Here is a 48961-nt window from a genome sequence, read left to right on the forward strand (position 1 = left end):
GCGAGCCTTGCGCTCGCTCCACGTGGGCGTCTCGTCGTCCGGGGCCACGATGCCCGCGCCGTCGGATCGAATCTCCTCGTTTCGGTTCGTTGTCGCTCATGATTGTCACCTCAGTGCGGCTCCGCGATGCCCTGCACCCACACGATGCCGATGTGGATCGCGATGAGCGTCGTCACGACGAACGGGAGCAGGAACACGTGGATGATGTACATGCGCTGTAGCGTCGACTGGCTCAGCGAGAAGCCGCCGAACAGGAGCTGTGCGACCCACTCACCGGCGAGGGGGACCGACAGCGACATCTCGACGCCGATCTGCCCCGCCCAGTAGGCTAGCTGGTCCCACGGGAGGAGGTATCCGGTGTACCCGAACACCATCGTCAGGCTGATCAGGACGATGCCGAGAAGCCAGTTCAGCTCGCGGGGTTCCTTGTACGACCCCGTGAAGTAGACACGGAGCATGTGCAAGAACACGGCCGCGACCATGACCTGCGCCGCCCAGCGGTGGACGGAGCGGAGCATGAAGCCGAACTGCAGGTCGCGCATGATGAATTCGATACTGCTGTAGGCCGTCGTGGGGTCACCGGTCGTCGCCGGGGAGTAGTAGAACCCGAGAAGGGCACCACTGATCGCCGCGACGACGTACGCGAGCGTCGAGAACAAGCCGAGCGTGTACAGGGGGTACCAGTACCAGAACTTGTTGTCGAGGTTGTACTGCTCGGTGTGGCTCTTCGGCATCTGGAGGTTGACTCGGTAGTAGAGCGTCTCCAGAAGTTCCAGATAATCGACGATGCGGAGTCGCTTATCCAGCCAGATGAGCGTGGTGAGGAAGGTGGCCTCGACCGGGGTGAGGTCCTTCTTTTTCATCCAGGCCTTGTGGTCGTAGTCGTCTTTGCGTTCGAGACTCATGGTTTATCGCTTGTAGTAGGGGTACACCGCGCGTTTGACCTGTTCCCACGCGTCATCGCTGCTGAAGGTGACACCGTCGACGTCCTCCTCGCGGACGTAGAGGTCTTCCCACTTGCGACGCCGCTTTTTGACGATCATCACGTCGGGGAGGAACTCCTTGCGGTACAGCGCGAGGATGAACGCGAGGTCCACGAAGATGACGGCGAGGACGCCGCCGAGGAACATGTTCCCCGTGTCCGTCAGTCCCCACCCGGAGACGAAGCCGTAGGTGAAGAGGAACACGAACACGACCTCGATAATCGTCAGGAGGACGATAGCGATGGCCGCCGCGGTGCTCTCTCGCGCCGGTTCGTACCGGTGGATGTCGCCGTACGTGCTGCCGGTCGAAGACATTACTCGCCACCTCCGGTGTTACCCGTATTTGGGGACTCGCCGTACTTCAAGATGAAGAACGTGTAGATGACGGTGACGAGGATGCCGAGAATCGTCGCCGAGCCGACCCAGTGTGCCTGAATCGGGACGCCGAGTTCGTGTAGTTCCTTCCGGCCGCCACCGCCGGTGCTCACAGTCGCCACGTCGTCGCCGACGGCGACCGCGCCGAGCATGCCGAGCGCCTCGTGGGGCACGCAGTGGTACTTCGTGATACCGCATCGCGCTCTTCGAAGGTGAACTCGTAGGTACTTCCGGCCTCGGAGACGGCCGCGCCGGAGTCGAGCGACGCGCCCTCGCTCGCGACGACGTTGTGGCCGCCGCCCTCGCCGGTCCACTCCCACGTCACGGTCGTACCGGTGTCGATCCAGATGCCAGCCGGTGCGAACGCAAGGTTCCCGCCGTTGCCGGACGCGCCGACTTCGATGGTGACCTCGCTTTGGCCGCGGAGGTCTTCGTAGCCTCCGTCGACGCCGTCGAGGTGGCCACCGAAGTCGGGTTGAACCTGCGCTCCACCGCCGCCTTCCTGCGCAGCAGCGGTCCCGGCGGCAGCGGTCGCGGCGGCTGTCGCACCGCCAGCCGTTCGGAGAAACTCCCGCCTTTTCATACGGTCGTTCGTCAGGATGGGACGCGCTTAAACCCACCGACTATGCCGTCACGGAGGGTGTTTCCGAGGCGGGTTCGCGTCGGGCTCAGCCCTCAGAACTGGGGGCGTCTCGCTCGGGGGGCTCGATCAGGGACGCGACGTTCTCGTCCCCGTCGAACGTCGGGACGAACTCGGGGCGCGACCCGCCTTCGAGGCCCATGACGCGGAGCCTGTCTCGGTACTCTTCGGCGCGGAAGCGATCCGAGAGTCGGGCGTTCGCCACGACGACGAAGAGGAAAAAGCCGATGACGAGAAAGCCCAGTCCGGCGAGCGGCGCGATAATCGAGTCGAGGTCGGGGAGGATGAGCCACGCCCCGATGAGCGCGAAGCCGCCAAGCAACTGGCCGAACGCGACGATTTGGAGCATCCGATTCCCGAAGTCGCCGGTCCCCTGTGCGACCTCTTCGGGTTCGGGGAGTCTGACGGTCTCGGGCGCGTCGTTCACCTCGAAGTCCTCCATCGAACAGAGCGCGACGGTCGGTTTCACGTCGCGGAGGACGGTCCCCTCGCCCTCGACGCTCCCGTCCGGGTAGACGACGGCGTAGCCCTCGTCTGAGTACGCGAGAATCCGGGGCTCGCCGTCTTCGGTCACGCGTTCGAGGACGGCGAACACCTCGCGAATCGCGACCCGGTAGCGGAGCTCCTGTTCGACGCGGTCGAGCAACTCCTCGCCGACGACCCACGAATCGGGGTCGAACGCGGCGTCCCACTCTTCGGGGGTCATCTTCGCCATGTCGGCCGGGCCGAAGTTCTCGAAGTCGTACTTGGCTTCGACCTCCTCGCGGAGGGCCGCGAGCTCCGCGTCGGACATCGCGGCGTCGGCGTCCGCGTCCGGTGACGAGCCGTCGTCGGCCGGGGCGGAAGACGAGTCTGACATCGCCCCGGAGTAGGGTCCACGCCGGTAAACGTGTTCCGACCCCGAGCGCGTTCGTCGCGGGCGACTCGCCGCGCGACGCTCTGAAACCCGGCGTCCAGTTGGTCCGGCGCTCGAAAACTGTGGTTCGAAACTCGAATCCAAGTCGTTGCGGCCGACGTTCGACCCCCGCTCCGTGGTTTAGCGCTCGAACGGGGCGCAGCGCATCGGTCCCTTTAGGGCCGACCGGGTTCTAACGCCGTGCGATGGCAGACGAGACCACGCTCGCCACGCTCGCCGCGATTACCGTCACGGCCAGCTTCCCGTTTTACCTCTACGGCGCGTGGATAATGATCGACGCCGAGACGGTGTCGTGGGACGTGCTCGTCTACCACCTCAAAATCATCTTCCCCGGGCTCGTGTTGAACACGGTCCCGGTCGTCACCTGGATGCTCCCGCGGCTCTTTCAGCAACTCAACGGCCTCAGCGCCCTCCACGCGATTCTCGGCCTGCAGGCGTACGCGATGCTCATCTTCGCGCTCACGGGAATCGTCCGCATCTTCCAGGCTAAGTGGGAGGCCGACCTCTACCGCGACCCGGACCAGGACGTGTCGCTCGACGACCTCCACGAGAACATGGGCGCGTGGCGCGGCCGCCTCCGCGTCGGCGTTTTCGGCTACGTTATCTTCTGGGTGTTCGCGTGGCTGCTCGGTATCTACCGCTACCTGAGCGGCTACGTGTTCGTCTGAGCGCTCACCACGCCTCGCCGCTGGCGAGGTCGACGTTGTGGTCGAGCTTCGACGAGGGGCAGACGTCTTCGAGCACGCAGGCGTCGCAGTCCGGGTTTCGCGCGTCGCAGACGGCCCGGCCGTGGCTGATGAACAGGTGGGTGAACTGCTGCCAGTCGCGCTCGGGACGACCGGCATCAGGTCCTCCTCGATTCGCTCGGGGTACTCCTCTTCTGTCAGCCCGAGGCGGCGCGAGAGCCGCTGGACGTGGGTGTCGACGACGATGCCCTCGACGATGTCGTGGCCGTGCTGGAGGACGACGTTCGCGGTCTTCCGGCCGACGCCGGCGAGGTCGGTCAGCGCGGACATGGTGTCCGGAACCTCGCCGTCGTGCTTCTCGATGATGTCCGCGCACGCGGAGCGGATGTACTTCGCCTTGTTGTTGTAGTAGGTGATGGAGCTGATGTCGTCGGCCAGTTCCTCCTGGTCGGCGTCGGCGTAGTCGGCGGCGTCGTCGTACTTCTCGAACAGCTCCGCAGTGACCTTGTTGACGCGCTCGTCGGTACACTGTGCCGAAAGCATGACGGGCGATGAGCAGTTCGAGGCGGTTCGAGTAGGAAAGCGAGATGGTGGTGTCGGGGTACTCCTCGTACAGTCGGTCGAGGACCTCCTCGGCCTGCGCCTCGCGGCTTTCGAGTGGCGTGCCCATACCTGTGGGTGCGACCCGGTCGGTTTCAGTCGTTCGGGTTGGGGCGAGGGGTGCGGGTTCCCGACCACCCAGGATTTCTCGCGGTCTAAGAGCCAGCGTTCGGTGTTATCGACACGTCAGTCGTCTAGGCGAACGGAGAGTGAGACCAATGACACCGACCACCGACTCCCGAGGGGACGGCAGTCCGCCGACCGAGACGCGACCCGAACGAATCTCCGAGACGCCGGGGGCACACGACCACCGGCGCGAGCGGTTCGTCGCCGGCGCGTTGCTGTTCGCGTTCGGCCTGCTCGCGTTCATGGGAATCATCACTGCCGAGGCGTTCTATCCCGGCTACAACGCGGGTGTACAGGAGATAAGCGACCTCGGTGCGACGAGGCCACCCAACAGCGTCATCCTCCAGCCGTCGGCGACGATTTTCAACGCGACGATGATACTTTCGGGGCTGTTAGTCCTCGGCGCGAGCTACTTCGCACACCGGGCGTTCCGCGACCGCGTCGTCACCGCCGCCGTCGCCGCGCTCGGCATAGGCATCCTCGGCGTGGGTATCTTCGACGGGAGCGAAGCCCCGATGCACGGGCTGTTCGCGCTCCTGACGTTCTTCGCCGGCGGCGTCTCCGCGGTCGTCGCCGTGCGGGTCATCGAGACCCCGTTCCGATATCTCTCGGTCGCGGTGGGCGGGTTCGTCCTCGCCCTCTTGGTGAGTATCTTCGCGTTCGGCCTCCTCGGTCTCCCGCACCCGCTTTCGTTCCTCGGCGCGGGTGGTCTCGAGCGCTACGTCGCCTACCCGGTGCTCCTGTGGTTCATCGGGTTCGGCGGCTACCTGATGGGGGCCGCGCCGGAGACCGGTTCCGTTGACCCGACCGACTCCGCGCCCGCAAACACGCCCGGCTCCCGCTGACACTCCCGATTCGGTCGCACGAATACCGACGATTTATTATTCACGACCGCGACCCACCAAGCATGTCCGCGCTCGAACTCCCCGGCCGGCGCGAATCGTGGCTGACCGCGGCCGCGACGCTCGGCGGCTACGGTCTCATCCTGACTGCGATGTTCCTCGCGTTGTTCGTGCTTCCGTACTTCGCGTTCGCCGCGTAGTCACTCGGCGGTCGGCGTCACGCGAAAAGCGAAGGCGGAATCGAAGCCCGAAACGGAACGGGACGGAACGCGACTCGCGTCGGTTACGCGAACGCGCGGGAGACTTCCGTCTCGTCCGAGGCTTCCTGCTGAATCTTCTCCCAGGCGTCGAGGAAGTCCTGCATGTATATCTCCGTGCGGTCGTCGCGGATAGCGAACATCCCTGCCTCCGTACAGACGGCCTTGATGTCGGCACCGGAGGCGTTGTCGGCCATCTCGGCGAGTTCGACGAAGTCCACGTCGTCGGAGACGTTCATCTTCCGGGTGTGAATCTGGAAGATTATCTCGCGGCCGTCCTCGTTCGGCTTGGGCACCTCGATGAGGCGGTCGAACCGACCGGGCCGGAGAATCGCGGGGTCGAGCATGTCGAAGCGGTTGGTCGCCGCGATGATGCGGATGTTGCCGCGCTCGTCGAAGCCGTCCATCTCGGCGAGCAGTTGCATCATCGTGCGCTGGACCTCGGCGTCGCCGGAGGTCTTCGAGTCCGTGCGCTTCGAGGCGATGGCGTCGATCTCGTCGATGAAGATGACGGCGGGTTCGTTCTCGCGGGCGACCTCGAACAGGTCGCGGACGAGCTTCGCGCCCTCGCCGATGAACTTGTGCACCAGCTCGGAGCCGGCCATCTTGATGAACGAGGCGTTCGTCTGGTTGGCGACGGCCTTCGCGAGCATCGTCTTGCCCGTGCCCGGCGGGCCGTACAGGAGCACGCCGGACGGCGGGTCGATGCCCACCTTCTCGAACATCTCGGGGCGGTCGAGCGGCATCTCGACCGTCTCGCGGACCTCCTGCATCTGCTCTTCGAGTCCGCCGATGTCCTCGTAGGTCACGTCGGGGCTGTGTTCGACCTGCATCACGCGCGCCCGGACGTCCGTCTCCTTGTCGAGCCGCTTGACGATGGAGAGAGAGTTGTTCACGGCGACGCGCGCGTCGGGTTCGAGCTCCTCGCGCATCTCGTCTGTCACTTCGGTGAGGGCCTCTTGGTTGTTACCGTGCTGCTTGATGATGACCCCCTCGTCGGTGATTTCCTGAACCGTCGCAACGAAGAGCGGCGACTGCTTGAGCTTCTTGTTCTCGTGGGTAAGTCGCTCAAGCTTCTGTTGATACTTGTTGTTCTCGGCGTTCGTGTCGAGGAGCTTGTCGCGCATCTCCTCGTTCTGCGTTTCGAGAACTTCGAGCCGCTCTTGAAGGGCGGTGATCTTCTCCTGCTGCGACGCCGAGTCCTTATCGTAGGGGAGGTCGACGTCGTCCACAGTATCGGTCATCATCCGGCATAGGGTGCAGGTTCATAAGAGGCTTCGGGTGTGTGAGGGATTCGCCGCCTAGGGGGCGTCTCCCGCCCGGATGACGAGTCTGACGTGCGTCACATAAATTCCTAGTCGGTAATAATTCTGGATAGCAAATATTATCTAATAGCATCGCTTGGTGTCTCGTACGATGAGCACTACGGAAGCAGTCGAACGCGAGTCCGAACCCGAGTCAGACGACCGCTGGGAATCGGTTCGGGACATGCCCCCGAGCGCGAAGTTGGTCGCGAAGATTCTCGACTACGAGGACACGCTCACCCAGAGTCAAATCGCCGAAGAATCGCTTCTGCCCCCGCGTACCGTCCGCTACGCGCTCTCCCGACTGGAAGACGAGGGCGCGGTCGACTCCCGGTTTTCGTTCTCCGACGCGCGCAAGCGCCTCTACACGCTCAACATTTAAATCCGAACGCGCGGCCACGTCGTCGCATGTCTTCGCCCGCTCCCGATGCCGTCGGCCGCGCGCTCTCCGCGCTCGCCGACACCGATGGCGGTTCCTGTGGCTACGAGTCGCGCCCGCCCACCGAAGTCGTCGCCGAGGCGCGAACCGCCTTCGAATCGCTTCATTCTGCCGCCCGGTTTCTCTCCGACGGGGGCGAACTGACGCTCCGCCGAGCGGTCGGTGAGGCCGCCCGTCGCGGACATCACGACTGCGCGCGCACCGGGCGGACGCTCCTCGCGGACCTCGACCGTCTACGCGGCGCGCTCGGCGACCCGGCCGACGAGTCGGAGCGGGGTTCCCGTGCCACTCAGCGGCGACCGCGGGACGCCGACCACTTTCGCTCCGGTCGCACAACCGTTTTCAGCGGCGGTGGCGAACCGGTTGATAGATGACACGGGTGATACACACCGGCGACACCCACATCGGGTATCAGCAGTACCACTCGCCGGAGCGCCGACAGGACTTCCTCGACGCCTTCGAGCGAGTCGTCGCGGACGCGCTCGACGGGGACGTGGACGCCGTCGTCCACGCGGGCGACCTCTACCACGACCGCCGTCCCGAACTCCCCGACCTCCTCGGGACGCTCGCTGCGCTCCGCCGTCTCGACGACGCTGGGATACCCTTCCTCGCCATCGTCGGCAACCACGAGTCGACCCGCGGGGGGCAGTGGCTCGACCTCTTCGAGCGCCTCGGACTGGCGACGAGACTCGGACGCGACCCCCACGTCGTCGGCGACGTGGCCTTCTACGGTCTCGACCACGTCCCGCGCTCGCGCCGAGACGAACTCGACTACCAGTTCGAACCGCACGACGCCGAGCGCGCGGTGCTCGTCGCCCACGGTCTGTTCACGCCCTTCGCGCACGCCGACTGGGAGACCGAAACCGTCCTCGCCGAGTCGAACATCGACTTCGACGCGATCCTCCTCGGCGACAACCACGTCCCCGATACCGCCGAACTTGACGAGACGTGGGTGACCTACTGCGGGTCGACCGAACGCGCGAGCGCGAGCGAGCGCGACCCACGCGGGTACAACCTCGTTCAGTTCGCGCCCGACGAGGTCGACATCCGCCGTCGCACCCTCGAAACACGCCCGTTCGCCTTCGTCGAGGTCGACCTCGCCGGCGACGAGGGCATCGAGCGCGTCCGCCAGCGCGTCCGCGAGTTCGACCTCGAAGACGCGGTCGTCATCGTCGAACTGCGGGGCGAGGGTGAGACCGTCACCCCCGCGGCGGTCGAATCGTTCGCCGTCGAGGAGGGCGCGCTCGTCGCCCGCGTCAACGACAAGCGCGACATCGACGACGACGGCGAACTGGCGACCGACGTGACCTTCGCCGACCCCGACGACGCGGTGCGCGAGCGGGTCCGCGAGATGGGTCTGTCGAGCGCCGCGCTCGACGTGGACGAGACGGTGCGCGCGAGCAAGGTCGCCGACTCGAACGTCCGCGACGAGGTCCGCGAGCGCGTCGAATCGCTGCTTTCGGACGACCCCGGAGCCTTCGTCGCCGCCGAGCGCGAGAGCGACGCCGAGGACGAGAACAAGGACGAGAATTCGGAGGGCGTCGAAGACGCGACCGAGTCCGACACAGAAACGGCGACCGAGACCACCGCTGAAACGACGACTGAATCCGACTCGGAGGCCGCCGCGGACCCGGCGGCGAGCCGCGACAGTTCGCTGGGTGATTTCGCGTGAGGTTCACCCGCATCGCCATCCGGAACTTCAAACCTTACGAGGACGCCGAACTCGACCTCCGAGACGGCGTTACGGTCATCCACGGCGTCAACGGCAGCGGCAAGTCGTCGCTCCTCGAAGCGTGTTTCTTCGCGCTCTACGGCTCGAAGGCGCTCGCGGGGACGCTCGAAGACGTGGTGACCACGGGCGCGGACGACGCCGAAATCGCGCTCGAATTCGTTCACGACGGCGGCGAGTACCGCATCGACCGCCGGGTTCGCGTCTCCGGCGACCGCGCGACCACCGCCAAATGCGTCCTCGAAGGCCCCGAGGGAACCGTCGAGGGTGCGCGCGACGTTCGCCGGCACGTCGCGTCGCTCCTGCGGATGGACGCCGAGGCGTTCGTGAACTGCGCGTACGTCCAGCAGGGCGAGGTCAACAAGCTCATCAACGCGACGCCGAGCCAGCGCCAGGACATGATAGACGACCTCCTCCAACTCGGAAAGCTCGAGACGTACCGCGAGCGCGCCGGCAATGCCCGGCTCGGCGTCGAAGACGTGCTGACGAAAAAGCGGAGCGTCCTCGAAGACGTCGAGTCGCAAATCGAGACGAAAGAGGAGGCGGACCTCCACGCGACGCTCAACGCGCTCGAATCCGAACTCGACTCCCTCGACGAGGAGATTTCGAACTACGAGGCCCAGCGCGACAAGGCGAAGTCGGCGCTCGACGCCGCCGAGGCGACGCTCGACGAACACGCCGAAAAGCGGGAGCGACTCGACGAGGTCGAGTCGGCAATCGAGGACCTGACCGCGAAAATCTCCGCAGACGAGACGAAGCGCGACGACCTCTCGGAGCGAATCCGCGAACTCGACGCCGCCATCGACGACCTCGAATCCGACATCGACGACGCCCTCGACCGGGCCGACCTCGACGACGCGAGCGACGAGGCGATTGCCGACGCGCGGGAGGCGCTTTCGGAGCGCGAATCCGAACTGCGTGACGACCTCTCCGAGGCGCGGACGCGGGCGCAGGCGTTCGAGACGCAGGCCGAGCGGCTCGCCGAGCGCGCCGACGACCTCGAATCGCGCGCCGAGGAGAAACGCGAGGCCGCCGACGCCGACGCGGAGACCGCCGCCGACGCCGAGCGAGAACTCGAATCGTTCCGCGAGACGCGCACGGAGCTTCGGTCGTCGCTCGACGACGCCGAAGCGCGGTTCGAAGACGCCCCCGTCGAACTCGGTGAGGCAGCCGACCTCCTCGAACAACGACGCGAGGCGCGGTCCGACGCCCGCGAGTCGCTCGCGGAGACGGAGACCGAACTGAAGAACGCGCGCGAGCGCCTCGCCGAGGCCGAGCGCCTCCGCGACGCGGGCAAGTGCCCCGAGTGCGGGCAGCCGGTCGAGGGCTCGCCCCACGTCGACGCCATCAGCGAGCGCGAGGCCGCCGTTGAATCGCTGGAAGCCGACCTCGACTCGCTCGAATCGGACGTCGAGTCGCGCTCGGCGGCCGTCGAGGCGGCCGAAGCACTGGTCGAAATCGAGAACCGCGCGGGCTCTCAGCGCGACAAACTCGACCTCGTCGAAGAACGTATCGCCGACCGCGAGGAGACCGTCGAGAGCCGCCGCGAGGCCGCCGAAGAAAAGCGCGAGGCGGCCGCGGAACTCGAAGCTGAGGCCGAAGAAAAGCGCGAGGCTGCGACGACACAGGCCGAGCGAGCCGAGGAAGTCGCAGAGACGGTCGAATCGCTCGAAGCAGACCTCAAATCCCTCGACGAGCGGCGCGACAGGCTCGACCGCGTCGAATCGCTGGTCGAGACGCGGGCCGAGAAAATCGACACTCGGGACCGGCTCCGCGAGAAACGCGAGACGCTCGCAGAGGTGAACCGCGAGCGCCGCGAACACCTCCAAGAGCGTCGCGAGCGCCGTGACGAACTCCGCGAGACGGTTGACGAGGTGGCGGTCGAGGGGGCGAGACAGCGCAAGGAGAACGCCGCGGAGTACCTCGAACGGGTCGAAGACGAAGTGCTCCCCGAACTACGAGACAAGCGCGACGAACTCCAGAGCCGCGTCGGCGGCGTCGAGGCCGAACTCGAACAGTTGGACGGCCTCCGGGAGCGCCGTGAACATCTCTCCGAGCGCGTCGACGCCCTCGAATCGATCCACGAGGAGGTGTCGACGCTCGAATCGACCTACGGTGACCTCCGAGCGGAGCTTCGCCAGCGCAACGTCGAGGTGCTCGAACGGATGCTCAACGAGACGTTCGACCTCGTCTACGCCAACGACGCCTACTCGCGCATCCGACTCGACGGCGAGTACGGCTTGACGGTGTTCCAGAAGGACGGCACCGCGCTCGAACCCGAACAGCTCTCGGGCGGCGAGCGTGCCCTGTTCAACCTCAGCCTCCGGTGTGCCATCTACCGACTTCTCGCCGAGGGCATCGACGGCGTGGCCCCGCTCCCGCCGCTCATCCTCGACGAGCCGACGGTCTTCCTCGACGACGGCCACGTCTCGCGGTTGGTCGACCTCGTCGAGGACATGCAGAACCGCGGCGTCAAGCAGATTCTCATCGTCAGTCACGACGACGAACTGGTCGGCGCGGCCGACGACCTCGTCCGCGTGGAGAAGAACCCGACGACGAACCGCTCGACGGTCGAGCGGACTGACGCGCCGACCGTCGAGAGCGTGCTCGCGGACGACTGAGAGCGGTCGTCCCTCTCTCGGCGCTTATTCGCCGGCTCGCAACAGTGCAACCCCTTCTTTCGCGGCATCGGTCGCCTCGTAGCCGCGCTCCCCGTAGACCGTGGTCTCGGCGACGAGGCCGGCGACTCGGAACTCGGTCAGGAGGCCGTGGAGGTCGCTCTCGCAGAGGTCGTAGGCCCCGAGGAGGTCGACCACGGGGAGCGGCCCGCGGTCGACGAGGTCGACGAGCAGGCCCAGTCCGCGTTCGGTCGGGACCGCGACGAGGATTTTCCGGACCGACTCGGGGACGGCGCGCGCGGCGGTTTCGAGCGGGGACTCGCCGCTCACGGCTTCGAGGTCGTCGTTCGGCAGGTACTGCTCCTCGCCGGTCTTCGGGTCGCGGACGCGGCTGGCGTCGCTCGACTGCTTAACGAGGAGATACGTCCGGCCGTCTGGCCCGCGGACGGTTCGCATATGTCTCGGCGAAGGGCACGGTGACTGTTAGCGGTTGCGCTCGGGAGCGTCTTCGTCGGTGTCGCTTACGTCACCGGCGTCTGCATCGTCCTCGTCGTCTGCGTCATCCGATCCGTCTGCATCGTCCTCGTCGTCCTGCCACTCCCCTCGCTTGAACTCCCGGTAGATGGAGTAGACGCGGACGAGCACGACCGCGCCGAACAGAAACAGGCCGCCGCCGAGGAGCGTGTCGCCGCGGAAGTAGACGAGCATCGGGCCGACCGTGACTCCCGCGAGGCCGACGTTCGCCAGGACGACGCTCGCCCAGAACAACCGGGCGACCTCGGGGTTCACGTCAGGGGAGAACTCTGGCGCGTCGTCGCCGTCACCCTCCGGGTCGTCGCTGTCACCGTCCGCGTCTTCGCCGGGGATGCGAACGCGGGGAATCGTCGGGAGCTCCTTCTCGGGATTGCCCCAGCGAGCTTCCGGGTCACCCCAACGGGCCTCGGGGTCGCCCCACCGTTTTTCGGGGTCGATTTTCGAGGCCATGTCCGACGAGGGACGCTCCGCGTCGTCGTCCCCGTCGGTCGCGTCGGCGGGTGTCTCCTCGCGTCGCTCGTCGTCCGTCACGCTCGCGTCGAGACGCCGTGCCGAGAAAAAGTGTCCGTTTCGGCCGAGTCAGGCGCAGTCGTCGAGGCGCATCGACCGCGATGCCTCGACCCACGCGAGTGGGTTCTCCGCGTCATAGAACACCACGCCACCGTCGATATCGTAGGATTCGACCGTCTCGGCTCCCGTCGGACCAGCCGGTCCGTCGCCGTCGATCGTGCCATCCCACCGCTCCGGAGTTGCGTGGTCGGTCATATCGTGTGACAAGGAATGTCACACACGGATATATGTCTTTCCGTGGTTCGGGGTGCGGTTCGTGGAAACGCCGGGGTTTTTAGCCGCGCCATCGAAGCGACTGGCATGACGCAGACGGGTCTGACCGACTTCGGGGGGAACGACGCCGACGGCGCGGGCGACGCGCGGCCTGACGAGGAGGCCGCCATCGTCGCCGGCGACGCCGGCCAGCACGTCTCCGACGTCATCGACACGGACGAGGTGCGGTTTCCCGACCCGGACGGGACGGTCGAACTGGCCGTCACGCAGGTCGACTACACCATCGAGGGCGCGGGCCGAGACGAGTACCCGGTGATTCACATCTTCGGTCGGACGGCGGACGACGAGACCGAACACGTCCGCGTGCTCGGGTTCCGGCCGTACTTCTACGCGCCCACGGACAGCCTCGACGACGACGCCCTCGACAAAGACGTAATCACCGGTACCGAGGACGGTTTCGAGAGTATTCGCGGCCAGGAACTGACGAAGATATTCGGTCGCACCCCCCGCGACGTCGGCCAGATTCGCGACGAGTTCGACCACTACGAGGCGGACATCCTCTTCCCGAACCGCCTGCTCATCGACAAGGACATCAAAAGCGGCGTCCGCGTCCCGGAGCGCCGCCTCGAAGACGGGACGATTCAGATTCCCCACCAGGAAGTCGCGCCCGCGGAGGTCGACGCGAACCTCCGGGTGAACACCTTCGACATCGAGGTCAACGACCGGAACGGCTTCCCCGAGGAGGGAGAAGAGCCGATTATCTGTCTGACCAGCCACGACTCCTACCGCGACGAGTACGTCGTCTGGCACGCCGTCGCCGAAGACGGCCTCGGCAAGCGCCCCGACTCACTGCCGAACTACGACTTCCTCGGGGAGGACGCGGACGTGGAGGTCAGGACGTTCGACGAGGAGGCCGAGATGCTCGACGCCTTCCTTACCTACATCGAGGAGACCGACCCGGACATCCTCACCGGGTGGAACTTCGAGGACTTCGACGCGCCGTACTTCCTCGACCGGTTGGAGGAGGTCGACCCGACGACCGACCTGAACCTCGACTACAACCGCATGTCGCGGCTCGGCGAGGTCTGGCGCGGCGGCTGGGGCGGCCCGGACATCAAAGGGCGCGTCGTCTTCGACCTGCTGTACGCCTACAAGCGCACCCAGTTCACCGAACTCGAATCCTACCGCCTCGACGCGGTCGGCGAACTCGAACTCGACGCGGGCAAGGAGCGCTACTCGGGCGACATCGGCGACCTCTGGGAGGAAGACCCCGAGCGCCTGCTCGAATACAACCTCCGCGACGTGGAGCTGTGCGTCGAAATCGACCGGAAACAGGACATCATCGCCTTCTGGGACGAGGTGCGGACGTTCGTCGGCTGTAAGCTCGAAGACGCGCCGACGCCCGGCGACACCGTCGACATCTACGTGCTCCACAAGGTCCACGGCGAGTTCGCGCTCCCCTCGAAGGGCAAACAGGAGTCGGAAGACTACGAGGGCGGTGCCGTCTTCGACCCCATCACCGGCGTCAAGGAGAACGTCACGGTGCTCGACCTGAAGTCGCTGTACCCGATGTGCATGGTGACCATCAACGCGTCGCCGGAGACGAAAGTCGACCCCGAGAGCTACGACGGCGAGATGTTCCGCGCGCCCAACGGGACGCACTTCCAGCAGGAGCCCGACGGTATGATTCGGGAGATGGTCGACGAACTCCTCACCGAGCGGGAGGAAAAGAAGTCGCTGCGGAACTCCCACGACCCCGGCTCGTCGGAGTACGAGCAGTTCGACCGCCAGCAGGCCGCGGTGAAGGTCATCATGAACTCGCTGTACGGCGTGCTGGGCTGGGACCGCTTCCGCCTCTACGACAAGGAGATGGGCGCGGCGGTGACGGCGACCGGCCGGAAGGTCATCGAGTTCACGGAGCAGGCCGCGAACCAAATCGGCTACGACGTGGCCTACGGCGACACCGACAGCGTGATGCTCGAACTCGGCCCCGACGTGTCGAAAGAAGAAGCCATCGAGCAGTCGTTCGACATCGAGGAGCACATCAACGCCGCCTACGACGACTTCGCGCGCGACGAGTTGGGCGCGGACGAACACCGCTTCCAAATCGAGTTCGAGAAGCTCTACCGGCGGTTCTTCCAGGCAGGGAAAAAGAAGCGCTACGCGGGCCACATCGTCTGGAAGGAGGGCAAGGACGTCGACGACATCGACATCACTGGCTTCGAGTACAAGCGCTCGGACATCGCGCAGATAACGAAGGAAGTCCAGAAGAACGTCATCGACATGATCGTCCACGGCGAGGAGACGGAAGTCATCAAAGACTACCTCCACGACATCATCACCGACTTCGAGTCGGGGAACCTGCCGCTCGAACAGGCCGGCATCCCCGGCGGAATCGGCAAGCGCCTCTCGGCGTACGAGACGCCGACCGCACACGTCCGCGGCGCGCAGTACGCCAACGCCTTCCTCGGGACGAACTTCGGGCGGGGCTCGAAGCCGAAGCGGGTCTACCTCAAGAAAGTCCACCCGTCGTGGTTCCGCGAGATGGAGTCCGGCGGGTTCGACCCGCAGGTCGACGACCGCTACCGCGAGTTCAAGCGCGACCCCGACGTCATCTGCTTCGAGTACGCAGACCAGATTCCGGAAGAGTTCGAAGTCGACTGGGAGACGATGCTCACCAAGACGCTCGAAGGGCCCATCTCCCGCGTCATCGAGGCGCTCGGCATGTCGTGGGACGAGGTGAAAAGCGGGCAGGAACAGACCGGCCTCGGGAGCTTCATGTGAGCGGTCGTATCACCGAGTAATGAAACTATATTCGGTTACATAGAGGACGGCACCGTAACGTTGTTCGGCTGTCCGAAACCCGGACGCCCGTCGCGAATCGGCGCAATTCTTTTTGGATTTGAAAACAAATTTTCTTTCTACAAAAGGTGGCGGGGGTGAATGCGCAAGCATTATGGGCGATACTCCCCACCGTTCGAGTACGAGGCAACGAACCAACGATGGCAACTCTCGAGATCAAGAACCTCCACGCACGAGTCGCGGAGGAAGACGGTGAGCAGATTCTGCGAGGTGTCGACCTGGAAGTCAAATCCGGCGAGATCCACGCGCTGATGGGTCCCAACGGGTCCGGCAAGTCTACGACTTCTAAAATCATCGCCGGCCACCCCGCCTACGAAGTAACCGACGGCGAAATCCTCCTCCACCTGGAGGACGACGACTTCGGCGACCTCGAAATTCCGGACGACGCCCGCACGTGGAACCTTCTGGAACTGGAGCCGAACGAGCGCGCCGCGCTCGGCATCTTCCTCGGCTTCCAGTACCCCGCGGAAATCGAGGGCGTCACCATGACGAACTTCCTCCGCACCGCGCTCAACGCGAAGATCGACGAGCGCGAGGAGCTCCTGTTCGGCGAGGACGACGAGGAAGAAGAAGAGGAAGCCGGCTACGACACCTCCCCGATGGAGGGTAACGTCGACGACGGCGAAGTCGGTGTCGCCGAGTTCCAGAAGCTCCTCAAAGAGAAGATGGAGCTTCTCGACATGGACGAGAAGTTCATGCAACGCTACCTCAACGCCGGCTTCTCCGGCGGCGAGAAGAAACAAAACGAGGTCCTTCAGGCCGCGATTCTCGAACCGTCGATTGCGGTTCTCGACGAGATCGACTCCGGTCTCGACATCGACCGCCTGCAGGACGTCTCGAAGGGTATCAACGCGCTGCGCGACGAGCAGGGCACGGGTATCCTCCAGATCACTCACTACCAGCGTATCCTCGAATACGTCGAGCCGGACCACGTCCACATCATGCTGGACGGCAAGGTCGTCAAGAGCGGCGACGCCTCGCTCGCGTCCGAACTCGAAGACAAGGGCTACGACTGGGTCCGTGAGGAAGTGTACGAAGCCGCGTAATCCCCCAACATCATGAGTTCCGACCAAGACCACCTCAAAGAGACAGACACGGAAGCTCGCTTCGAGTTCAAGAAGGAGCAGAAGGCCGCGTTCGTGGCCGAGAAGGGTCTCACCGAAGAGACCATCCGCGTCATCTCGGAGGACAAAGACGAGCCCGAATGGATGCTCGAGCGCCGCCTTCGCGCGCTCAAGCAGTACCAGAAGATGCCGATGCCGACCGACTGGCCCGGCCCAGCCTGACCTCTCCGAGGTCGACGGTGGACGAAATCGTCCCGTACATCCGACCCGACGTGGAAGTCCGCGGCGGCGTCGACGACTGGCGCGACCTGCCGGACGACATCAAGGACACCTTCGACAAACTGGGTATCCCGGAAGCCGAGAAGAACGCCCTCTCGGGCGTCGGCGCCCAGTACGAGTCCGAAGTCGTCTACCAGAACATGCAGGAGCGCTGGGAGGAGAAAGGCGTCGTCTTCATGAACATGGACCAAGCGGTCCAGGAGCACGAAGACATCGTCAAGGAGTACTTCATGACGAAGTGCGTCCCCCCGAGCGACAACAAGTTCGCCGCGCTTCACGGCGCAATCTGGTCCGGCGGCTCGTTCGTCTACGTCCCCGAGGACGTGACGGTCGAGATGCCGGTGCAGGCGTACTTCCGCATGAACTCCGAGGGCATGGGCCAGTTCGAGCACACGCTCATCGTCGCGGAGAAGGGCTCCGAAGTCCACTACATCGAGGGCTGTTCGGCCCCGAAGTACTCCGCGTTCAACCTCCACTCCGGCGGCGTCGAAGTGTTCGTCGGCGAGGACGCCCACGTCCAGTACTCGACCGTCCAGAACTGGTCGAAGAACACCTACAACCTCAACACCAAGCGCGCCATCGTCGAGAAGGGCGGCCGCATGGAGTGGATTTCGGGCTCGATGGGCTCGAAGGCAACCATGCTCTACCCGGCCTCGATTCTGAAGGGCCGCGGCGCCTCCGACAACCACATCACCATCGCCTTCGCGGGCGAGGGTCAGAACATCGACACCGGCGCGAAGGTGTACCACAACGCCCCCGAGACGAAGTCGACCATCGAGTCGAAGTCCATCTCGAAGGACGGCGGCCGCACGAACTACCGCGGTCTCGTCCACATCGCCAACGGCGCGAAGAACTCCTCGACCGCGGTCGAGTGTGACGCGCTCATGTTCGACAACGAGTCCACCTCGGACACGATGCCGTACATGGAGATTAACGAGTCGCACGGTCGACGTCGCCCACGAGGCGACCGTCGGCAAGATCGGCGACGAGGACATCTTCTACCTCCAGTCGCGCGGTCTCGACGACGACGACGCGAAGCAGATGATCGTCTCCGGGTTCATCGAACCCATCACGGAGGAACTGCCCATCGAGTACGCGGTCGAACTCAACCGACTCGTCGAACTCGAAATGGAGGGTAGCCTCGGATAACCAATGAGTGCGCAACTTCCCGCAAACCTGTCCGCAGAGACGGTACGAGAGATTTCGGACGCACGGGACGAGCCGGAGTGGCTCCTTGAGGCCCGCCTCGAAGCGCTCGAAGCACTCGACGAGCTCGAACTGCCGGACGTCATCCAGACGCCCGGTCGCCGCTGGACGAACCTCGAAGCGCTCGACTTCGAGTCGCTCGTCGACCCGCTGAACCAGGCCGACGAGACGACCCGCGAGTCGCCCGAGGGCGTCGTCGTCCTCCCCTTCACGGAGGCGCTCGACGAGTACGGCGACCTCATCGAGGAGCGCTTCGGCTCCGTCGTCGACCCCAAGTCGAACTACCTCACCGCCCTCTCGGCGGCGCTGTTCACGACGGGCACGTTCATCTACGTCCCCGAGGGCGTCGACGCCGAGGACGTGAAGATTCGCGCCGAGATGAACTCTCGGTCGCTGTTCAGCCACACGCTCGTCGTCACCGAGAAGTCGTCGTCGGTCACCATCCTCGAAGCCGTCGAGTCCGGCGACAGCGTCGACGACGCGCGGTACTTCTCGAACCTCGTCGAGATCGACGCGGGCGAGAACTCGTACGTCCAGTACGGCTCCCTGCAGAACCTCGACGAGGAGACGTACACGTACTCGCTCAAGCGCGCCGACGCCGACACCTACTCGACCGTCAACTGGATCGAGGGGAACCTCGGCTCGCGGCTCACCCGCAGCGACGTCGAGACCGAACTCAACGGCGAGGCCTCGGAGACGAAAATCGTCGGTGCGTTCTTCGGTCACGACGACCAGCACCTCGACGTGAACGCCCGCGTCTGGCACAAAGCCGAGAACACGACGGCCGACCTCGTGACCCGCGGCGTCCTCGACGACGAGGCGCGCTCGGTGTACGAGGGCGTTCAGGACGTCGGCCGCGACGCGTGGAGTACGAACTCCTACCAGCGCGAGAACACGCTGATGCTCTCGGACCAGTCCGAGGCCGACGCGTCGCCGAAGCTCATCATCAACAACCACGACACCGAGGCGTCCCACGCCGCCTCCGTCGGGCAGGTCGACGCCGAGGACCTCTTCTATATGGTCTCTCGGTCCGTTCCCGAAGAACAGGCCCGTAACATGCTCGTGGAGGGTTTCTTCGTGCCCGTCCTCGAAGAGATTGCAGTCGACGAGTTCCGCGACGACCTCGAAGAGCTCATCGCCGCGCGGCTGCGCTGAGGCGCGCCCGATAGCTCGCTGCTTTATTCTCAGATTTTATATATTCTGTCTTCCGCGGAGCGGCAGATAGTCGGAAAACAGTCGTTCCGGCGTGATACTCCCGGATGACGGTCCGTCACGAAACTGTCTATCTACCAATGTTTTTGCTTGCACTCGACGTATTCTCTCCCGTCCGGGGTGGAGTACAACCGTCCAACCGGAGGGAGTACAATGTCAAGCAACAACGACGGAGAGTCATTCCGATACGACGCCGAGGTTCGCCCCGGTGAGAAACGACACATCATGTACGAGGTGGGAGAGTCCTTCCTCGGTGACCCGATAGAGATTCCGGTCACAATCATCAACGGTGTGAACAAGGGACCGCGGGTGTTCGTGAGTGCGGCGATGCACGGTGACGAAGTCAACGGCGTAAAAGTCGTCCAGGAGGTGGCAGACCGCTACGATCCACAGGAACTGTCCGGAACTATCGTCTGCCTGCACGTCCTCAACGTGCCGGGCTACCGCGCGCACCTGCGGTACCTGCCCATCTACGACCGCGACCTGAACCGGTCGTTCCCCGGGTCCGAGAACGGAAACGAAGGAAAACGCATCGCCAAGGTCATCTACGACCGATTCGTCTCCAACTGCGACATCGGTGTGGACTTCCACACGTCGACGCGGAACAAAGTGACCATCTTCCACACGCGCGCGGACATGAGCGACCCCGCAGTGGCCGAGGTTGCGAACGCCTTCCTCTCGACTATCGTCCTCGACGGGGCCGGTGCCGAGGGGATGATGCGGCGTGTCGCGTCGGAAGACGGGATTCCGACCATCACCGTCGAGATGGGCGAGGCCCACCGGTATCAACCGGCGATGGTCGACCTCGCGCTCGAAAACTTGCACAACCTCTTTGCCTACTTCGGCCTGATAGACGAGGAGTTCGAGACCGAACCGGCGTGGCAACGCATCGTCGGGCCGAAAGAGAAGAAGTGGATTCGGTCGACTGCGGGCGGGTGGGTAGATATGGACTGGGGGCCGTACCCGATCGTCGAGGAGGGGAACTCCGTCTGTACCATCTCTGACCACTTCAAACGCGAAGAACACGTCGTCGAAGCACCCTTCACGGGACTCGTCATCGGGATGGCCGCGAACCCGATAACCGTCCCCGGGCAGATTATCGCGCACGTCGTCTCTATCGACGACGACGACCGGAAGGTCATCGAGCAAATCGTCGACGAACAAGGATACAGCAGAATTGGCACCTACCACTGGATGGGTCGCCGCACGACGCCGAACGAGGACGTAGAACGGGCCCGAAGAGGCTCGACGACTCCCGAGGAGTCCGAGACGGACGAGTCGGAACCCGAAAGGGGAACCGCTTAAGTTCGTAACAGACTCACCTCTGAGTATGACTCAGCTGGTATCGCACGCAAACGGAGGACGCCGCCGATGAGCGTCGGGTATCAGGTCACGTCGGACCACCAACTCGCTCGGCTGCTCCAAATCGGAATCGTCCTCGAAGAAGTCGTGGAGGCGCGCGCCTACCACCACTACGAAGAGCTCGACGACGAGGAACTCGACGAAGAGATTCGTGACCTCCTGTCGCACGCCGCCGAAGAGTCGGCCGACCACCGAAACCGACTCGAAGCGGTCATCGAGCGTTTAGACGTCGACAGCGTCCCCTTCGAGGAGATCGAGGCGCTGGTCGAGGCCCAGTACGGCCAGACGAAACCCGAGGACTTCGACGGCGTTCTCTACGACCAGCTCTGTAACGAGGAGACCGCCTACAAGTTCTACGACGACGTCATCGAGGCCATCGAGGCGAGCGAGGTACAGTTCTCTATCGACCGCGAGGAACTCGTCGCGACGCTGTCGTCGATTCGCGAGGAGGAGGCCGAGGGCGTAGAAGAAGTGACGCGAATCATGGAAGACCGCGAGTGAAACGATGAACACGGCAGACCAATACGTCAAGGCGATTTACCTGCTGCAGGAGATGGACGAACGGCCCGGCAGCCACCGGCGCGCTCGCGGACATGATGGAGGTGAGCCCGGCGAGCGCGAACGAGATGATCGGCAAGCTCGAATCCCGCGGCCTCGCCGAACACGAGAAGTACAAGGGCGTCACCCTCACCGACGAGGGCATCGTCCGCGCCCGCGACGCGCTCCAGACCTACTGCATCATCGAGCGCTTCCTGTCGAACGTCCTCGACGTCGAGGAGTTCCGCGCGGAGGCCCGCGAACTCGAACCCGTCATCGACGGGATGATCGCGGAGCGACTCGACACCATCATCGACCGCAACTCCGAGTGTCCCGACTGCTTCGACCCCGAGACGGACGCCTGCGAGTATCTCGACGTGTGCGGCGCGGAACCCGAGACGGAGACGGAAGCCGCCGATTAGTCGCCGACGACGACCGACCGGAACCGAAGCGTTTTCATTTACCAGCGGACAACCGACGAGTGGACGACATCACCGAAGTCCCGTGGTGTAGTGGCCAATCATAGCGGCCTTTGGATTGGTACGGTTCAATGCGTGCCGAGAAGATAGCCGCTGACGGCGGTTCGAATCCGCCCGGGACTACTCGACACTTCTCCGACGACCTACCGCGAAGAGCGTGGCGCTTCGCCGCCGAGCGATTTTTATCGGCACACAATGACAGTACACTAACGTGTCTCTGCTGCATCCGGTGTCGGCCGCTCGCCACCTCGCGTACACCCTCCACTACGCGCTCGTTCGGGCGAACTACGAGCGACGGCTCGTCGCCACGAAGAAACACGTCGGGCGGACGAGTTTCAGGAGCTACGAACTGTACAACCGCCACGGCGAGGACGTGCTCTTGCAGGCGCTGTTGCTCGACCTCGACGGCGGCGACGTCGTGGTCGACGTGGGCGCGAACACGGGGACTTACACACTCGCGGTCGCGGCCAGTGACCCCTCGGCGCAGGTCGTCGCCGTCGAACCCCATCCCGAGGTCGTCGACCAGTTGCGGGCGAACGTCGAGGTCAACGACTTCGGCGACCGGGTCGACCTCCTCGACTGCGGCCTCGGCGACGCCGACGAGACGCGGGCGTTCCACCTGTCGAGCTACGACGAACTGGGTTCGTTCTCGCGGGACCACGCGAGCGCGTGGACGGCGCGGGTCGTCGACACGGCGTCGGTGCCGATGCGGCGGCTCGACTCGCTCGTCGATTCCGGGACGGTCCCGCCGCCGGACCACCTGAAAGTCGACGTCGAAGGGTTCGGGCTGAACGTGCTCCGGGGGGCGGAGGCGGTCCTCCGGGAGCACCGGCCGACGGTGTATTTCGAACTGCACGACGCCCGCGGGAGCCACGACGAGGCGGCGGCGAAGGCCCTGCTCCGCGAGGCGGGCTACGAACTGGTCCCGGTCCGCGAGGGCTGGGTCTGCGAGCCGCGGGCGCGGACAGACGCGACCCAGTCTGGGTAGTCGGTGGGGAGTCGGGCCGAATCGGTTATTCGAGGACGAAGTTCACGCGCTCGTGTGCCGAGCCTTGGGTCGTCCGGCCGGTGACGGACACCGCGCCGATGTCGCCCGTCGATTCGACGTGTGTCCCGGCGCAGGCGGTTCGGTCGAAGGGGTCGTCCGCGTCGCCGATTTCGACGATTCGGACCTCGCGAATCGAGTCCGGAAGCAGGTGCAGGCGGGTTCGCTCGGGGTCGAGCGTCGCCTCGGCCTCGTCGCGGTCGAGGCTGTACCACCGGACGGGGCGGTCGGACGCGACGAGGTCGTTCAGGCGCGTCTCGATGGTCCGGAGGTCGTCGTCGTCGAAGCGGTCGTAGGCGCAGTCGAGGTGCGCGTGGTCGGCGTACAGTTGGTTGCCGGTCGTCTCGGCGTCGAACTCGTCGAGGAGGACCGCAGAGAGGAGATGCTGGGCCGTGTGGTAGCGACTGTGGGCGCGCCGCCGCGCCGCATCGACCCGGCCGGTGACGGTCGTCCCCGGTTCGGGGGCATCGCCCGCGACGACGTGTTCGATTCGGTCGCGCTTTCGGACGTCGGTCACGTCCCAGGTCACCCCGTCGCCGTCTCCATCGCCGTCTCCGCCCCCGCCCGCCGAGAGCGTGCCCGTGTCGTGCGGTTGGCCGCCGCCGGTCGGGTAGAAGTAGGTCCGGTCGAGGACGACGCGGTCGCTCCCGCGGACCGTCTCGACGGTCGCCTCGAATTCGTGTGTTTCCGCGTCGTCGAGGTATCGTGCGTCGGTCACGGCGGAGACGATGCGGCCGGGTGAGTTAACTCTCGCCGATGTGCCACGGGTTCACACCACCGGCCACGAGACCCGGTCTGTTCGCCCGAGAGCACGGTTCCCGCGACTCAGGGTGTCGTAACGCCTAAGAGTGGAACGACCCTCATTCCGTGTAATGAGAATACGCACGTGCCAACACCGACGGAGGTTCTGCCGTGGGCGTTGAAATCAAAGAGTCGGCGGTCTCCGACGCCGAGTTCGAGGACATGAAGCGCTTCGTCTCGGATTATCTCTCTGCGAGCGTCGAAAACGAAGACGACGGCGGGCGGATGCGCTGGTACCCGTGGCACTCCGCGGAGTACCGGTTCAACCACATCCTCAACGTCGTCGACCTCGCGACGCGCATCGCCGACCGCGAGGGCGCGGACGTGAACGTCGTCCGCGTGGCCGCCCTCTTTCACGACATCTCGAAACTCGAAGCCGACCAGGACGTCCACGCCGAGGGAGGGGGCTCGCGTCGCCCGCGAGTTCCTCAGCAGCCACGGCGACTACCCCGAGTCGTTCGTCGACCAGGTGTGTCAGGTCGTCTCCGACCACTCGTATCAGGGGTCGCTGACGGACGTGTCGCTGGAGACGCGCTGTCTCATCGAGGCGGATATCCTCGACAAAATCGGCGCGAACGGCACCGCGTTGATGCTCCTGCGGATGGGCTACGAGGCGCGGACCCACATGGACGCCGCCGAGATGGTCGAGCGCGTCTTCGAACGCGGCCGCGACGCCTCCGCGCGACTCGAAACCGACACGGCCCAGAGCTTCGCACACCAGCGGCTCAAGCGCGTCAAGTGGTTCCGCGAGTGGCTCGAAGAGGAGGTCCCCGAGATGGACCACGACGGACAGTTCAGCGGCTGAGTTCGTCGCGGTCGTCGCCTCGGTTTTCCAGCGAGTCTCCCCGTCTCAGAGCGTGTCGAGAATCGAGAGCACGCGCTGTTCGGCGTCGCGGCCGGGGTCGTGTTCGGAGCCGTCGCGGTCGCTCTCGCGGTGGTCGGCGACCGACCGGCGCATCGCCTCCTCGACGGGCGTGGACTCCCAGCCGAGGCTGGCGAGTTTGTCCGTCGAGAGGACGTGCGGGTAGTCGCGGTAGAGGATGAAGTCGTCCATCGAGAGGTCGGTCGCGGCGAGTTCGCGCTCGCCCGCGTGGACGACCTCGACGTCGGTGCCCGCGGCGTCGGCGATGACCTCGACCATCTCTTCGAGCGTCACGAGCCGTCTGTCGCCGACGTTGTAGGCCTCGCCCGCCTCGCCCTCCTCGGCAACGATTCGCATCGCGCTCGCCACGTCCTCGACGTAGGCGCGGTGCCAGACGTTGGTCCCGTCGCCGGGGACGACGACGCGGTCGTAGTTCAGCACGCGGTCGATCCAGTAGTCGAGGCGCTCGGTGTAGTCCTCGGGTCCGTAGACGATACACGGGCGGACGGACATCGCGTTGATGCCCCGCGAGGCCGCCTCGAAGACGACGCGGTCGCCCTCGGCCTTCCGCGGGCCGTAGCTCGCGCCCGAGTCGTCGGCCGCCTGCTCGTCGGTGCAGCCGCAAAGCGGCGTCTCGTTTTCGCGCTTCGGGATAACCTCGCTTCCGTAGGCCGCGCCGCTTGAGATGTAGACGTACGCGTCCACGTCGGCGAAGACGTCGACCGCCGAAGCGACCTCGGCGGGCTTGTACGCCACGCAGTCGAACACCGCGTCTGGTTCGACGGTCAGTTTCGCGGTTCGGAGCGCCTCGTCGTCCGTTCGGTCGCCCTGGACGTGCTGGACGCGCGGGTCGTCCTCGAAGGGGTTGTCGTGGTTCCCGCGGTTGAAGATGGTCACCGCGTAGCCGCTGTCGAGGAGTTCCGAGACGAGGTGGCGGCCGATGAACCGCGTGCCGCCGATGACGAGTGCGTTGTCCATGTCCCGGTCGAGGGTGCGCGCGGTGAAAAACGTGCGAGAATCGGTGGTGGGTGCCGGGAACCCGCTTCGACCGCGTGGGTATCACTCCACCCGTTCGAGTACCACCCCGTCTTCGAAGCCGCCGCGCTCTGCGGCCTTCTCTCGTGCCGCCGTCTCGACAGTCTCCCAGTCCTCGTCGCGTCGGGCGAGTATCGCGTCGACGACGGCGAACACGTCTGCGAGTTCTTCGACGGTCCCGGATTCGGCGAACTCCTCGGCCTCTTCGACCAGTTTCTCGCGCAGTCGCCGGTCGAACGCATCGCCCTCGGCGACGTGGACGACCGGCGTCTCGCCCGACTCGCGGATGATTCGAGGGACGTCGTCGCGGACGAGTTTGTCGTACTCGCGGGTCATACTGTCGAGTTCGGGCGCTCGGTGAAAAAAGGGGCGTCGGGGAGGGGTCGAAGGCTGGGTCCGCTATCCGTCGGTAGAGAGACTGACGGTGTCGGTGCTCTGGTTCCCGTCCGGCCCGGTGACGCGGAGCGTCACGTCGAGCGTCCCACAGAAGTCGAGCGTAATCTCGGTCGTCGAACCGCGCTCTCGGAACGACGCGCCCTCGCCGAACTGCCACTCGTAGGTCTCGACTTCGCCCGTCGAGGCGGTCCCGTCGAGGCCGACGGTGGTTCCGGAGTCGAGGTCCGCGGTCTCGGCGTCTTCGGGGTCGGTGACGATGCGGGCAACGGGTGCGTCCGAGGAGCGCGGGAGGTTCCTCGAATCGGGTGCCTCCCGGACTCCCTTCGAGGGCGAACACCCCGGCTTGCTCGGTGGACTCCTCTTCCAGATAGCCCGTGAGGACTCGCCCGCCCGCGAGCGCCGGCGTCGATGCCTTTCGGGACGGTGCGCCCTGCTCGTGTCGAACCAGATAGGCCCACTGCTGGGACCCGTCTTCGGTCGAGAGCGCGTGTACCGTGGGGTGTCGTCGTTCGCGTTCGAGGTCACCGATAGCCTTGGGGATGGCGCTCCCGCCGAGGTAGACGGTGTCGCCGGCGACGCTCGGGTCGCCGTGGAATTCCGTCGAGGTGTCGTGCGTCCACAGCATGTCTCCGGTGTCGGCGTCGAGCGCGTAGACCGTCGAGAGGACGCCCTCTTCGGCCACCGAGTCCACGTCGAGCGCGGTGGTGACGTAGACGGTGCCGTCGGCGACGGCCGGCGCGCTGATGAACCGCGCCGACTCCTCGCCTTCGGGCGTGAGTCTCGTCTCCCACTCGACGCTCCCGTCCTCGTCGCTGTGTGCGACGACTCGGTTTATCTCGTCCGTTCGGAACCGGTTCCCGGAGGAACGGTAGATACGACCGTTTTTGTGGGCCGAGTCGACGAAGCTCACACCGTCTTCCACCACCGCCGTCCACCGTCTGCTCCCGTCGTTCGCGTTCCACGCGACGAGTTCGTTCTTCTCGTCGGTGTACGTCGCCATCCCGTAGAGGGTCTCGTCGTCGCCGATGTAGGGGTAGGCCCGGTACGACGCGTCGGAGCGCCACACGACTTCGCCGCTCTCGGGGTCGAGTTCCGCGATGACCGACTCCTGCTGGTCCGGGTCTGCGCTGGCGTTTGTCAGGTGTTGGACGTAGAGGGAGCCGTCGGCGACGAGCGGCGTCCCGAGCCACTTGGCGTCCGGACTCGCGTAGTCCGCTGGTGTCTTCTGCCAATTAATTTCGCCGGTATCCAGGTCGAGCGCGTGGAGTCCACCGTACTTGACGTCCGAATCGGTGTACCCTGCCTCGCTCGTCACGAAGAGCGTCCCTTCTGCCACGGCTGGCGTGTCGGTCACACGGCCGATTCCGGGTTCTGACGCCCCGTACTCCGGGGCGATGTATTTCCAACGCTCTTCGCCCGTGTCGGCCTCGTAGGCGACGACGCCCCCGCGGAACGTGCTGTCGTTGGTGTAGAACGTCTGGAAGACGGCCCCGTCGTCGACGAGTACCTCGTTCGCGCTGGTCTTATGCCACGTTCCGTCGAGCCACGACAGGTCTGCGTACTCGTCGTCGGGTGCAGATTCGGGAGCGACTGCGCCGGTTCGCCCCGGTTCGGCACGAGACTGCGACCAATCCTCGGTCGTGACCGTGTCCGATTCTGCCGTCGAGTGACTGTCCGCGAGCGACGTGCCGGCGACGCCGGATGCCGCGAGGGCACCGAGCGTGGCGAGGAGCGTCCGCCGCGAGTGGTCTCCGAACATATCCACGCCGACATGGCCCCGGACGGCACATCATTATCTGTTCGGTAAGTGATACGAAACAGTCCGGGAAAACACGCCGAACAGCAGGAAAACGCGGGGTGGCGACCGAACCGTCAGTCGCTGACGGTCGAGTCGGCCCTCAGTCGTCGCTGGTCGTCGCCGCGCCGACCTTGTCGGCACCGGCGTCGACGATTGCGCCCGCCTTCGCGGGGAGTTCGTTGCGGACGTCCTCGCGGCCGTCCTCGGCGATGACCTCGGCGTACGCGTCGGGCATCACCTTCACGAAGTCGCCGAGGACCGACTGCCAGTCGTCGAGCAGTTCGGCCGCGCGGTCGGAGTCGGTGTACGTGAGGTGGTTCTCGACGAGTCGGGTGAGCATCGCCTCGTCCTTGTCGTCGAGGTGGTCTTCGAGCGTCACCATCTCGGTGTTGGCCTTCGCTGCGAACTCCTCGTCGGGGTCGTAGACGTAGGCCACGCCGCCGGACATCCCCGCGGCGAAGTTGCGGCCCGTCTCGCCGAGGACGGCGACGACGCCGCCGGTCATGTACTCGCAGCCGTGGTCGCCGACGCCCTCGACGACCGCCTTCACGCCGGAGTTACGGACGCCGAAGCGCTCGCCGGCGAGGCCGTTGACGTAGCACTCGCCCTGCGTCGCGCCGTAGAGGGCGACGTTGCCGATGAGGATGTTTTCGGCGGCCTCGTAGTTGGCCTCGGCGGGCGTGTCGACGATGACGCGGCCGCCGGACAGCCCCTTGCCGACGTAGTCGTTCGCGGCCCCGGTGAGCCGCATCGTGACGCCGCGGGCGAGGAAGCCGCCGAACGTCTGTCCGGCGATGCCGTCGAACTCACAGCGGATGGTGTCGTCCGGCAGCCCCTCGCCGCCGTGGGCGTTCGAGATGCGGTTCGAGAGCATCGCGCCGACCGCGCGGTCGACGTTCGAGAGGTCGCGGCGGATGACGACCGGCTCGCGGTTCTCGATGGCGTCTTCGGCCTCGTCGATGAGCTTGTGGTCGACGTGCGTCTCGATGTCCGCGTGGACCTGGTCTTCGGTCTTGCGGCGCGCGCCCGTCTCGGGCTCGGCCAGCACCGACGAGAGGTCGAGGTGCTTTGCCTTCTCGTGGTCCGTCTCGACCTGCCGGAGCAGGGAGGGACGACCGATCATCTCGTCGAGCGAGGTGAAGCCGAGGTCGGCCATAATCTCGCGGAGTTCCTGCGCGATGAACGTCATGTAGTTGATGACGTGGTCGGGCTCGCCGGGGAAGCGGCGGCGCAGGTTCTCGTCCTGCGTGGCGACGCCGACCGGGCAGGTGTTCTCGTGGCACTGGCGGGCCATGACACAGCCCGAGGTGACGAGCGACGCGGTCCCGAAGATGTACTCCTCGCCGCCGAGGAGGGCGGCGATGGCCACGTCGCGGCCGGTCTTCATGCCGCCGTCGACGGAGACGCGGATGCGGGAGCGAAGCCCCGTCGCGCGGAGCATCTGGTTGGCCTCGGCGAGGCCGAGTTCCCACGGGAGGCCCGCGTTCTTGATGGAGGTCTTCGGCGACGCGCCGGTGCCGCCGTCGTAGCCCGAGATGTGGACCACGTCGGCTTTCGCCTTCGAGACGCCGGCGGCGATGGTGCCGATACCGGCCTCGGAGACGAGCTTGACGTTGATGTCGGCGTCGGGGTTGGCCGACTTCAGGTCGAAGATGAGCTGTTTGAGGTCCTCGATGGAGTAGATGTCGTGCAGCGGCGGCGGCGAGATGAGGCCGACGCCCGGCGTCGCGTAGCGGACGTGGGCGATCATCTCGTTTACCTTCTTGCCGGGGAGGTGGCCGCCCTCGCCGGGCTTCGAGCCCTGCGCCATCTTGATCTGAATCTCGTCGGCCGACGAGAGGTAATGGGAGGTGACGCCGAAGCGGCCGGAGGCGACCTGCTTGACGTTACACTCCTTTTCGGTGCCGAAGCGCTCCGGCGGCTCGCCGCCCTCGCCGGAGTTGGACTTGCCGCCGATGCGGTTCATCGCGATGGAGTTGTTCTCGTGGGCCTCCGGCGAGAGGCTGCCGAGCGACATCGCGGCCGTCGAGAAGCGCTTGACGATGTCCTCGACGGGTTCGACCTCGTCGATGTCCACGGGCTCGCGGTCGGAGTCGAATTCGAGCAGACCGCGGAGCGCCTTCAGCTGTTCCGACTGGTCGTTGACCAGTTCGGCGAACTCCTGGTACTTCTCGTAGTCGCCGGTGCGGACGGACTGCTGGAGCGTGCCGACGGTCTGGGGGTTCCAGCCGTGGTGGATGCCGGCCGAGCGGTTCTCGTACTCGCCCTGCCGTTCGAGCTTCGGGTCCGCCCCGAAGGCGGCGGCGTGGCGGGTCAGCAGGTCCTCCTCGATGACGTCGAGGCCGATACCCTCGGTGCGGATTTCGGTGCCCTCGAAGTACTCGGCGACGAAGTCGGAGTCGAGGCCGACGGCTTCGAAAATCTGCGCGCCGCGGTAGCTCTCGACCGTCGAGATACCCATCTTGGCCATCGTCTTGAGCAGGCCGTCTTCGAGCGCGTGGACGTACGCGTCGATGGCCTCGCCCTCGTCGGCCCCGTCGGGGCCGGCGACGATGTCCTCGATGGTCTGGTAGGCGAGGTAGGGGTTCACCGCGCCCGCGCCGTAGCCGACGAGCGTGGCGAGGTGGTGGACCTCGCGGGGGTCGCCGGACTCGACGACGAGGCCGGCGTGGTTCCGGAGGCCGTTGCGGACGAGGCTGTGGTGGACCGCGCCCGTCGCGAGGAGGCTCGGGATGGCGACGCGGTCGGGGCCGACCGCGCGGTCGGAGAGGACGACGATGTCCGCGCCGTCTTCGATGACTGCCTTGGCCTCGTCGCGGACGGCCTCGATGGCCTCGCGGAGGTCGCCGCCCTGCTCGTAGGTGATGTCGACGACGGCGCTGCGCATGTCGTCGTCGAGGTCCTTGATGGCCGCCGTCTCGGCGTCCGTGAGGACCGGGGAGTCGAGGACGAGCTGGCGCGCGTGGTCGGCCGACTCGTCGAGCAGGTTACGCTGGAAGCCGAGCCGCGACTCCAGGCTCGTCACGAGCTTCTCGCGGATGTAGTCGATAGGCGGGTTCGACACCTGCGCGAACAGCTGCTTGAAGTACGTGAACAGCGGGCGGTTGAGGTCCGACAGCACCGAAAGCGGCGTGTCGTCGCCCATCGAGCCGACGGGGTCCTTGCCGTCGCGGGCCATCGGCTCTATCATGTGGTTGAGCTGGTCGTGCGTGTAGCCGAACGCCGCCTGCGTCGCCCGAAGCGACTCGACCTGTCCGCGCGAGGTGGAGTCCGCGTCGCCGGCGAGCTCGTCGAGGTGGCGCTGCTGTTCGTCGACCCACTCGCCGTACTTCTCGTCGGTGAGGGAGTCGAACACCTCGGCGTCGGGGATGACGCGACCCTCCTCGGGGTCGGCCATGAAAATCTCGCCGGGTTGGAGGCGGCCGCGGGACTCGATTTCCGCGGGGTCGGTGTCGAGCGCGCCGACCTCGCTGGCGACGATGAGGCGGCCGTCGGTCGTCACCTCGTAGCGGCACGGCCGGAGGCCGTTGCGGTCGAGGACGGCGGCGATGCGGTCGCCGTCAGTCGCCGCGACGAGCGCGGGGCCGTCCCACGGCTCGACCAGCGAGGCGTGGAAGTCGTACCAGTCGCGGCGCGCCTGGTCCATCGCGTCGTCGTTGCGGTACGCCTCGGGGATGAGCATCCGCAGGACGTGCGGGAGTTCGCGGCCGCCCTTGAGGAGCAGTTCGACCGCGTTGTCGACGCTCGCGGTGTCGGACTGGTCGGCCTTCGTGATGGGCCTGAGCGTCTCGATGTCGTCGCCGAACGCCTCGTGTTGGAGGTCCGTCTCGCGGGCGCGCATCCAGTTGACGTTACCGCGGATGGTGTTTATCTCGCCGTTGTGGATGACCTGGCGGTACGGGTGGGCGAGGTGCCACGCGCCCAGCGTGTTGGTGGAAAAGCGCGCGTGAACGAGCGCGAGTTCGGTCACCATTCGCTCGTCGCCGAGGTCGGGGAAGTAGTTCGGGAGCTGTTCGGCCGTGAGCAGCCCCTTGTAGACGATGGTCTTCCGGTCGAGCGAGCAGACGTAGAATCGTCCCGCGCCCTCGATGGCGAGGTCGTCGACCGCTTTCTCGGCGGCTCGACGCCCGAGGTAGAGCGCCCGGTCGAACTCGTCTGCGGTCATCTCGTCGGCCGGCTCGACGAACAGTTGCCAGACGTCGGGTTCCGATTCGAGCGCGGTCGCGCCGAGTTCGGAGTTGTCGGTCGGCACGTCGCGCCAGTCGAACACGGACAGCCCGTGGTCGGCCAGCGAATCCTCGACAACCGCCGAAACGCGCTCGCGGACCTCGTCGTCGGTCGGCATGAACACCGAACCGGCCGCGTAGAGGTCCGGAAGCTCGGTTTCGAGGACTGCTTCGAAGAACTCGTCCGGTCGCTGGAACAGGATACCCGCCCCGTCTCCGGTGTTCTCTTCAGCGCCCGTGGTGCCGCGGTGCTCAAGGTTCTCCAGGAGTTCGAGGCTGTCTGCGACGACTCGGTGCGAGGAGCCGTTTTCGAGGTCTACGACGGCCCCAACGCCGCAGTTCGACCGCTCGTCGGTCGGGTCGGCTAACCCGTCCTGAGCGAAGGGTGCGTCTATGTGTGGCTTGGTCATACGCCAATGGTACAGCTACCCCCATAAGCAACTTTTCCTGAAACCATAAGGGTGTTACAATGTCATATAAGGATGTATCCATACATAGTATGTCGACTAATGATGATTCGACGGACGACGAAAGATATGAATAACCGTGTAGGTCGCTTCGGGAGCCGGTTCAGTAGGACTTCGCGAAGTACGCGGTCTCCTCGGCGTCGTCGCCGCAGACCGCGCAGTCCTCGCCGTCGTGGATTTCGGCGTCCTCGTCGTTGAGGGGCACCATGACGATTTCGGCGGCGATCTGGTCCTTAATCTCGTCCTCGCAGTCCTCGTCACCGCACCACGGCGCTTTCACGTAGCCGCCGTGCTGGCCGATGGTGCCGAGAATCTCGTTGCGGGCGGACGCCTCGCGGACGTTCGCTTCGAGGTTCTCCTCCGCGGCGGCGTAGAGCTTCGCGTACACCTCGTCGAACTGTTCTTCGACGGCCTCGGCGATGTTCTCGCGGTCGAGTTCGACCGACTCGCCGTCGGGGCGGTGGACGGCGGTGACGACGTCGTCGTCGACCTCGTTGGGGCCGATTTCGAAGCGGACGGGGACGCCCTTGAGCTCCCACTCGTTGAACTTGAAGCCGGGGTTGCGCTCGTCGCGGGCGTCGAGTTCGACGCGGACGCCGGCGTCTTCGAGGTCTTCGGCGATGTCCTCGGCGTACTCGAGGACCTTCGTCCTGCGTGTCGGCCTGCCAGATGGGGACGATGACGACCTGCTCGGGCGCGATGGTCGGCGGCAGGACGAGGCCTTGGTCGTCGGAGTGCGTCATGATGAGCGCACCGAGCGAGCGCCACGACAGCCCCCACGAGGTCGTGTGGGCGGGCTCTTCGTCCTCGTCTTCGGTCGTGTAGGTGAGGTCGAACGCCTCGGCGAAGGAGGTGCCGAGGTAGTGGGAGGTGCCGGCCTGCACGGACTTGCCGTCGGGCATGAGCGCCTCGACGGTCGTCGTCGTGTCCGCGCCGGGGAACTTGTCGTGTTCCGGCTTCGCGCCGCGGAGCACGGGGATGGCGAGCACGTCCTCGTAGAGCGACTGGTACTGCGAGAGACGAGTCATCGTCTCGTCCCACGCGCCGTCGCGGGTCTCGTGGGCCGTGTGGCCCTCCTGCCAGAGGAACTCCTTGGTGCGGAAGAACGGCTTCGTCTCCGTGGCCTCCCAGCGAACGACGGAGGCCCACTGGTTCACGCGGAGCCGGGAGGTCGCGGTGGCTACGGACCCACCGGGCCATGTAGGGCGCGATGATGGACTCGGAGGTCGGGCGGACGGCGAGGCGCTCTTCGAGTTCCTCGTGGCCGCCGTGGGTGACCCACGCGACCTCGGGGTCGAAGCCTTCGACGATGTCCTTCTCGCGTTCGAGATAGCTCTCGGGGATAAACAGCGGGAAGTACGCGTTCTGGACGCCCGTCTTCTTGAACTCGCCGTCGAGGTAGTTCTGGATGGACTCCCACAGCGCGTAGCCGCGCGGGCGAGTCACGATGAAGCCGCTCATCCCCTCCGGCCCGTAGTTCGCGAGACCCGCCTTCTGGACGACCTCGGCGTACCACTCGCCGGTGTTGTACTGCTTCGACTCGGTGATACCGAGTTCCTGCTCGTCGCTCATTGCCCATCGGTAGCCGTAGCGAACCCTTAAACGCCCCGAAGGTGCCGGCGCGCCGCCCCGCCGCGCGGACCGTCTCTCGCCGACGACGTTCGGCGGTTCCGGCGGACGCATAGATACATATCGTCGGCTGCCCTACCTGCTACGTGGTGGTTGGCGTGCTAACAATGGACACAATTGTGAGCGACGAGCGGCCGACTCCTCGGGAGGAGGCGGTCCGAATCGAACTGTGGGTTCCGAGCGGCCGGCGCGCGGAGTTCACACCGGTCATCGAACGACTGGACAACATCGTCGAACGCGGCCTCGTCTCGGAGTACACGGTCGAGACGTGGGACCGGTTCGTGGACCTCGTCGGGGAAGTTGAGCCCGCGCGAGCGTCGCGCCCGCGACCGACTCGCGTCGTACGCGCGGTGGGCGGCGACGCGGGGCGAGCGCTTGGCGGGGTTAGGCGACCCCGAGGTGCGCGGCATCGGCCGGATGGGTCCGGAACGACCGACGCGGCGGACCCCGCGGGCGGTCATGGCGGAGTACGAAAACGGCGTTCTCGCGCACGTGACCGCGTGCGAGGAGTGCGTCGGCGCGTTCCGCGGACGACTCAGCGAGCTCGATTCGCAGGGCGAACGCGAGTCCGAGCAGTCGTCGGAGCGCGTCCGAATCGAGTGGTAAGCGGTCCGAACACAGTTTTTACGGTGACACCGCCCCGCCGTCAGCGCCGGCTATCGAACGGTGAGTCGCCGTCGCGCCACGACCACCCCGGCAGGCGGGTCTGAAACCCCGCGGCGAGCGCGGCATCGAGGTCGTCGCGTCCGGCGGGACCGTCGGTGTGGACGGCCACGTCCGCGAAGTGGAACGTCGCCTGCGCGAGCAGCCGAAGCGGTTCGCCGCCCGCGATGGTCGCCGCGAGTTCGCGGCCGAGCACCTCGTCCACGACGAACCCCGGATAGTCGTCCTGCACGTCTAACTGCTTGAGGATGCGCACGTAGGCCGCGACGTTGACGCCGACCTCGCCGTCGGCAAACACCGCGTCGACCGCGTCGAGGTAGGCCGCGTCGTCGACCTCGCCGACGCGCGTGTCGAACTGTTCGCCGAGTCGCGGTCCGCGTCTCGTTGATGAGCGGGACGACCACGTCAGCGCGCTCTCGAACCCAATCGTGTTCCGCCGAGACGGTCGCCGGTGTGAGTTCCATGGTCGTCGGTCGCCCCCGAGACGCTTCGACTTTGCGAAGGGTTTTATACTGGCGACATGGTACTGTCGGGTAAGCGGGTTTTCCCTGCCTCTTCCCGCAGTCGAGATACCACCGTATTCAGTTCACTATGCTCTCTCCGCAGTTGGCCGAGACTGGCACTCGTACACGTGGACCGTCTCGTGTCGACGCTCCTGAGGTAGGGGTTCCCGAGACCTGCCGGCGCAGGACCGGACGGGTCGCTCGTAACTATGAGCTCCGTAGATAAACAACTCGAGAATCTGAAGGCAGAGATTACGAACGAACTCCCCCGCGACATCTCGGTTTCCGACGTCAAGTACGAGGGTCCCGAACTCGTCGTCTACACGCGCGACCCGAAGAAGTTCGCTCAGAACGGCGACCTCATCCGGAAACTCGCGAGTAAGCTCCGAAAGCGAATCACGGTTCGCCCGGACCCGGACGTGCTGTCCGACCCCCGAGAGGCCGAACCCAAGATTCTGAGCGTCATCCCCGAGGAGGCCGGCGTCACCGACCTCGACTTCCACATCGACACCGGCGAAGTCGTCATCGAGGCCGAGAAACCGGGCATGGTCATCGGTCGCCACGGCTCGACGCTCCGCGAAATCACGCAGAAAGTCGGCTGGACGCCCGAAGTCGTCCGCACCCCGCCCATCGAGTCCTCGACGGTCTCGAACGTCCGCAACTTCCTGAAGCAGGAACGCGAGGACCGCCGCCGCGTCCTCGAACGGACCGGCCGGCAGATTCACCGCGAACAGCTCTCGGACGACGAGTGGGTCCGCATCACGACCCTCGGCTGCTGCCGCGAGGTCGGCCGCGCGTCCTTCATCGTCTCGACGCCCGAGACCCGCATCCTCGTCGACTGCGGCGACAAGCCCGGCTCCGACGACGTGCCGTATCTGCAGGTCCCCGAGGCGCTCGGGTCGGGCGCGAACTCGCTCGACGCGGTCGTCCTCACCCACGCTCACCTCGACCACTCGGCGCTCATCCCGCTTCTGTTCAAGTACGGCTACGACGGCCCCATCTACACGACCGAGCCGACCCGCGACCTCATGGGTCTGCTCACGCTCGACTACCTCGACGTCGCCTCGAAGGAAGGCCGCACCCCGCCGTACGAGTCCGAGATGGTCCGCGAGGCCATCAAGCACACCATCCCGCTGGAGTACGGCGACGTGACCGACATCGCGCCCGACGTGAAGCTCACCTTCCACAACGCGGGTCACATCCTCGGCTCCGCCGTCTCGCACTTCCACATCGGCGACGGCCTCTACAACGTCGCGTTCTCCGGCGACATCCACTACGAGGACACCCGCCTGTTCAACGGCGCGGTCAACGACTTCCCGCGCGTGGAGACGCTCGTCCTCGAATCGACCTACGGCGGCCGCAACGACTACCAGACCGACCAGCAGGACTCCGAAAAGCGCCTCATCGAGGTCATAAACGAGACGTACGACCGCGGCGGCAAGGTCGTCATCCCGGCGTTCGCCGTCGGTCGCTCCCAGGAGATTATGCTCGTCCTCGAAGAGGCGATGCGCTCGGGCAAGATTCCGGAGATGCCCGTCCACCTCGACGGGATGATCTGGGAGGCGACGGCCATCCACACGACCTACCCCGAGTACCTCCGCGACGACCTCCGCGACCGCATCTTCCACGAGGACGAAAACCCGTTCCTCGCCGAGGAGTTCAACCACATCGACGGCGGCGAAGAGGAGCGACAGGACGTCGCCGACGGCGACCAGGCCATCATCCTCTCGACCTCCGGGATGGTCACCGGCGGCCCCATCATGTCGTGGCTCCGCCACGTCGGCCCCGACCCGAAGTCCCGACTGGTCTTCGTCGGCTACCAGGCGCAGGGAACGCTCGGTCGCCGCATCCAGAACGGCTGGGACGAGATTCCGGTCAACGGCCGCGACGGCATGGGTCGGTCTGACACGCTGAAGCTCGAGATGGACGTCGAGACCGTCGACGGCTTCTCCGGTCACGCCGACCGGCAGGGCCTCGAAAACTTCGTCAAGACGATGAACCCGCGCCCGGAGAAGGTGCTGTGCGTCCACGGCGACGAGCGCTCCGTGCAGGACCTCTCGTCGGCGCTCTACCACGACTACAACATGCGGACGTTCGCGCCGAAGAACCTCGAGACGTTCCGCTTCAAGTAACGACTCGCAGTCACGGCGACCCGCACCGGCGCGTCAACTGCCGCCGCGCGACGATTTCTCACTGACGGCGTCCGGCCGAAGATTAATCACGACGCTCGAACGAGTGTTTGCTATGCGTCTCGCACTTATTGCTCACGACGAGAAGAAGCCGGACCTCATCTCGTTCGCCGAGGAGCGACAGGCCGACCTCGAACGCTTCGAACTCATGGCGACGGGGACGACCGGCCAGCGACTCATCGACGCCACGGGCCTCGACATCGAGCGCAAGCAGTCCGGGCCGCTCGGCGGAGACATGCAGATCGGCGCGGAGATCGCCAGCGAGACCTGCGACGGCGTCATCTTCCTCCGCGACCCGCTGACCGCTCAGCCCCACGAACCGGACATCACCGCGCTGCTCCGCATCTGCGACGTTCACCAGACGCCGCTGGCGACCAACCTCGCCAGCGCGGACGCCGTCCTCGACGAACTCATCCGACAACTCGACGGCGAGGAGTAAGTACCGGGACTGCGTCGCGTCGGGACTGAACCGCGCCGGGACCCCACGTCTATCGCTTCGCTTTCCGCCGACTCGTGGTATCAACCCTGAGAACGGCGGCGTATCCTTAATTAGCAGCGCGCCGGAGGCGACGGTATGAACGCCGCGACCCGCGCGTCCCTGACGCTCGCCGTGATTCTCGTCGTCGCGACCGCCCCGGTCGCCGCTGCGACCGGTCCGACCTCGCCGTGTTTCCCCGGCGAGGGCCACCAGTTCGACATCGGCGGCGAGGGCGCGGGCATCGACCTCGTCGTCTTCCTCTCGATGTTCGAGAACCTCGGCGGCGAGGGCGGTTTCGGGATGGAAGCCGGCGGCTCCGTCGGCAACGACTCCATCGTTCAACTTCGGGCGGGCGTCGCGTTCGACGGCATCGGCCCCGTCTCGGCGTTCCTCTCGAACCCCTTCTCGCGGTTCAGCGTCGTCTACGACTACTCGATGGACCTCCCGATGTTCGCCGACTCGGGCGTCGAATCGAGCTACGAGGACGACGGCTCGCCGGTGAGCGGGCTCGAAACGAAGTCCTGTTAGTCAGTCGGCGGCGGCCGCGGGATCGGTGACGGACTGCGCCGCCGCGTCGACGCCGACCATGTCGCACACGTCGGCCATCGGGCACGCTTCGGAGCCGTCGAGGCACGCGGGCTTGCGGGCTTTGCAGAACTCGCGGCCGAACTGAATCATCGCGGTGTGGCCGAAGCCGCATTTCTCGTCGGGGATGTCGCGTTCGAGCGCCGCCCGAACGCCTTCGTGGTCGCGTCGGCGGGCGCGAGTCCGATTCGACGAGCGATGCGGTGGACGTGCGTATCGACGGGGAAGACGCCGCCGCGGCCGCCCGCAAAGAGGAGGACGCAGTCGGCGGTCTTGGGACCGACGCCCTTCATCTCCAAGAGTCGGTCGCGGACCGTCGCGGGCGCTTCCTCGCGGACGTAGCGGTCGAAGTCGGCCTCGCTTCCGAAGTCGGCCAGCACCTCCTCTGCGACGCCCTGGATGAGCTTCGACTTCTGGTTGTAGAGCCCGCCGGAGCGGATGGCCTCGACGATGCCTTCTCGGTCGGCCGCCGCCAGCGACTCGGCGAGGTCCTCGCCGCCGTACTGCGCCATGAGTTCGTCGTGGGCGGGCTGGCTCGCCTTGTCGCTCGTGTTCTGGCTCAGAATGGTTCGGACGAGACACTCGAAGCCGCCCTGCCCGCCGTAGGCCTTCCGCCAGTAGCGCTCGCCGAGTCGGTCGACGACGACCTCGGCGCGTGTCGCGGTCTCGGGGTCTGCGGGGTCGAACACCGTCTCTCGGCCGCCGCCGCTCGCGCCGCCGCTGATGTTCTCGGAGGGTTCTTCGGGCATGTCCGAGGGTTACGACCGCGCGGTGAAAAACGCATCTCGTCGGCCGACAGGTTCGCCGCCCGTGCAGGACTACTCGACTTCGATGGTGACCGTCAGTTCCGCGCCGTCGGCGAGCGCCGAGACGAGGTCGCGGTCGAAGCCGGCAGCCGCGTGGGCCGCGCCGACTGCGCCCGTCCGGTCGTCCACGTAGTCGCTCGTGCGGAAGACGACGCTACGGTCGCCCTCGAAGGTGAGGTCCGGGTGTCCGCGTGCGCGAACCGTCTGTTCGTAGGTATCGTCGTCCGCGTCCACGCGGACGCGCACGTCGATAGTGGCGTCGTGGGACTGACAGGCCTCGACGAACGCCGGGTCGAAGTCGGCGGGCGTGCGGTCGGCCTCGACGCCGATGATGCAGTCGCCCGCGGGGGTGAGCCAGTCGTCTGTCGTCACCTCGAACGTGCTCGCGTGCTCGGCGCGCACATGCTCGTGACCGCGTGCGCGGATGACCTCTCTCATGGCGTGGCATCCGACCCGACTCGGTTTAGCCCCCTCGATTCGCATCCCATTTATATGCGTCCATGGCAACGACTAACATAGTGAATACGGTCGATACGAGCGGTGTGGTAACTGTTTTCACCCGAATTTCCACCGAAGTATTTATTAACTGGTCGCCTGTATGTGTATGTACCTGAGCGCCTCCGGCGTTCCGGCGGCATCGCACGCAGAATGATCGGGAATTCTTATCCACGGTCGGTCGCACTCCCACGAGCAGCCGCCACGCACGGAGTGGTGATGGTATCGAGGATTGATTACGCATGGTAACGAAGCAGGAAGTACTTAGCGAGTTCGACGTGCAGGAACTCGACGAGGCACGAAACATCGATCTCCCAGACGAAAAGCTCGAGAGCGGCTCGAAAGGCGAACTCATCAAACTCGCCGGTCAACTCCGTGACCGCCGCAATGAACTAAACCAGATGGCTTCTGAGCGCGCGTCCAAGCGCGACGACCTCAACGCGAAGACTCGCGAGAAGGTCGACGAAGCCCAGAAGCACCGCGAGAAGCGCGACGAGATGAACTCGCAGGTGCAGGAACACAAGCAGAGCCGTAACGAGCTCAACGCGAAAGCTAACGAGCTCTTCGACGAGGTCGACGAGATGAAAAGCGACCTCGAGCTCGACGACGGCAAGGACATCGACGAGCTCAAAGAGGAGATCGAGCAACTCGAATTCCGCCAGCAGACCGAAGTCCTCTCGACCGAAGACGAGCGCGAGCTCATCGAGAAGATCGAGAACAAGCGCGAAGAGCTTCGCCAGAAAAAGGACAAGGTCGAAGAGAGCGGTGACCTCGAAGAACTCATCGAAGAGGCAGAAGAGGTCCGCTCCGAGGCGTCCCAGCACCACCAGAAGGTGACCGAGCTGGCCGACGACGCCCAGGAACACCACAACCAGATGATCGAGGCCTACCGCGAGGCCGACGACATCCGCGACAAGGCCGACGAGATGCACGAGCTCTTCGTCGAAGCCCAGGAAGCGGCCGACCGTCACCACGAGGACTTCGTCCGCGTTCAGAAGCGCCTCCGCGAGCTGGACAAGAAGGAAGAGCGCCAGCGCAAGGACTCCCGCGCCGAGGAGCGCGAAGCCGCCAAGGCCGAGGCCGAGGAGATCTACCAGAAGTTCAAGGAAGGCGAGACCCTCGAAACCGAGGACCTGATGAAGCTCCAGAAGTCCGGTCTGCTCTAAACTCCGGTCACTTTCTCTCTCTTCGTCGCGCTTGCGACGTATCATTTTTATCCCGTTCGAAGCCCCAGCGACAGCCATGAGTGATTCACCGTGACCGACAGCTTCACGCGCATCTATCGGCTGGTTATCGTGGTCGTCTTCGCCGTCGTCGCGGCGGCGGTCGGCTGGATTCTGTTCTACCGCGTCCCCGACACGCTCGCGGACCTCGCGGGGCTCCTCTTGGTCATCGGAACCGTCGTCGCCGCGCTCCGCGTCGGCGGCAGGCTCGCCGCCTCGGCGTTCCCCGACTACGACGTGGCCGAAGTCGCCGTCGAGGGGCCGATTTCCCGCGACGGCGGCGGCGGTCCGGTTCCGGGTCGCGGCAGCGGGACGCCCGCCGACGACATCGTCGAACAGATCGACGCCGCGGCCGACGACGAGAACGTCGACGCGCTCCTCGTCAAACTGAACACGCCCGGCGGCGAGGTGCTGCCGAGCGACGACATCCGCCGGGCCGCCGCCGATTTCGACGGCCCGACAGTCGCCTACGCCACGGACACCTGCGCCTCGGGGGGCTACTGGATCGCCAGCGGCTGCGACGAACTGTGGTCCCACGACGTGAGCGTCGTCGGCTCCATCGGCGTCATCGGCTCGTCGGTCAACGCCTCGGAGCTGGCCGACAAGGTCGGGCTCTCCTACGAGCGGTTCGCCGCGGGGAAGTACAAGGACGCGGGGATGGCCCTCAAGGAGCCGACCGAGGACGAACGCGAGTACCTCCAAGGCCTCATCGACGACTACTACGACGACTTCGTCGAGCGCGTCGCCGAGGGCCGAGACATGGACCCGCAGGTCGTCCGCGACACGGAGGCCCGCGTCTACCTCGGCGAGGAGGCCCACGAACTCGGGCTGGTCGACTCGCTGGGCACCCGCGACGACGTGGAAGACCGACTCGCCGAACTCCTCGGCCGCGACGAGGTTTCGGTCCGAGGAGTTCACCCCCGAGGTCGGCCTCACCGACCGGCTCCGCGGCGGCGTCGAAGGGGCGGCGTACGCCTTCGGTGCGGGGCTCGCCTCGTCGGTCGACCCCGACGACGGCTTCTCGTTTCGGTTCTGACGACTGGGAGGCTTTTTAGCCCGCGCCCGCGTTCGTCTTCCACGTGACAACGCTCGTCCTCTGTGTCGACCGGGCGAACGACATCGGCCGCAAGACCGGGCTCTCGACGCCCGTCGTCGGCTGGGAAGCGGTCCGGTCGCTCGTCACCGACGTGGGTCTCGCGGACCCCGAGGACTCGAGCGTCAACTGCCTTCTCGCGGCGTTGCGGACGACGCGCGAACTCAGAGACGAGCGCGAGGACGCCGAAATCGCGGTCATCTCGGGAACGAGCGATAGCGCCGTCGGGGCGGACCGCGCCGTCGCGCGACAGCTCGACGACCTCGCCGAGCGCTACGATGTCGAGTCCGCGGTCGTCGTCATCGACAGCGCGGAAGACGAGCGGCTCGTCCCCGTCGTCGAGAGCCGGTTCCGGGTCGACGCGGTCGACCGCGTGGTGGTCCGGCAGGCCCACGACATCGAGTCGACGTACTACCTGCTCAAGCAGTTCCTCGGCGACGAGGAGCTTCGCTCGACGATACTCGTCCCGCTCGGCGTCGGACTGCTTCTCGTCCCGCTGCTTCTCGTCCAGTTCACGCCGGCGGTCGCGATGGCCGGGCTCGCCGCCCTCATGGGCGCGGTGCTCCTCTACAAGGGGCTCGCTATCGACGAGTTCCTCTCGGACGCGCCCGACCAGGTTCGCGACGCCCTCTACTCCGGACAGGTGTCGGTCGTCACCTACGCGGTCGCCGCGGGGCTGGCCATCGTCGGGCTGTTCCTCGGCGCGCTCTCCATTCGGACGCCCGGCGTCGGCGGGAGCGAGGAAGTGCTCGTCCCGTCGCTCCTGTTCGTCTACCACAGCGTCCCGTGGCTGGCGCTCGCCGCGCTGACCGCGAGCGCGGGTCGCCTCTTGGACGAACTCATCGGGAGCGAGCGCGTCTCCACGTCGTACATGAACCTCCCGTTCGGCGTCGTCGCCATCGGGCTGGTCGTCCGCGGCTTCGCCGGCTTCCTCCTCGAACGACAGGGCGAGTTGGCGAACCTCGAACTCCTCGGGCGACTCGCGCTCACGCCGGTCCAACGGCTGGCGATGTTCATCGTCGCCGGTATCGTCGTGAGCGTCGTGGGCGTCCGCATCTCGGCGAGCGTCTCGGACGAGACGCTGGACGACGTGGTCGATGCGCCGCGAGAAAACGAGAGCTGAGGGCCTTCCGTTCCGCTTTCTCCCTCCGTGCCGTGTCGTTAGTTCGACGCTCGGTACTCGCCGTGTTTGACGCCGAGGGCGAGACAGACGGCCCCGAAGACGAGCATCGCGGGGGTCACCATCATCAGGACCGTACTGGTGGCCATCGCGTCCATTCCGACGAGGGCCGCGGTTCCGACGACGACGAGCGCGACGAGCAACGCGACTGTCTTGGGGAGGTCAAACTCCATGAAATTCTGTCGGGGCTCGTTCGACAAATCCGTTGCGGCTCCGAACTGCGAATCGAGCGTCGAACCGGAAAAACGCGGTTTCGGTCGCTTACCAGGGCGCGAAATCGGGGTCGATGCGGCGCTCTTCGGTCTCGATGGCGTCGATGGCCGCGACGTCTTCGTCGTCGAGTTCGAGCGCGAGCGACTCCCAGTTGTCGCGGATGTGTCCCTCGCTCGTCGCCTTCGGAATCGCGGTGACGCCCTTCTCGCGGAGCCACGCCAGCGACACCTGGGCCTCGCTCGCGTCGTGCTTCTCGGCGATATCGGACAGCACGTCGACGTCGAACACAGCCCCGCGGGCCAGCGGCGAGTACGCGACGAGTTCGATGTCCGCCTCGGCGCAGACCTCGCGGAGTTCCTCCTGTTGGAGGAGCGGGTGCATCTCGATTTGGTTGGCGAAGACGCCGGACTCGGACAGTTCGACGGCCTCACGGAGCTGTTCGGGTTCGAAGTTGGAGATGCCGACGCGTTCCGTCAGCCCCCGTTCGACGAGTTCGTCGAACGCCGCGAGGGTCTCTTCGGCGTCGTACTCGCGGGACGGCCAGTGGACGTACAGGAGGTCGACGTAATCGACGCCGAGCTTTTCGAGGCTCGCTTCGGTGCTCTCTATGACGTCGTCGTAAGAGAGCTCGTCAATCCACACTTTCGTCGCGAGGAACACCTCGTCGCGGTCGACGTCGGCGGCGGCGATGCCCTCGCCGACCTCCGCCTCGTTGCCGTACGCTTGGGCGGTGTCGATGTGGCGGTAGCCCATCTCCAGCGCCGTCTGCACCGCGTTGCGACACTCGTCGGCGTCCGTGTTCTGCCACGTCCCGAGGCCGAGCATCGGCATCCCGTTCGCTCGCGGTGTGGTCGTCTACTGAGGTGGGGTTCTCCGTCATGGGTGAGTGGTGGGCCGCGAGTTGAAAAGGCGTTCCGAAAGGGCGGACGATTTTCCGGCTTTCACGGCCTGAGAGTATGTCACACGAGGTCTCGGTCGTTCGTCACTCGACGCCGACCGACGCTCGGCGGCGGATAGTTTATGTGGTGTGTGGTAGCATATTTGTACGGTGGTCTGGAATGTCGTCCGCATCAGAGCCGTTGACAGAAGAGAACACGAACGCGTTCGCACACCGCATCGCGGGTGACTCGCTCGTCTACGAGTGTCCGAACTGCGAGTTCGGCGAGGTGCTGGTGACGGAACTCATCGAGTCCGACGACGCGCGGTGTCTCGATTGCGGGACGCGCTACCGACTCAACATCGAGACGGTGGAGTAACGAGCGGGTCGGCGGGACTCCCGGCGGCGGTTCGAGTCAGCCCGGTCGCCCGGACCCGCTCGGTCCCGCTCGGACCGACTCGGTCGGTCGGCTCTTTTTCCCAGCGGCGAGACGGTCATGCTCTCTGCGCGCCTCTAGAGGGTATGCCTCAACCACGCACAGCCCTCGCGCTCGCGCTCGTCGTCGCCCTCGCCGGTTGCCTCGGCGGGGTGGGCGGTTCGACCACGTTCGCGGCCCAGCCCGCGACGATTCCCGCGTCGGCCTACGAGGCACACGGCTACGTCCACGGCAACAGCACCGCCGTCCCGCTTTCCTACGACGTGGGCGTCGGACCCGCCTCCCGCTCCGTCGGCGCGGAGGTCTGGGTGTCCGGATACTCGAAGACGACTGACGACGACGATATCACGGCCCTCGTAGTCGTCTCGTCGCCGAACGCCGAGGTCGCCGGGCAGTCGGTCAACCCGCTTTCGAACCTCGGCAACCGCGAATTCGTCGCTACCGGTCTCGACGCGCTGGCCGACGCGCAGGCGCTCGGGAACGTCCCCGAGGTCACCGGCGTCCGCGAGGTCGGCGCGCGGAACGTCACGATGCTCGGGTCGGAGACGGAACTCGTCACCTACGCGGGGACGGTCGAGGTCGAACCCGGCGAGACCGCCGTCGACGGCGAGACGGTCTCCTACGAGGGCGGGACGGCCGAGGTGCGACTCCACCTCGCGACCGTCGAACACGACGGCGACGTGGTGGTCGTCCTCGCGGTCCACGGGGCCGACGTGGACGAGACCGAGGCGGTCGCGGCGCTCGCGAGCGCTGTCGAGCATCCGGGGACGGTCGAAAGAACGGTCGAAGTTCGGTGAGCGGGCGGCGCGGCGTCGACCGCGAGTTCGGCGGTCGTCGTTAGTAGAACTCGCGGACGAGGTCCATCGCGTCGTCGGGCGCGCCCGACGGGATGTCCGACATGTTCTGGTCGACGCCGAACTTCTCCTCGTAGGAGACGGAGCTCTCGTCCTTGTAGATGATGCCCTCGTACTCCTTCGACGAGTCGAGAATCTTCTCTTTGGCCGCGTCGTAGTCGGTCGGGTCGTGGTCGGTGTCCGCGAGGTCAACGAGGTTGTCGCGGAAGTAGTCGTAGGTGTCCACGTCGTTGAACGTGACACAGGGACTGAACACGTTCACGAAGCCGAAGCCGTCGTGCTCGATGGCTTCTTGGACGATTTCCGCGTGGCGCTTGTGGTCCGTCGCGAACGACTGCGCGATGAACGTGCCGCCGGCGGCCAGCGACAGCGCGAGCGGATTGACCGGGGGCTGCTGGGGCCTTCGGGGGTCGTCGAGGTCTCGAAGTCCTCGCGCGAGGTCGGCGAGGCCTGCCCCTTGGTGAGACCGTAGATGCGGTTGTCCATGACGGTGTAGGCCATGTCCACGTTGCGGCGGACGGCGTGGATGAAGTGACCCGCGCCGATGGAGTAGCCGTCACCGTCGCCGCCGGCGGCGACGACGGTCAGGTCGGGGTTCGCCAGCTTGACGCCGGCGGCGACCGGGAGCGAGCGCCCGTGGACGCCGTGGATGGCGTACGAGTGCATGTACGTCCCGATTTTCCCGGAACAGCCGATACCGGCGACCATGAACGTGTTGTCGGGGTCGGTGCCGGAGTTGGCGAGGGCTTTCATGATGCCGTTCATCGTCCCGAAGTCCCCACAGCCGGGACACCAGGTCGGTTGTTTGTCTGACTTGAAGTCGGTGAAGCGGACGTTTGAGCTCATGCTGAGACCTCCTCTGCGTCGAGGGTGGCTTTGATTTCGTCTGCGAGTTCGTCCGCCTTGAAGCGGACGCCGTCGTATTTGTTAATGCGCTTGACACGGGTCAATGTGTCGTGCTCGACGACGTTGGCGAACTGCCCCGTCGCGTTACACTCGACGACGATGACCTCGTCTGCCGCCTCGATTTCCTCGGTGAGGTCCGGCCGCGGGAACATGTACGGAACCGACAGGAACCGAACGTCGATGCCGTCTTCTTCGAGGAAGTCGAGCGCCTCGATGAGCGCGCCCTCGTTGGAGCCCCACGAGAGGACGAGCGTGTCGGAGTCGGCGTCACCGAACTCGCGCGGCGAGAAGTCTTCCGTCTCCTTTGCGGTCTCGACCTTCCGGTCGCGCTTGTCGACCTGCTCGACGCGCATCGACCGGTCTTCGGTCCGCCGACCGAGCTCGTCGTGTTCGAGCCCCGTCGACATGTGCGCGCCCTGTTCCGTGCCGGGGAACGCGCGCGGGCTGACGCCGTCGTCGGTGAGCGCGTGCGGCTGGAAGCGACCTTCCTCGTCGAGCCACTCGTCGATGGAGTCGTCGTCGACGACCTTGCCGCGGTCGATTTCGACTTCGTCCATGTCGAACGTCTCGGGGGAGAACGTCTGTTCCGTGACCGCCATCGCGAGGTCGGCGGCGACGTACACCGGAACCTGGTACTTCTCGGCGAAGTTGAACGCCTCGACGGTCTTCCAGAAGCACTCGTCGATGCTCGTCGGCGCGACGACGAACCGCGGAATCTCGCCGTGGCCGCCGTAGAGCATCATGTTGAGGTCGCCCTGTTCCTGCTTGGTCGGCATCCCCGTCGAGGGACCCGAGCGCATCACGTCGACGATGACGAGCGGCGTCTCGGAGGTGGCGACGAGTCCGAACGTCTCGGTCATCAGGTCGATACCCGGACCGGACGTGGCGGTCATCGACCGCGCGCCGGCGCGCGCCGCACCGAGCGCGAGGTTGATGGCCGCGAGCTCGTCTTCCGCCTGCACGACGTGCCCGCCGTAGCGTTCGATGCGGCCGGTGAGGTACTCCATCACGTCAGTCGCCGGCGTGATGGGGTAGCCGGCGTAGAAGCGGCAGCCGGCGGCGATGGCGCCCATGCCGATGGCCTGGTCGCCGTTGATGAGCACGTAGTCCTCGTCGGTCGTTTCGAGGTCGTAGTCGAATTCGACGTCGTACTCGTCGTGGACGTATTCGAGTCCCGCGCGAGCCGCCTTCTTGTTGTTCTCGACGATGGCCTCGCCCTTCCCGCCGAAGCGCTTCTGGAGCGCGCTGTCGAGGTTCTCGATGGGGAAGTCCGCGACGGCGCACGCCGCGCCGAGCGCGACGACGTTGCGCATGATTGCGCCGCCCGCCTCCTCGGCGAGCGCCTTGAGGGGGATGTCCAGCCCGACCATTCCCTCGGGGATTTCGACGTCCGCCATGGTGGAGCGGTCGCCGTCGTAGATGATGACGGAGCCCTCGTGTAGTTCGTCGAGGTTCTCGTCGATTGTTCGTTGTGTGAGCGCGATGAGCACGTCGAGTCTGTCGACGACGCTCTGCACGGGGTCGATGGCAGTCCGAACCTTGTACGCCGTGTATCCGCCCCGGATTCGCGAAGCGAAGTCCTTAGAGGTGAACACGTGGCGTCCAGCCCGGGAGAGTGCCTGAGCGAAAATCTTCCCCGTGGAGTCTATGCCATCGCCAGCCTCGCCGCCGATGGCCCAGTTGAAGTCCGCAGGCATGCTGGGTGAAATCTACCCATAGCCGGGTCAAAAGCCTTCTGAAAATTGGTGTTAAACGTCGGTACTGATAACCGATAGAAACCTCACGAACAAGTTTATATATCGCTATTGAGTCCCATTTGTCTATCCAAACGGTGTGTGGGCGGCATTTTACTGAACGAATGTCCAATCATGGTGTGTTTCGCCCTCTCGTGACAATTATTTCCGGTTCACACCGTTCGGGCGGCTCACGCGGTTCGCCCCGCCCCCGGCGCGCGCGTCCGGGAAGGCAAGGCCCTTGTGAGCCTGCGACCAACCCGGAGGCATGGACGCAATCGTCACCGTCGCCGCGGTCAGCGACGTCGGTCCCGGCACGGTCGCCATCGAGTTCGAGACGCCGGACGGCTTCGAGGCCGAGCCGGGCCAGTTCGTCAAGCTCTCCGCCGAGGTCGACGGCGAGTCGTACGCGCGGTTCTACACGCTGTCGTCGCCCGGCGTCGGCGACACCTTCGAGGTGACCGTCGGCATCGACCCCGAGGAGGCCGGGCCGTTCAGCCGGCACCTCGACTCGCTCGTCGCCGGCGACGACGTCGAGATTTCCGGGCCGTTCGGGCGGAGCTACTACGACGGCGAGTCGCGCGTGGTCGTCCTCGCGGGCGGGCCCGGCGTCGGCCCCGCGGTCGGCATCGCCG

At 65.8% G+C, this 48961-nt stretch carries 37 protein-coding genes, 1 tRNA gene and 13 pseudogenes; 27 read left to right on the forward strand and 24 right to left on the reverse strand.

Going from position 1 to position 48961, the window contains the following annotated elements:
- The 5 genes and pseudogenes from ATB1_RS24590 to ATB1_RS09685 all read right to left on the reverse strand — a co-directional run.
- Positions 1–100, reverse strand: a pseudogene (locus ATB1_RS24590) (cytochrome bc complex cytochrome b subunit); the annotation flags it as partial.
- A 10-nt stretch (positions 101–110) separates the two neighbouring features.
- Positions 111–905 (reverse strand): cytochrome bc complex cytochrome b subunit, encoded by a 795-nt coding sequence (locus ATB1_RS09670; RefSeq protein ID WP_004972586.1) that lies wholly within the window; start codon positions 903–905, stop codon positions 111–113.
- A 3-nt stretch (positions 906–908) separates the two neighbouring features.
- Positions 909–1298: a hypothetical protein gene (locus ATB1_RS09675; RefSeq protein WP_004971171.1), complete on the reverse strand. Its 390-nt coding sequence runs from the start codon at positions 1296–1298 to the stop codon at positions 909–911.
- A pseudogene (locus ATB1_RS09680) lies at positions 1298–1941 on the reverse strand (halocyanin domain-containing protein). The gene ATB1_RS09675 and the pseudogene ATB1_RS09680 overlap by 1 nt, the downstream one beginning before the upstream one ends.
- Before the next feature lie 85 nt (positions 1942–2026).
- Positions 2027–2857 (reverse strand): hypothetical protein, encoded by an 831-nt coding sequence (locus tag ATB1_RS09685; RefSeq protein ID WP_042663517.1) that lies wholly within the window; start codon positions 2855–2857, stop codon positions 2027–2029.
- A 242-nt stretch (positions 2858–3099) separates the two neighbouring features.
- Between ATB1_RS09685 and ATB1_RS09690 the strand changes: the two genes are divergently transcribed.
- Entirely contained in the window at positions 3100–3582 is a 483-nt protein-coding gene (locus ATB1_RS09690; RefSeq protein ID WP_008092321.1) for a hypothetical protein, read from the forward strand.
- A gap of 4 nt (positions 3583–3586) precedes the next feature.
- Here the strand turns inward: ATB1_RS09690 and nth (ATB1_RS24110) are convergent.
- A pseudogene (nth, locus tag ATB1_RS24110) lies at positions 3587–4270 on the reverse strand (endonuclease III).
- 148 nt (positions 4271–4418) lie between these two features.
- Between nth (ATB1_RS24110) and ATB1_RS09700 the strand changes: the two are divergent.
- Both ATB1_RS09700 and ATB1_RS23865 read left to right on the forward strand, forming a co-directional pair.
- The gene (locus tag ATB1_RS09700; RefSeq protein WP_082256367.1) at positions 4419–5171 is read left to right on the forward strand and encodes a DUF998 domain-containing protein; all 753 of its coding nucleotides are present in this window, start codon (positions 4419–4421) and stop codon (positions 5169–5171) included.
- Between the two features lie 62 nt (positions 5172–5233).
- The gene (locus ATB1_RS23865) at positions 5234–5368 is read left to right on the forward strand and encodes a hypothetical protein (protein WP_256364947.1); all 135 of its coding nucleotides are present in this window, start codon (positions 5234–5236) and stop codon (positions 5366–5368) included.
- A gap of 83 nt (positions 5369–5451) precedes the next feature.
- On the opposite strand, the gene ATB1_RS09705 is transcribed toward ATB1_RS23865, so the two are convergent.
- A complete protein-coding gene (locus ATB1_RS09705; protein WP_004971162.1) occupies positions 5452–6669 on the reverse strand; it encodes a proteasome-activating nucleotidase in 1218 nt (405 codons plus the stop codon).
- Positions 6670–6841: 172 nt separating this feature from the next.
- Here ATB1_RS09705 and ATB1_RS09710 point away from each other — a divergent pair, with 172 nt between their 5' ends.
- Genes ATB1_RS09710 through rad50 form a run of 4 tightly spaced genes read left to right on the forward strand, consistent with a single transcriptional unit; the run spans position 6842 to position 11518 of the window.
- Positions 6842–7111, forward strand: a complete 270-nt coding sequence (locus ATB1_RS09710) for a helix-turn-helix domain-containing protein (protein WP_042663519.1) — start codon at positions 6842–6844, stop codon at positions 7109–7111.
- A 26-nt stretch (positions 7112–7137) separates the two neighbouring features.
- Positions 7138–7542, forward strand: a complete 405-nt coding sequence (locus tag ATB1_RS09715) for a hypothetical protein (RefSeq protein WP_042663520.1) — start codon at positions 7138–7140, stop codon at positions 7540–7542.
- A complete protein-coding gene (mre11, locus tag ATB1_RS09720) occupies positions 7539–8840 on the forward strand; it encodes a DNA double-strand break repair protein Mre11 (protein ID WP_042663521.1) in 1302 nt (433 codons plus the stop codon). Before ATB1_RS09715 ends, mre11 begins: the two co-directional genes overlap by 4 nt.
- Positions 8837–11518: a DNA double-strand break repair ATPase Rad50 gene (gene rad50 / locus ATB1_RS09725; protein WP_042663522.1), complete on the forward strand. Its 2682-nt coding sequence runs from the start codon at positions 8837–8839 to the stop codon at positions 11516–11518. Before mre11 ends, rad50 begins: the two co-directional genes overlap by 4 nt.
- A 24-nt stretch (positions 11519–11542) precedes the next feature.
- Here rad50 and ATB1_RS09730 read toward each other — a convergent pair whose 3' ends face one another.
- From ATB1_RS09730 to ATB1_RS09740, 3 genes are read right to left on the reverse strand one after another with little or no spacing between them, the layout of a single operon-like run.
- On the reverse strand, positions 11543–11971 hold the full coding sequence (locus ATB1_RS09730; RefSeq protein WP_042663523.1) for a hypothetical protein: 429 nt from the start codon (positions 11969–11971) through the stop codon (positions 11543–11545).
- 27 nt (positions 11972–11998) lie between these two features.
- Positions 11999–12580: a hypothetical protein gene (locus ATB1_RS09735; RefSeq protein ID WP_042663524.1), complete on the reverse strand. Its 582-nt coding sequence runs from the start codon at positions 12578–12580 to the stop codon at positions 11999–12001.
- A 48-nt stretch (positions 12581–12628) separates the two neighbouring features.
- Positions 12629–12814 carry a hypothetical protein gene (locus ATB1_RS09740; protein ID WP_004972572.1) on the reverse strand — a complete coding sequence of 62 codons (186 nt, stop codon included), beginning with the start codon at positions 12812–12814 and terminating at the stop codon, positions 12629–12631.
- Between the two features lie 105 nt (positions 12815–12919).
- Here ATB1_RS09740 and ATB1_RS09745 point away from each other — a divergent pair, with 105 nt between their 5' ends.
- The 9 genes and pseudogenes from ATB1_RS09745 (at position 12920) to ATB1_RS09785 (ending at position 22821) form a co-directional block, all read left to right on the forward strand.
- Positions 12920–15616, forward strand: coding sequence for a DNA-directed DNA polymerase (locus ATB1_RS09745; protein WP_042663525.1), 2697 nt, complete (start codon positions 12920–12922; stop codon positions 15614–15616).
- A gap of 218 nt (positions 15617–15834) precedes the next feature.
- Entirely contained in the window at positions 15835–16740 is a 906-nt protein-coding gene (locus tag ATB1_RS09750) for an ABC transporter ATP-binding protein (protein ID WP_042663526.1), read from the forward strand.
- A gap of 12 nt (positions 16741–16752) precedes the next feature.
- Positions 16753–18186 (forward strand): annotated as a pseudogene (gene sufB, locus ATB1_RS09755) (Fe-S cluster assembly protein SufB).
- Between the two features lie 3 nt (positions 18187–18189).
- Positions 18190–19398: a Fe-S cluster assembly protein SufD gene (gene sufD / locus ATB1_RS09760; RefSeq protein ID WP_042663527.1), complete on the forward strand. Its 1209-nt coding sequence runs from the start codon at positions 18190–18192 to the stop codon at positions 19396–19398.
- Between the two features lie 210 nt (positions 19399–19608).
- Positions 19609–20760 (forward strand): succinylglutamate desuccinylase/aspartoacylase family protein, encoded by a 1152-nt coding sequence (locus tag ATB1_RS09765; protein ID WP_082256368.1) that lies wholly within the window; start codon positions 19609–19611, stop codon positions 20758–20760.
- Positions 20761–20826: 66 nt separating this feature from the next.
- Complete coding sequence (locus tag ATB1_RS09770) at positions 20827–21318, forward strand: rubrerythrin (RefSeq protein ID WP_042663528.1); 492 nt, start codon at positions 20827–20829, stop codon at positions 21316–21318.
- Positions 21319–21322: 4 nt separating this feature from the next.
- Positions 21323–21776: pseudogene (locus ATB1_RS09775) on the forward strand (metal-dependent transcriptional regulator).
- Positions 21777–21852: 76 nt separating this feature from the next.
- A tRNA-Gln gene (locus ATB1_RS09780) sits at positions 21853–21956 on the forward strand.
- Positions 21957–22062: 106 nt separating this feature from the next.
- A complete protein-coding gene (locus tag ATB1_RS09785) occupies positions 22063–22821 on the forward strand; it encodes an FkbM family methyltransferase (RefSeq protein WP_042663529.1) in 759 nt (252 codons plus the stop codon).
- Positions 22822–22846: 25 nt separating this feature from the next.
- Here ATB1_RS09785 and ATB1_RS09790 read toward each other — a convergent pair whose 3' ends face one another.
- On the reverse strand, positions 22847–23596 hold the full coding sequence (locus tag ATB1_RS09790) for an alanyl-tRNA editing protein (RefSeq protein WP_042663530.1): 750 nt from the start codon (positions 23594–23596) through the stop codon (positions 22847–22849).
- A 194-nt stretch (positions 23597–23790) separates the two neighbouring features.
- Between ATB1_RS09790 and ATB1_RS09795 the strand changes: the two are divergent.
- Positions 23791–24484, forward strand: a pseudogene (locus ATB1_RS09795) (HD domain-containing protein).
- 45 nt (positions 24485–24529) lie between these two features.
- Here ATB1_RS09795 and ATB1_RS09800 read toward each other — a convergent pair.
- From ATB1_RS09800 to proS, 6 genes and pseudogenes are all read right to left on the reverse strand, one after another.
- Positions 24530–25519, reverse strand: coding sequence for an NAD-dependent epimerase/dehydratase family protein (locus ATB1_RS09800; protein ID WP_042663531.1), 990 nt, complete (start codon positions 25517–25519; stop codon positions 24530–24532).
- An 81-nt stretch (positions 25520–25600) separates the two neighbouring features.
- Positions 25601–25912, reverse strand: a complete 312-nt coding sequence (locus ATB1_RS09805) for a nucleoside triphosphate pyrophosphohydrolase (RefSeq protein WP_042663532.1) — start codon at positions 25910–25912, stop codon at positions 25601–25603.
- Between the two features lie 63 nt (positions 25913–25975).
- Positions 25976–26497: a PKD domain-containing protein gene (locus ATB1_RS23200; protein WP_241768169.1), complete on the reverse strand. Its 522-nt coding sequence runs from the start codon at positions 26495–26497 to the stop codon at positions 25976–25978.
- Positions 26397–27731 (reverse strand): annotated as a pseudogene (locus tag ATB1_RS09810) (PQQ-binding-like beta-propeller repeat protein); the annotation flags it as partial. The gene ATB1_RS23200 and the pseudogene ATB1_RS09810, both read right to left, overlap by 101 nt.
- Before the next feature lie 139 nt (positions 27732–27870).
- The gene (gene gltB / locus ATB1_RS09815) at positions 27871–32406 is read right to left on the reverse strand and encodes a glutamate synthase large subunit (protein WP_042663533.1); all 4536 of its coding nucleotides are present in this window, start codon (positions 32404–32406) and stop codon (positions 27871–27873) included.
- Positions 32407–32566: 160 nt separating this feature from the next.
- Positions 32567–34035 (reverse strand): annotated as a pseudogene (proS, locus tag ATB1_RS09820) (proline--tRNA ligase).
- Positions 34036–34199: 164 nt separating this feature from the next.
- Between proS and ATB1_RS24115 the strand changes: the two are divergent.
- Positions 34200–34698: pseudogene (locus ATB1_RS24115) on the forward strand (HTH domain-containing protein).
- Positions 34699–34738: 40 nt separating this feature from the next.
- Here ATB1_RS24115 and ATB1_RS09830 read toward each other — a convergent pair.
- Positions 34739–35219: pseudogene (locus ATB1_RS09830) on the reverse strand (hypothetical protein).
- Positions 35220–35467: 248 nt separating this feature from the next.
- Here ATB1_RS09830 and ATB1_RS09835 point away from each other — a divergent pair.
- From ATB1_RS09835 to ATB1_RS09845, 3 genes are all read left to right on the forward strand, one after another.
- The gene (locus ATB1_RS09835; protein ID WP_042663535.1) at positions 35468–37390 is read left to right on the forward strand and encodes a beta-CASP ribonuclease aCPSF1; all 1923 of its coding nucleotides are present in this window, start codon (positions 35468–35470) and stop codon (positions 37388–37390) included.
- 112 nt (positions 37391–37502) lie between these two features.
- The gene (locus ATB1_RS09840; RefSeq protein ID WP_004972550.1) at positions 37503–37886 is read left to right on the forward strand and encodes a methylglyoxal synthase; all 384 of its coding nucleotides are present in this window, start codon (positions 37503–37505) and stop codon (positions 37884–37886) included.
- A 135-nt stretch (positions 37887–38021) separates the two neighbouring features.
- Positions 38022–38453: a hypothetical protein gene (locus ATB1_RS09845; protein ID WP_042663536.1), complete on the forward strand. Its 432-nt coding sequence runs from the start codon at positions 38022–38024 to the stop codon at positions 38451–38453.
- On the opposite strand, the pseudogene nth (ATB1_RS09850) reads toward ATB1_RS09845, so the two are convergent.
- Positions 38454–39259, reverse strand: a pseudogene (gene nth / locus ATB1_RS09850) (endonuclease III domain-containing protein).
- Between the two features lie 69 nt (positions 39260–39328).
- A complete protein-coding gene (locus ATB1_RS09855) occupies positions 39329–39754 on the reverse strand; it encodes a DUF371 domain-containing protein (RefSeq protein WP_042663537.1) in 426 nt (141 codons plus the stop codon).
- Between the two features lie 299 nt (positions 39755–40053).
- Here ATB1_RS09855 and ATB1_RS09860 point away from each other — a divergent pair, with 299 nt between their 5' ends.
- From ATB1_RS09860 to ATB1_RS09870, 3 genes and pseudogenes are all read left to right on the forward strand, one after another.
- Positions 40054–40977, forward strand: coding sequence for a coiled-coil protein (locus ATB1_RS09860; RefSeq protein ID WP_004064289.1), 924 nt, complete (start codon positions 40054–40056; stop codon positions 40975–40977).
- Positions 40978–41067: 90 nt separating this feature from the next.
- Positions 41068–42070 (forward strand): annotated as a pseudogene (sppA, locus tag ATB1_RS09865) (signal peptide peptidase SppA).
- A gap of 43 nt (positions 42071–42113) precedes the next feature.
- A complete protein-coding gene (locus ATB1_RS09870) occupies positions 42114–43250 on the forward strand; it encodes a DUF373 family protein (protein ID WP_042663538.1) in 1137 nt (378 codons plus the stop codon).
- Positions 43251–43288: 38 nt separating this feature from the next.
- On the opposite strand, the gene ATB1_RS09875 is transcribed toward ATB1_RS09870, so the two are convergent.
- A complete protein-coding gene (locus tag ATB1_RS09875; RefSeq protein WP_042663539.1) occupies positions 43289–43480 on the reverse strand; it encodes a hypothetical protein in 192 nt (63 codons plus the stop codon).
- An 88-nt stretch (positions 43481–43568) separates the two neighbouring features.
- Entirely contained in the window at positions 43569–44351 is a 783-nt protein-coding gene (locus ATB1_RS09880) for an aldo/keto reductase (RefSeq protein ID WP_042663540.1), read from the reverse strand.
- 227 nt (positions 44352–44578) lie between these two features.
- On the opposite strand from ATB1_RS09880, the gene ATB1_RS09885 reads away from it, so the two are divergent.
- Positions 44579–44776 (forward strand): hypothetical protein, encoded by a 198-nt coding sequence (locus ATB1_RS09885; RefSeq protein ID WP_042663541.1) that lies wholly within the window; start codon positions 44579–44581, stop codon positions 44774–44776.
- 143 nt (positions 44777–44919) lie between these two features.
- Positions 44920–45630 (forward strand): DUF6517 family protein, encoded by a 711-nt coding sequence (locus tag ATB1_RS09890; RefSeq protein WP_042663542.1) that lies wholly within the window; start codon positions 44920–44922, stop codon positions 45628–45630.
- A gap of 40 nt (positions 45631–45670) precedes the next feature.
- Here the strand turns inward: ATB1_RS09890 and ATB1_RS09895 are convergent.
- Both ATB1_RS09895 and ATB1_RS09900 read right to left on the reverse strand, forming a co-directional pair.
- Positions 45671–46533, reverse strand: a pseudogene (locus ATB1_RS09895) (2-oxoacid:ferredoxin oxidoreductase subunit beta).
- Entirely contained in the window at positions 46530–48290 is a 1761-nt protein-coding gene (locus ATB1_RS09900) for a 2-oxoacid:acceptor oxidoreductase subunit alpha (protein ID WP_042663543.1), read from the reverse strand. Before ATB1_RS09900 ends, ATB1_RS09895 begins: the two are co-directional and overlap by 4 nt.
- 304 nt (positions 48291–48594) lie before the next feature.
- On the opposite strand from ATB1_RS09900, the gene ATB1_RS09905 reads away from it, so the two are divergent.
- On the forward strand, positions 48595–48961 hold a 367-nt coding region (locus tag ATB1_RS09905), incomplete at its 3' end, for a ferredoxin--NADP reductase (RefSeq protein WP_042663544.1).

It is taken from the genome of Haloferax sp. ATB1, assembly GCF_000730175.1.

Excerpts from the sequence above, each read along its gene's own strand:
- ATB1_RS09670 (WP_004972586.1), bottom strand. The coding sequence starts at position 905 with ATGAGTCTCGAACGCAAAGACGACTACGACCACAAGGCCTGGATGAAA.
- ATB1_RS09675 (WP_004971171.1), bottom strand. The coding sequence starts at position 1,298 with ATGTCTTCGACCGGCAGCACGTACGGCGACATCCACCGGTACGAACCG.
- ATB1_RS09685 (WP_042663517.1), bottom strand. The coding sequence starts at position 2,857 with ATGTCAGACTCGTCTTCCGCCCCGGCCGACGACGGCTCGTCACCGGAC.
- ATB1_RS09690 (WP_008092321.1), top strand. The coding sequence starts at position 3,100 with ATGGCAGACGAGACCACGCTCGCCACGCTCGCCGCGATTACCGTCACG.
- ATB1_RS09700 (WP_082256367.1), top strand. The coding sequence starts at position 4,419 with ATGACACCGACCACCGACTCCCGAGGGGACGGCAGTCCGCCGACCGAG.
- ATB1_RS23865 (WP_256364947.1), top strand. The coding sequence starts at position 5,234 with ATGTCCGCGCTCGAACTCCCCGGCCGGCGCGAATCGTGGCTGACCGCG.
- ATB1_RS09705 (WP_004971162.1), bottom strand. The coding sequence starts at position 6,669 with ATGACCGATACTGTGGACGACGTCGACCTCCCCTACGATAAGGACTCG.
- ATB1_RS09710 (WP_042663519.1), top strand. The coding sequence starts at position 6,842 with ATGAGCACTACGGAAGCAGTCGAACGCGAGTCCGAACCCGAGTCAGAC.
- ATB1_RS09715 (WP_042663520.1), top strand. The coding sequence starts at position 7,138 with ATGTCTTCGCCCGCTCCCGATGCCGTCGGCCGCGCGCTCTCCGCGCTC.
- mre11 (WP_042663521.1), top strand. The coding sequence starts at position 7,539 with ATGACACGGGTGATACACACCGGCGACACCCACATCGGGTATCAGCAG.
- ATB1_RS09730 (WP_042663523.1), bottom strand. The coding sequence starts at position 11,971 with ATGCGAACCGTCCGCGGGCCAGACGGCCGGACGTATCTCCTCGTTAAG.
- ATB1_RS09740 (WP_004972572.1), bottom strand. The coding sequence starts at position 12,814 with ATGACCGACCACGCAACTCCGGAGCGGTGGGATGGCACGATCGACGGC.
- ATB1_RS09745 (WP_042663525.1), top strand. The coding sequence starts at position 12,920 with ATGACGCAGACGGGTCTGACCGACTTCGGGGGGAACGACGCCGACGGC.
- ATB1_RS09750 (WP_042663526.1), top strand. The coding sequence starts at position 15,835 with ATGGCAACTCTCGAGATCAAGAACCTCCACGCACGAGTCGCGGAGGAA.
- sufD (WP_042663527.1), top strand. The coding sequence starts at position 18,190 with ATGAGTGCGCAACTTCCCGCAAACCTGTCCGCAGAGACGGTACGAGAG.
- ATB1_RS09765 (WP_082256368.1), top strand. The coding sequence starts at position 19,609 with ATGTCAAGCAACAACGACGGAGAGTCATTCCGATACGACGCCGAGGTT.
- ATB1_RS09770 (WP_042663528.1), top strand. The coding sequence starts at position 20,827 with ATGAGCGTCGGGTATCAGGTCACGTCGGACCACCAACTCGCTCGGCTG.
- ATB1_RS09800 (WP_042663531.1), bottom strand. The coding sequence starts at position 25,519 with ATGGACAACGCACTCGTCATCGGCGGCACGCGGTTCATCGGCCGCCAC.
- ATB1_RS09805 (WP_042663532.1), bottom strand. The coding sequence starts at position 25,912 with ATGACCCGCGAGTACGACAAACTCGTCCGCGACGACGTCCCTCGAATC.
- gltB (WP_042663533.1), bottom strand. The coding sequence starts at position 32,406 with ATGACCAAGCCACACATAGACGCACCCTTCGCTCAGGACGGGTTAGCC.
- ATB1_RS09835 (WP_042663535.1), top strand. The coding sequence starts at position 35,468 with ATGAGCTCCGTAGATAAACAACTCGAGAATCTGAAGGCAGAGATTACG.
- ATB1_RS09840 (WP_004972550.1), top strand. The coding sequence starts at position 37,503 with ATGCGTCTCGCACTTATTGCTCACGACGAGAAGAAGCCGGACCTCATC.
- ATB1_RS09845 (WP_042663536.1), top strand. The coding sequence starts at position 38,022 with ATGAACGCCGCGACCCGCGCGTCCCTGACGCTCGCCGTGATTCTCGTC.
- ATB1_RS09855 (WP_042663537.1), bottom strand. The coding sequence starts at position 39,754 with ATGAGAGAGGTCATCCGCGCACGCGGTCACGAGCATGTGCGCGCCGAG.
- ATB1_RS09860 (WP_004064289.1), top strand. The coding sequence starts at position 40,054 with ATGGTAACGAAGCAGGAAGTACTTAGCGAGTTCGACGTGCAGGAACTC.
- ATB1_RS09875 (WP_042663539.1), bottom strand. The coding sequence starts at position 43,480 with ATGGAGTTTGACCTCCCCAAGACAGTCGCGTTGCTCGTCGCGCTCGTC.
- ATB1_RS09880 (WP_042663540.1), bottom strand. The coding sequence starts at position 44,351 with ATGCCGATGCTCGGCCTCGGGACGTGGCAGAACACGGACGCCGACGAG.
- ATB1_RS09885 (WP_042663541.1), top strand. The coding sequence starts at position 44,579 with ATGTCGTCCGCATCAGAGCCGTTGACAGAAGAGAACACGAACGCGTTC.
- ATB1_RS09890 (WP_042663542.1), top strand. The coding sequence starts at position 44,920 with ATGCCTCAACCACGCACAGCCCTCGCGCTCGCGCTCGTCGTCGCCCTC.
- ATB1_RS09900 (WP_042663543.1), bottom strand. The coding sequence starts at position 48,290 with ATGCCTGCGGACTTCAACTGGGCCATCGGCGGCGAGGCTGGCGATGGC.